Origin of the sequence: Dactylosporangium sp. NPDC006015, from assembly GCF_040614215.1 — a bacterium.
Classification (GTDB): domain Bacteria; phylum Actinomycetota; class Actinomycetes; order Mycobacteriales; family Micromonosporaceae; genus Dactylosporangium; species Dactylosporangium maewongense.
The window spans coordinates 165,842-221,780 of sequence record NZ_JBEXUD010000009.1; the positions used below are offsets into that span (position 1 = coordinate 165,842).

Genomic DNA, 55,939 nt, shown 5'->3' on the forward strand with positions numbered 1-55,939 from the left:
TACCGGTCGTCGTCGCGGGCGGCGGTGCGGTCGCTGCGCGCGTCGAGCATCGTCGGGATGGACACGGACAGCAGCAGCACCGCGACGCCGAGGCCGACGCCGACGGCGGTGAGCGCGGTGCGCAGCAGCCCCTCCCGGCCGCCGCTGAGCGCGAGCCGGACCCCGAGGCCGACCTCCGTCGCCCAGCGCCGCAGCCGGCCGGCCCGCACGGGACCGCCCTCCGGCGCGTGCCGGCCGCCCCCACCGAGCGCCACGGACGGCGAGTCGATGGCACTCATGCCGCCACCTCGCCGTACATCGCGATCATGACTGCCTCGCCAGGTCGAGGGCCTTGCCGTCGCGGACGACGATCTCGCGGTCGGCGTAGGCGGCGACCCGGGCCTCGTGCGTCACGAGCACGACGGCGGCGCCGGTGTCCCGCGCCGCCTCGGTGAACAGGCGCATGACCCGCTCGCCGTTGAGGGAGTCCAGGGCGCCGGTCGGCTCGTCGGCGAAGACGACCCGCGCGCCGGTGACGAGCGCCCGGGCGACGGCGACACGCTGCCCCTGGCCGCCGGACACCTCGCCGGGCCGCTTGCCGGCCACGTCGGTGATCTCCAGGCGCTCCAGCCACCCGGCGGCGCGCCGCTGGGCGTCCTTGCGCCGGTGGCCGGACAGGCGCAGCGGCAGCGCCACGTTCTCCAGGCAGGTCAGCTCGGGCACGAGCTGGCCGAACTGGAACACGAAGCCGAACTCGCCGCGCCGCAGCGCGCTGCGGCGGGCGTCGGACATCGCCGACAGCTCCTGGTCGCGGTAGAGGACCTGCCCGCCGTCGGGGCGGACGATCCCGGCGAGGCAGTGCAGCAGGGTCGACTTGCCGGAGCCGGACGGCCCCATCACGGCGACGACCTCGCCGGCCGCGACCGACATGGAGGCGCCCGACAAGGCCTGCGTGGATCCGAACGACTTCGTCAGGGACACGGCGGAGAGCATCAGGCACGCACCTTCCGGGCCAGGTCGTCGAGGCGGGCGGCGGTGAGCTCCAGCCAGCGCAGGTCGGCCTCCAGGTGGAACAGGGCGTGGTCGCAGATCAGCTGGTCGGCGAGGTCACCGCCGGTCTTGCGGCGGGTCAGCTCGCGCATGAGGCGCAGGTGCTCGGCCCGCTGCGTGTCCAGCAGCTCGGCGGCGGGGCGGCCGGTCAGCAGCGCGAGGATCACCTTCATGTAGAGGGTGTTCTGCAGGTACGGCTCGGGCTTCTCCGGCGAGGCCAGCCACTGCTCGACGTCCGTGACGCCGGCCTGGGTGATCGCGTAGCGCTTGCGGTCGGGGCCCTCGCCGGGCTCGACGCTGTCGACGGCGACCAGGCCGTGCTTCAGCAGCCGGGACAGGGTCGAGTACACCTGCCCGTAGGCGAGGGGGCGGTCGCTGCCGAACCGCTCGTCGTAGGCCCGCTTCAGGTCGTAACCGTGGCGGGGCTGGGACTCGAGCAGCCCCAGAAACGCTTGACCGATGGACATGAGGGCGACTGTACACCATGTGTATACCTACGTTGTATACACACGTTGTAGAGCCACTGAGCTTGGCGGATGCGCAGAACGTCTCATGCGTTTGGAGGAGACGATGTGCCAACCGCCGCCGTGCTGAGTGGCCTAGGTCACAGCGCGGCCGTTTTGTCCAATTCAACCGGCATGTCGCTCGGTAGGTTCGCCCGGACACGCCGCTGATCACCCAATTTCTCCCCCTGGAGGAACGGTGGCGCGGGTGCTGCAAACCCGACCGAGAAGGAGAGCCGGTGCGCCTGCCGACCCTGTCCAACAAGGCCAAACTCGCTGCCATCGCGGCGATCGTGGCGGTCCCCGCCGTCGCCCTGCCGATCGCGTTCGCCTCCAAGGACGGCGGCCTGCCCGGCGTCGGATCCGGTGGAGCCGACGCCGCGTACGCGTTCCCCGCCACCCCTGACCAGATCCCCGACACCCCGGTGCGGGTCAACCAGGTGGGTTACCTGCCCAACGGCCCGAAGCTGGCCACCGTCATCAGCGACTCGAGCACCCCATTGCCGTGGCAGCTCAAGGACAAGGCCGGCGCCGTCGTCGCCTCCGGCGAGACCGCCCCGCACGGCATGGACCCCAGCTCCGGCCAGAACACCCACACCGTCGACTTCAGCTCCTACAAGGGCAGCGGCAGCACGTACACCCTGGAGGTCGACGGCAAGGCCAGCCTGCCGTTCGACCTGGACCCGAAGGCCTACCGCCAGCTCGCGATCGACGCCATGTCGTTCTACTACCCGCAGCGCAGCGGCGTCGCCATCGACAACAAGATCGCGCCCGGCTACGGCCGCGCCGCGGGACACACCGCGGAGACCCCGAACGGCGGCGACACCAAGGTGCCGTGCGCGCCCGGCTCCTGCGACTACACCCTCGACGTGACCGGCGGCTGGTACGACGCCGGCGACCACGGCAAGTACGTCGTCAACGGCGGCATCTCCGTCGCGCAGCTCATGAGCTCCTACGAGCGCTCCCCGAAGGCCGCGAAGGCGCGCGCCCTGCGCCAGCCCGAGACCGGCGGCAAGGCCCCCGACGTGCTCAACGAGGCCCGCTGGGAGCTCGACTTCCTCATGAAGATGCAGGTCCCGGCCGGGCAGAGGCTCGCCGGCATGGCACACCACAAGGTCCAGGACGTCGCCTGGACCGGGCTGCCGACCGACCCGGCCGCCGACACGCAGCAGCGGGTGCTCAAGCCGCCGTCGACCGCCGCGACCCTCAACCTGGCCGCCGCGGCGGCGCAGGGCGCCCGGGTGTTCAAGGACTACGACCCGGCCTACGCCGAGAAGCTGCTGACCTCGGCCCGCGCCGCGTTCGCGGCGGCGCAGGCGAACCCGAAGGTCTACGCGCCGGACTCCGACTCCACGGGTGGCGGCGCGTACGGTGACACCGACGTCGACGACGAGTTCTACTGGGCGGCGGCGGAGCTGTACATCACCACCGGTGAGAAGAAGTTCTCCGACGTCGTGACCGCGTCGCCGGTGCACAAGTCCGACGTCTTCGCCAACGCGTTCGACTGGCGCGCCGTCGGCGCCCTCGGCCGGCTCGACCTGGCGACGATCGACAACAAGCTGGGCGACCGGGAGCGGGTGAAGGCCAGCGTCGTCGCCGGCGCCGACAAGCACCTCGCCACGCTCACCTCGCAGGCGTACGGCCAGGCGTACGCGCCCAACGGCGGCTACGACTGGGCGTCCAACAGCCAGATGCTCAACAACCTCGCGGTCGTCGGCACCGCGTTCGACCTCACCGGCGAGGCGAAGTACCGCGACGGCGTCCTGACCGGCATGGACTACATCTTCGGCCGCAACGCGCTCAACCAGTCCTACGTGACCGGCTACGGCGAGAAGGCGTCGAAGAACCAGCACAGCCGCTGGTACGCCAACCAGCTCGACCCGAAGCTGCCCAACCCGCCGCGCGGCACGCTCGCCGGTGGACCGAACTCGTCGCTGCAGGACGAGGTCGCCTCGGCGGCGCTGAAGGGCTGCAAGCCGCAGCTGTGCTACATCGACGACATCAAGTCGTGGTCGACGAACGAGCTGACCATCAACTGGAACTCGTCGCTGTCGTGGGTCGCCTCCTTCGCGGCCGACCAGACCTGACCCTGACCGCCTGAACGACGGGCCCGGCCGATCACCACGATCGGCCGGGCCCGCTCGTCGTCGGCCGCCGCGGCGGTCACTCCGATGGCTGGGGCCATTCGTCGCCCCATTGAGCGTCCCGGGCCTGCTTGTACCGCGGACCCTCCCGCTTGGAGACGAGCGTCGGGCCGACCGTGGTGTCCGGGTTGCAGACCTGCAGCGTGACCAGCCCTTTGCGGAACGCGGGGTGCCGCACCACCCGCCCCTGCTCGTTCGTGACCGCCACATCTTTCGTGACCGCCACGTCTTTCGTGACCGCCACGTCTTTCGTGACCGCCACGTAGGAGAACTTCTCGTCCTCGTAGCCGAGCTCGGCGGACTTGAGCCGGCGGTGCAGCGCGGAGCGGTTGATGCGGGCGGTGAAGTGGCACCAGTCCTTGCCCGTCATCCCGCACGCCTGCTGGTGCGGGCAGGGCGCGGCCACGGTCCAGCCACCCGCGATGAGGCGGTCTCTCGCCTCGAGGATTCGCCGGTACCCCAGCGGGGTGCCCGGTTCGACGATGACCACCGCCTGCTCCGCCGCCGCGCCGGCGGCTTCGACGAGGTCACGCTGGGCGTCCTCGGTCAGCTCGCCCAGCACGTACGACACCAGCACCATGTCCACAGTGGACAATGGCTCGCCGAGGTGCCACTCCTGCCACGTGGCCCGCGGGAGCATGCGCTGGCCGAGCTTCAGCGCCTCCGGCACCTGGTCGAGGACGGTCATCTCCTGGATGCCCGGGAACCGCTCGAGGGCCGCCCAGGTCGCGGCGCCCGAGCCGCCGCCGACGTCGAGGATGCTGCGCGGGTCGACGCGCTCCCCGAGCTGCGCCAGCACGGCCTCTACGGCGGCGTGCGTGGCCGGCATCCGGTAGGCGGCGTACGCGGTGGCGTCGACCATGTTGCGGATCAGCGGCTCGTCGGCGGGGCGGCCGCTGCGGTAGTCGGCGATGAGGCGCTGCACCGACTCGGCGAGCCGCTTCGGCGGGACTGGCTCCAACAGCCGGTCCAGGGCTTCTCTGAGGTCCGTCACTGCCGTGCCGCCTTCCTTGCCGTCATGGTCCAGAACCAGCGTTGGGCGAGCAGCGTCAGCAGGCCCGCCGTGATGATGGCCGCCAGGTTGAGCAGCAGCTGCACCGCCGAGCCGAGCGCCTCGTCGGGCACCCAATACGCGATGGCGACGGCGATGTTGGCGGCCGCCGGCACGGTCGTCACCGAGATGAGGACGCCGATCAGCGGGCCGGCCTTCGACGACGTCAGCGACAGCATGCCGGCGATGCCGGCGAGGAAGCCGACCACCCAGGACAGGGCGTCGGGGCGCCAGATGAAGTCCGTCATCGGCCGCTCCTGCAGCAGCATGCTCCGGTCGACCAGGCCGGCGAGGTCGAGCAGGAACGTCGCGCCGACCGTCGCGAGCATCGCCGTCACGAACCCAACAGACAGCGCGAGCGCGGACTTCTTCACAAATATCGGCCTTTTTCGAACGATTCCCACGCACAGTGCGGCAAGAGGGCCGAACTCGGGGCCGACCACCATCGCACCGACGATGAGGATCGGCTGGTCGAACAGCACACCGATGCCCGCGATGATCGCCGCGATGGCGAACATCAGCAGGTACGTGCCGGACAGCTCCGTCTCGTCGCCCGTCTTCTGCTCGATCTCGTCCCAGACGACCGCGTCGCCGGCCAGCCCGGGCGCGGCGTCGGCCGCGGCGGCCGCCACGTGCGACAACGCCACCTCGACCTGGTCGATCGCGATCGAACCGGTCTCGTGGATCTTCAGCTTGCGCAGCGCCGACAACACCGGGCTGCCGGCCTCCCGGACGACGTCGCAGAGCACCAGGTCGCCGTCGGGCTGGCGGGCCGCGCCGGGCAGCACGACCAGGTTGGTCGCGCCGGGGGCGGCCTCGATGACCCGGACGACGTCGTCGGTCCGGTCCGGTGGGGAGATGACCCGCAGATGCAGCACGCCTGCGATTTTTGTCGGTGGTCGTCGCTACGCTGTCGGCGCCCCCTCGTTGGTTCGTACTTTGAAAGGCCGTGACCGATGCCCCAGACGACCTATCTCGAGCTGTCCGAGGACAGCGGCAGCGCCCACAAGTTCTATGAGGTGACCGTCGACGGCGCCGAGATGTCGATCCGCTATGGCCGCATCGGCGACCCCGGCACCTTGAAGACCACCACCTACCCCGACCACGCGAAGGCAACCGCCGAGGCCGCGAAGAAGATCGGCGAGAAGTCCCGCAAGGGCTATGCCCCGGCCGTCGCCGGCCAGCGCGCCAAGCGTTCCGTCTCCCGCCGCGTCATCGTCAGCGCCCGCTCCACCGCGAAGACCGCGCCGCTCCTGTGGCGTTACAAGTCGGGTTCCTCCGCCTTCGGCATCTTCGTCGACGACCGCGTCTGCATGGTCGGCAACGAGGCCGGCGTCGTCACCACCCTCACCCACGACGCCCAGGTCGAGCGCCAGTTCCAGCTCCCCGACGGGGTGAAGTGCATCGTCGCCGACGACGACTGGCTCTATGCCGGCTGCGACGACGGCAACGTCTATGACCTCTCCGGCAAGGTCCCGCGCCTGGCCTATTCCATCGCCCCCGACATCGACATCTACTGGCTCGACATCCACGACGGCGTCCTCGGCGTCGCCGACGCCAAGGGCGGCATCTGCAGCATCGACCACGAGGACGACTTCCTCTGGCGCCGCCAGGGCAACGGCTCCAGCGGCTGGATGGTCCGCTGCGACGACAACGCCGTGCACCACGGCCACAGCAAGGGCGTCACCAGCTATGACTGGCGCACCGGCAAGGAGCTGTGGAACCAGCCCACCCGCGGCGCCGTCCTCTTCGGCTGGCAGGAGCGCGACACCCTCTACGCCGGCATGTCGTCCAACTCGGTCCTGTCCTTCACCAAGAGCGGTCAGACCGCCGTCACGTACCGCTGCGACAACACCATCTACTCCTGCGCCGCCGCCCCCGACGGCCGCTACGTCTTCGCCGGCGACTCCAGCTCCTCGGTGTATTGCTTCGCGGCCGACGGCACCCGCCTGTGGAAGCTCGGCACCGGCTGCGGCAGCGCCTACTCGATGCAGTATCACGCCGACCGGCTCTACATCGTCACCACCGACGGCTCCCTGGCCTGCATCGACGCCAGCGAGGAGGCCGTCCGCGCCGCCGAGCAGGGCGTCGTCCCCGAGTATGTCGACGTCAAGGCCCCCCGCATGGAGGCCGTCGCCCCCTCCACCACCGTCGAGGTCGCCACCGACCCCAGCGACGGCATCATCGTCGAGTGCTTCGAGGAGGGCGGCCGCCTGCGCATCCGCGTCGTCTCCCCCGGCTACCACCAGGACTGGCAGGTCCAGTTCCCCAAGGGCATCCGCGAGGCCCACGCCCGCTACGTCGTCCCCGAGATCCGCGAGGCCTCCCGCGGCGGCTTCTACCGCGCCCACGGCGACATCCGCCGCCTCGTCTGACCCGAGCCCGCCGCGCGCCGGTCCGAGGGCCTCTCCCCCTCGGCCCGGCGCTGCGCCGGCTCTGACCACACGCCCGCTCCGACCACACACCCGCCCAGCGCTCACCCACGCCCCCGCCTCAGTCGCACCCAGCCGACACCGCACACAGCCCGCCACCGCACACAACCCGGCACCGCGCCCCGGCCTGGCACGACACCCGGTCCTGGCACGGTGCCCGGCCTGGCACGGCACCCGGCCTGGCACGGCACCCGGCCGACACCGCACACAACCCGACATCGCGCCCGGCCTGACGCGGCACCCGGCCTGGCACGGCGTCCGATTCACCAGCTCTGACCACGCATCCGCTCCGACCACGCATCCGCCCGGCGCTCACACACAGCCCCGACCCAGTCGCACCCGGCCGACACCGCACACAGCCCGCCACGTGCACAACCCGGCATCGCGCCCGGGCCTGGCGCGGCATCCGGCCCGGCACGGCGCCCGGTCCGGTGCGGCACCCGGTCCGGTGCGGCACCCGGTCCGGTGCGGCACCCGGTCCGGTGCGGCACCCGGTCCGGTGCGGCACCCGGTCCGGTGCGGCACCCGGTTCACCGGCTCTGACCACGCACTCGGTCGGCGCTCACACACGGCCCCGGGTCAGTCGCACCCGGCCGGCACCGCACCCGGCCGGCACCGCACCCGGCCGGCACCGCGCCCGGCCCCTGGCGCGGCACCCAGTCTGGCGCGGCGGCCGGCTCACCGGCTCTGACCACACACCCGCTCCGACCACACACCCGCCCGGCGCTCACACACGGCCCCGACCCAGTCGCACCCGGCCGGCACCGTACAGCCAGGCACCGTGCACAACCCGGCATCGCGCCCGGTCTGGCGCGGCGACCGGTTCAGTCGCGCCGATCTGGATCACGCTCGACCAGGCGTGCCCAGAGCAGCGGCGTAGTGGGCTGTGGCCGGCTGGCCCTGACACGCCGAAACGGACCGGCCGCGATACCCCCAAGATGGACTGGCCACGCCCCGCGTGCGGGCGCCGCGGGTCCCCACGGTGCAGCGAGCCCTCCACCGCTGATGCCAGTTCGGGCAGTGCAGGCAACCCCTCCCCGCCAGCAGGACCGAATCACCCCATATGCGCACGTAATTCCCCGTGGCCCGTCTGATCCGAGGACCTCCACGCCGGTGGCGTCAACCCAGCGCCGTGATCCATGGACGGGGTTGGTCGTTTGCGCGGCCGGATTCGTCCGTGGATCACGGCGGCGGGGAGGCGGCTCGTCCGGTGCTCACGCCGGGCGCCGCTCGGGGTGGGGCAGAGAATGGGGGTATGGAGGCTGCGGTGCGGTGGGTGCGGTCGTTGGCGGCGGCGGAGAGTGTGGCGCTGGTGGTCGGAGGGCGCTGTGGGTTGCGGGTGACGGGGTGCGAGCTGGTCAGGTCGCTGGTCAACGACGTGTACCGGGTGGACGTCGAGGGTGGCCTGGTCTATGCGTGCAAGGTGTACGCCGCCGGGAAGGCGCATGTCGCGTGGGAGCAGGATCTCGCGGTGCACCTTGCGGAGGCGGGGGTCACCGAGGCGGTGCCCGTTCCGATGGAGGACGGGGCGCTCGTCGGGGAGATCGAGGCGCCTGAGGGGGTGCGGCAGTTCACCGTCACGGTGTGGATGCGGGGTGGCAAGCCGCGGCCGCCGTGGTCCGGGGAGTTGTTCTTCCGGTACGGCGCGGCGCTCGCCCGGTTCCACGAGGCGGCGGACGGGTTCGACAGCACGCATCCGGCCAGGACGTACGATCCGGTCCGCACGCTGGACGACGCGTTGTCGTACATCGGCGACCCCATGGTGCACGAGATCGCGGAGCGGGTCAGGCCGCTGCTGGACGGCATCGGCGACGTCGGGGTGCGGCACGGGGACGCCAGCCTGGACAACGTGCACCTGACCGATGACGGCAGGATGCTGTGGCACGACTTCGACCTCGCCGCCGTGGGGCCGCGAGGGGCGGACCTGACCGGGGCGTATGCGAGCGGGCACTGGCCGGCGTTCGAGGCCGGGTACGCCTCGCGACGGCGGACGACCGGCGACGTGCGGGCGCTGCGGGTGGTGGAGCTGGTGCGCAACATCGCGTGGCACCTGCGGGACAAGGTGGAGTTGCGGGGCACGGAGTCGACGGCCGAGGGCTGGGTCGAACGCGAGCTGCAGAGCCTGAGAGATCTGCTGTAGGCGGCGACAGCCCCGCCGCCGCCTACAGCGTCACTCCGCTACCCGACGGCGCAGGTCGTGCCGTTGAGGGTGAACGCGGTCGGTTGGGCGTTGGTGGTGTTGTTCCAGGAGGCGATGAAGCCGAAGTCGACGCTGCCGCCGTTGGCGGCGATCGTCTTCGTGTAGTCGGCGGGGGTGATGGTGACGTTCGCGCCGCTCTGGGCGTAGACGCCGCCCCAGATCTGGTTGATGACCTGGCCGTTGGCGTAGGTCCACTTGAGGGTCCAGCCGTTCACCGGGGTGGCGGAGCGGTTGGTGATCTTCACGGCGCCCTGGAAGTTGCCGCCCCACTGGCCGGCGACGGAGTACGCGACGGTGCAGGCGGCCGACGAGGACGGTGACTGCGACGCCGACGCCGACGGGGACACGGACCGCGACGGCGACACCGAGACCGACGGCGACGCGGAGCGGGACTGCGAGGCGGACGGCGACGCGGAGAACGACGTCGGCGGGGCGCCCGTGCGGTCGCCGTAGATGATGCCGCGGCCGTTCGTGCCGAGGTACACCCGGCCGTAGATGCGCGGGTCGCCGGTGATGGTGTCGCCGATGTTGCCGTACTGGTGCTGGTCGTCGTTGATCCGCAGCCAGGAGGCGGCGGAGTCGTCGGAGCGGTAGACGCCCTTCTTGCCGTCGACCTGCGCCACGGCGAACACGGCCACGTTCGGGCGGCCCGGTGCGCCCTTGCCGAACCCGACGGCGTTCGCCGCCTGTACCGACGCGACCTTGGCGAACGAGACGCCACCGTCGGTCGACCGGAAGAGCCCGGAGGTGCCACCGGCCAGCCAGATCTCGCCGGCCACGCCCGGGACCGCCTTGAACGACGCCGTGGCGGGCAGGCCACTGGCGGCCGCCGTGAACGTGGCGCCGCCGTTGGTGCTGCGGTAGAACGTACCGCCGCTGAAACCGTAGAAGGTGCCCGGAAGCACCCGGTCGGACTCGACAACGGCATTCTGCGGAAGTCCATTGATAGAAGTCCACGTGTTGCCGAAGCCGACCGAGTAGACGGGGGCGGAGTTCTTCGGCGCCCAGACGAACCTGGACCCGTCGGCCGCGGCGGCGATGGTGCCGCCCTCGTTGATGCCGCCCGGCTCGCTGCCCTGGAACCAGTTCGCGCCGCCGTCGGTGGAGAACGCGGCGTGGCTGTCGTTGGGGCGGTCACTGTCGGCGAAGTTGCCGGCACGGACCATGACGCTCGGGTTGAGCTCGGCGTAGTCGAGGCTGGTGGTGCTGGTGAAGTACGGCGACTGGAACATCATCGCGGGCACGGCGTCGAGGTTCGTGTGCCGGAAGCCGCCGATGTCGCCGAGGCCGGAGATAAGCGGCGCGCCGGTCGGCGGGCTGATGAGGTCCAGCACCGCGGTCTCCTCCAGGCCCGCGGCCATGGGCTTGATCGTGATCTGGCCGCCGGTGTCCCAGGTGGTGAGGTCGGTGCTGCCGTACACGGTGGCGCCGGTGCCGTACATGAACCGGTTGGAGTTGAAGGGGTCGATCTCCATCGACTCGGTCATCCAGCCGAGCTTCGGCGTCACCTCGGGGGGCTGCGGGTTGGCCCCGAGGGAGAGCCACGGCGAGCGGCTGACGTCCATCTTGTACCGGAAGCTCCGGTTGGGGTAGCTGGTGAAGTCCCAGATCCGGGTCCAGGTCGCGCCGCCATCGGTGCTGCGGAAGAAGATGACGTCCGGCCACCACGAGATCTGCGTGGCGACCATGATGGTGCCGGGGTGCTGGCGGTCGATGGTGAGGCCGCTGTACCCGAAGTAGTCGTCGCTGCTGCTGCTCGGCACGGGGCTGATCTGCGTCCAGGCGCCGGTCGCGGTGTTGTACTTCCAGACGTCACCCTTGCCGCCGTCGTACGGGCCGCCGGTGTCACTGGTCGCGATGTACAGGTAGCCGCCGGCGGTGTCCAGGACGCCCTTGTGCGACAGGTACCCGGTTGGCTGCCCCGCGACGCGCTCCCAAGTGGTGCCGCCGTTCGTGGTGCGGTACACGGTGTTCTGCTTGTCGGCGACCCCCACATAGATGGTCTGCGTCGCATTACCAAGAGTCCCGGAGCGCTTGTCGAACGTCACCCAGGTGATGCCCTGGTTGTCGGTCAGGTACCCGTTGGGGTCGCTCGGGTCCTGTGCGTAGTTGCCCGGGTTGGGGAACGCGGTCACCTTCGCCCAGGTGACGCCGGAGTCGGTGCTGCGCCACAGCCCGTTGCCGCTGGGGGCGCCGAGGTACAGGATCGAGTTCTTGTTCGGGTCGATCGCCAGCCGCTCCCCCATGCCGCGGCCGGGCATGTTGCCGCCGAGCTTGAACGGCAGGGCCGAGGTCTGCCAGGTGGCGCCCTTGTCGGAGGAGCGCAGGACCGCGCCGTTGTTGGGGTCCCAGCTGTTGGTGTACATGCCGGCGGCCACGTACACCTTGTTCGGGTCGACCTCGTCGGTGGCGAGGCTGACGACGCCGTTGTAGCCCCAGTTGTCCTGGCCGACCCAGTCCAGCAGGGGGATCCAGCGGTTCGTGGCGGGGTCGAGGCGGTACGCCCCGCCGATGTCCGTCCGGGCGTACACCAGATTCTGCTGCTTCTGGTTGAAGATGATGCCCGGCACGAAGCCGCCGCCCTCGATCTGGACGTTCTTGAGCGCGTACGGGTCCGCGGCCGCGGCCTGCGCGGGGCTGGTGGCGGTCTGCACGGCGACGCCGACGGCGACGACCGTCACCGCCCCCGCCAGCCCGGCAATGAGCCCTCTCAGCTTGGTTCGCATGGGCCGCATGGTGTGAGCGCTCACTGTCCCGGGTCAACGAAGCGGGTGTCCCACCCCAGGTCAAACCCCTTCGGAGTGTGAAACTCTCACCACGCGGGTCGCTTGCGTATGGTTGAGCCCCGTGAGACGGGCCCGACCGCTGATCGCCCTCGCCGCCGCGCTCGTCGTCGGCGGGTGGCTGCTGTTCTCCCCCACGTCGCGGGACACGCCGCCCTCGGTCGCGCCGTCGGGTGCGGGGACGGTCACGGCGACGCTGGAGCCGGGGGTGATGCCCGCGAAGCTCGCCGACGGGGTGATCTACACGCCGCTGCTCTATCTGGAGACCGGCGCCTCCGTCGGGACCGCCCCGTCCGCCGACGGCAAGGCCGAGCGGCTCGTGTTTCGGGAGGCTGCCACGGTACGGGAGCTGCGCAGCGTGCCGAAGGACCTGTTCCCGCAGTGGCTGGGCCTCACCGCCGCCGACGGGATCCTCTACTGGGCGGAGTCGGCCGCGACCGCCGCGGGGCCCTACGAGACGCGGCTGTGGCGCGCGCCTCTGGCCGGAGGGGCACCGGTCGCGCTGACCGCCGACACGGGCGGGATTGTGTTCTTCGACTCACAGTACGACCTGGTCGTCGCCGAGGAGCGGGTGCACTGGGTGGCCGCCACGCCCGACGACGCTCCGAAGACGGAGGTGCGGTCGGTCGCCGTCACCGGTGGCGCCGTCAGCACGGAGGTCATCGACGGCCGGTACAGGTGGAGCTCCTGGCCCTGGCTCGTCAGCGTCGACCCGGGCGCGGCGACGCTGCTGAACCGGGCCGACGGGCAGCGGCGATCCGTGCCGGCGACCGCGGCGGAGACCATGCTGTGCACGCCGGAGTGGTGCCGCGCCATCCAGGAGACGGCGAGCGGGCGCAACCTCGTCGACGTCATGCGCGCCGACGGCGAGGGACGGCGCCGGGTCGCGGGTGACCTGAACGCCGTCGGCGTCGACGTCGGCCTGCTGGACCGCTTCGAGCTGCTGACCGGGGTCGAGGGCGAGTCACTGCGGCTGCTCGCGTACGACCTGACGACGGGCCGGACGACCGTGCTCGCGCGGGACGTCGGCGTGGTGACGACCAAGGCCGGCCTCGTCTGGTGGTCCACCGGGAGCCCCGAACCGACCGCCTGGCACGTGCTGGACCTGCGGCGGCTGGCGTAGCCACAACCCCTGTAATAGGCCGGAATCGAACGTGTGCTCGACTAGTAATCAAGCCGCGTAGGCTGGTCACCGGCCTTTTCACGGACGGTGACCTCGATCAGGAGGGGTTTTGTGACGAATCCAACGGCCACGGCATCGACCAAGATCGACGCCGCGGTGCTGAAGATCGCGGGGGTCGTGGTCCTCGGTGCGATCATGTCGATTCTCGACATCACTGTCGTCAGCGTGGCGCTGCCGACCTTCCAGACCGAATTCAACGCGTCGTACGCGACCGTCGCCTGGACGATGACCGGTTACACCCTCGCGCTGGCAACCGTCATCCCCCTCACCGGCTGGGCGGCGGACCGGTTCGGCACGAAGCGGCTGTACATGGTCGCCCTCGCCCTCTTCACGATCGGCTCCGGCCTGTGCGCCACCGCCGACTCCATCGGCCAGCTCATCGGCTGGCGGGTCGTGCAGGGTCTCGGTGGCGGCATGCTCATGCCGCTGGGCATGACGATGCTGACCCGGGCCGCCGGCCCGGAGCGGATCGGCCGGCTCATGGCCATCCTCGGCATCCCGATGCTGCTCGGCCCGATCACCGGCCCGATCCTCGGCGGCTGGCTCATCGACGACTACAGCTGGCACTGGATCTTCCTGATCAACCTGCCGATCGGCGTCGTCGCGCTGGTCTACGCGGCGCTCGCCCTGCCGAAGGACGAAGCGCACCCGTCGGAGTCCTTCGACTTCCTCGGCATGTTGATGCTGTCCCCGGGCCTCGCGCTGTTCCTGTTCGGCGTGTCGTCGTGGCCGGAGGCCGGCACGTTCTCCGCGACGAAGGTGTGGCTGCCGATGCTCATCGGTGGGCTGCTCGTCATCAGCTTCGTCTTCTACTCCTTCAAACCGGCGCACCCGCTGCTGGACCTGCGGCTGTTCCGCAACCGCAAGCTGACGATCGCGACGATCACCCTGTTCGTGTTCATCATCGCGTTCATGGGCGCCGGCCTGCTGTTCCCGAGCTACTTCCTGCAGGTCGGCGGCGAGTCCACGCTGCACGCCGGTCTGCTGATGGCGCCGCAGGGCATCGGCGCGATGCTCACCATGCCGATCGCCGGCATGCTCGCCGACAAGGTCCCGGTCGGCCGGACGGTGCCGTTCGCGATGGCGCTCATCGCCGCCGGCTTCTTCACGTTCACGCAGGTCACCGCCGACACGTCGTACTGGCTGCTGTGCGGCTCGCTGTTCGTCATGGGCCTCGGCATGGGCGGCACGATGATGCCGATCATGACGTCGGCGCTCAAGACGCTCGGCCACGCCGAGGTCGCCCGCGGCTCCACGCTGGTCAACATCCTCCAGCAGATCGGCGGCTCCATCGGCGGCGCCGTCATGTCGGTGATCCTGACCAGGCAGCTCAACGAGTCGGACCTGGTGCCGGGCTCCAACCCGCCGGTCACCGAGGCCCAGCTGGCCATCGCGGCGCAGCACTCCGACCAGATCAAGGCGCAGGTGCCGCCGCCGCTGTTCGAGAAGGGCCTGGACTTCGTCGCGGACTCGTTCGCCACGACGTTCTGGGTCGGCTTCGCGCTGGTCCTGTTGACGTTCATCCCGATCGCCTTCCTGCCGCGCAAGAAGGAGCCGAAGGCGGCCGGCGACGACGCGGCGGCCGGCGCCGCGACGCCGGTGATCGTGCACTGACGTCCTGATTTGGGAAGGCCGCCCCGGTTGCCCGGGGCGGCCTTTTCATGCCCGTTTGAAAGATCCGGCCGCGAAGAACTCGGCGAACGGCCGCACGAACGCCGGCCGGGCGACGTTGGCCGAGTTGTGCGACGCGCCGGGGATGAGCAGCGCCCTCCCCCTCGGGGCGGCGTCGGCGACGGCCTGGCAGTTCTCCATGAAGTACCGGGGGCTGCGGGCACCCGCGGCGAGCAGGAGCTCCGCGCTGACGCCCGCGTAGTCCTCCGCCTTGCCGCTGTGGTCATGGATGCGGCGGATCTCCGGCGGCATCGTCGGCATGAGCTCGACGAACCGCTTGCCGATGCTCGTGCGCAGGAACAGGCTGGTCATGGCCTTGGCGACCGGGAACGGCACCTTGGCGCCGAGGTCGTCCGGGTAGGTGGCCCTGGCCATCACCGTCATCGCCCGTGCGTGGTCACCCTGCCGCACGAGCCGCTCGAACTCGTCGAGGAACTCCGCCGAGGGGCGGCCGCCGAAGTGCAGGCCGGGGTCGTACACCGCGATCCGCTCCAATGGGAGGGTGAGACCCGCCCGGAGCGCGGTGAACCCGCCGCCGCTGTGCCCGAAGACGCTGCGCGCACCGGTGTGCTCGAGGACCGCACCGAGGTCGGCGAGGTCCGTCTCCACCGTCTCCGTGCCGGTCAGCGGCGCCGAGTCGACCCGGCCGCGCCGGTTGTACAGGTGCACGGTGAACCTGTCCGCGAGCGCGGCGGCCAGCCGTTGGTAGTCCCGGACGGCGACGCCCCCGCCGTGCAGGATCACGATCCCCGGCCCGGTGCCGGTCGAATACACGGTGACCTTCGCACCGTCCCCTGAGGTGACCTTCGCTTCTCTCATGTTCAATTATGCGAACGGTGTTTGCAGTTTTTCAACCCTATGCAGAACTGGCAGTAGCTATATAGAGTACGGACATGGCCGGTTTGCGCATGACGACGCCGCGGCTGCTCGTGCTGCGGGCACTGCTCGACGACCCGGCGCGCGAGCGTTACGGGCTCGACCTGGCCACGGAGGCGGGGCTCGAGCCGGGCACCATCTATCCGATCCTGGTCGCCTTCGAGGGCGCGGGCTGGCTGTCCAGCCGCGAGGAGGAGATCGACGTGCACGCCGCCGGCCGCCCCCGCCGGCGCTATTACCTGCTGACCGCGGCAGGCGTGACCGCCGCCCGAGCGGCCCTCGCCAAGCGGTCCGCCCCGCGCGTCGGGCGCCTGGCGTGGTGACCGGCGCGGCCCCGGCCGCTCTCACCACCGGCGTGCGGCTCGCCGTCGCGACGCTCGCGCTGCTGCTGCCCGCCGCGTTCCGCGACCGCCAACGCGCCGAGTGGACCGCGGACCTCATGACCCTGCCGGCCGGCCACTGGCGCTACCTGTTCGGCGCGGCCCGCACGCTCCCGGCGCTGCGCGCCGCCGCACACCGCGCCGGCCTCTCCCGCGGCCCGGTCGCCGCCGCCGCGACCTTCCCCTCGGACGCGCTGGCCCGCACGCTGCTTGCCGGCCTCGGCTGGCCCGTGCTGTCCTGGCTGCTCATGGTGCCGCTGCGCTACTTCCTGTTCGACATCCCCGGCCGCATCGCCGCCGGCGGCGGCCCCGTCGACCCGAAGAGCCTCTGGCCCTCCGGCGCGCTGTTCGTCGTCCTGCTCCCGCTGATCCTGGCGCTGACCTTCGGCGCCTATGTCGCCCTTGCCGGCGGCTGGCTCCTCGCCGCCTCGATCGGCCTGGCCGGCGCCGCCGTGGGCGTCGGCCTGCGGCGCCTCTGGCTCGCCGTCGCCGGCCTGTCCCTCGCCGCGGCCGCCCTGCTCGCCGTGACGGTCGCCGGCCTGCCCGTCTTCGACGCCGACCCGGGCTATGGCGCCGCCCTCCTCGGCACGACGGCCGTCGCCCTCGGCCTGTGGTCCCGCACCCTGAGCCGGTGGCAGCGAGGCTGGCTGCTCACGATCGGCCTGGCCGCAGCCACGGTGCTGGCCGCCCACCACATCCCCCTCGGCGCGGCCATGCACACCTGGTACCTGGACTGACCCGCTCTGACGACCGACGCGCCGGCCCTCCGGTCCCTCTGAGGAGCGCGGGCCCGCACCCTCCAGACTTGCGCTCCCAAGCCGCTCTGTGCCGGGCGGCAACTCACACCTCCGCGTCTGGGCCGATCCCCGCCTTGGGCGGCCGCCGCGTCTGGGGCTGACCGTCGTATTGGGTGGCCGCCGCGTCTGGGTGCCCTCTGTTTGATCTGCACACCAGCACCCCGGCCCACACCTGCGACTGGCTCCAGGTGGCTCCCGAGTGATCCCGTGCGGTTCTGGTAGCTCCGGCTACCACACGGGATCATGGAGCAGCGACTGGCGCCGATGACCGGAGACCTTCCCGCCCGGCTCCCACTCCCGGCCCGCCTGGTCAGCATCCTCAAGGCCGGCGCTCCACCGGTCGGCGGCCACCACGGCCAGGTGCCCACACACCGCCGTCTTCCAGGGGCAGCGCGTGGAGATCAGCTTCCACCGGGGCCGCTGCCTGACCCAGCAGCCAGACGATGCCGCCGTCACCGACAGCACGCCGCCAGGCAGCCCCGACACCGACGGTCCGCCAACGAAGTCCGAAGCCGCCTCAGACTGCGGGCACCCTGTGCGCAGCCGGATCCCGCGCCACGCACCATGCAGACGTCGATCAATGCCCCGATACACCCCGTTCCAAGGCGGATGTCGCCCAGCCGCCAACCCCACCACCGCCGGCCACCCGACCTCACCACCGCCCAAGCCATTGCAAGCCACAGGACGACCAGCCCACAGGCGAACCCAGGGCTCCACCCAGCCACGCGGACAGGGCTGCCGGCTGATAAGGCGCGGAGCTGGAAGACGTCGATCAATGCCCCGAAACGCCCCATTCCAAGACCGATGCCGCGCAGCCGCCGGCCCCGCCACCACCGAGAGCGGGCCACCACCGGCCCGCCGCCACCGACCGCGGGCCACCACCAACAGCGGGCCGCCACCAAGCAGCCACCGACCCAGCTGCTGCCCAGGGCCATCGCCAACCGCGGGGCGCTCGACCCGCAGGCGAGGCCCACAACCACTCACCACCACAGACATTGGTCAATGCCCCGAATCGCCCCATTACGAGGTGGATGTCGCGCAGTCACCGGCCCTGTCGCCGCTGGCAGCGGACCGTCGTCACCGGGATGCTGCCGGACCTGCAGCGGTGGGCGACGGCAGTTCTGTCGCGGCGGGAGAAGGCGGGGTCGGGTCCGGAGGCGAGGAGGGCCTGGTCCGGCGGTACAGGAGCAGCGCCGTCAAACCGCCCGCCACGAGGCCCCAGAAGGCGGGGCCGATGTTCAGGATCGTGGTGCCTGACGCTGTCACGACAAAGGTGACCACCGCGGCCTCGCGGCCCGACGGGTCGGTGACCGCGCTGGCCAGCGAGGCGCCGAGGGCGGACAGCAGGGCCAGGCCGGCGACGGCGATGACCAGGACCGGCGGCGAGAGCAGTACGAGCGCCATCGCCAGACCCGCGCCGAGGCCGAGGGTGAGCTGCCCGGCGCCGAGGGCGGCCGTGGCGACCCAGCGCCGGCGGGGGTCGGGGTGGGTGTCGGGGCCGGCGGTGAGGGCCGCGGTGATCGCCGCCAGGTTGAGGGCGTGGCCGCCGAACGGGGCGGCGAAGGCGCTCGCCAAGCCGGTGGTGACGAGGACGCCGCGGAGGGGTGGGGTGTAGCCGTACGTGGCCATGACGGCCATGCCGGGGACGTTCTGGGCGGCCATGGTCACCAGGAACAGCGGGACGGCGATGCTGATCAGGGCCGGCAGGTTGAACGTCGGCACCGTGAGCACCGCGGCGGGGGCGATCGAGACGCCGGTGAGGTGGACGCCGCGGACGGCGATCGCGACGACGGCGGCCAGCAGCGCGCCCGGGACGGCCCACTGGCGGGCGAAGCGGGTCAGCACCGCCCAGGCGAGCACCACCGGGATGGCGAGCGCGGGCACGTCGACGACGGCGCGGACGGGAGCGGTACAGAGGCTGAGGATGACGCCCGCGAGCATGGCGCCGGCGATCGGGCGCGGGATCGCGGCGATCGCCCGGCCGAGCCACGGCGACAGGCCCGCGACGACGATGAGCGCGGCGCAGACGAGGAACGCGCCGACGGCCGCGGGCCAGCCGCCCTGCACATGGCCGGTGGCGACGAGCAGCGCGGCGCCGGGGGTGGACCAGGCGATGCTGATCGGCATGCGGAACCGCAGCGCGAGGAAGACGGCGGTCGCGGCGATGCCGGCGCACAGGGCGAGCAGCCCGGACGCGGCCTGCGCGGGGGTGGCGCCGACGGCGCGCAGGCCGGCGAGCACGACGGTGAACGAGCTCGCGTACCCGACCACGGCGCTCACCAGCCCCGCCAGGATCGGCTGTGCCGAATCGAACCGCCGCATGACCACCCTCCGTTTCGCGTTCCGTATACGGAACGACTTGAAGAGAATGGCACCATAGCTGCGTGGAGACAAGTCTCGGTGACCGGCTGCGGGAGCTGCGGGCCGCGCGAGGGATGTCGCTGTCGGAGCTGGCGCGGGCCGCCGGCATCGGCAAGGCCACGCTGTCCGGGCTGGAGCACGGGACCAGGAACCCCACGCTGGAGACGCTCTACGCGGTGGCGGGTGCGCTGGGCGTACCGCTGACGGCGCTGGTGCGGGAGCAGCACGGCGAACCCGTCCGGGGGTCCGCGGTCACGGCGACGCTGCTGGAGGTGTTCGACGAGCCGGGGGTGACGTTCGAGCTGCTGCGCATGCGGGTGCGCCCAGGCGTCGTGCAGCAGTCACCACCCCACGCGCCGGGCGTGACCGAGCACGTCACGGTGTCGGAGGGTGTACTGCGGGCGGGCCCCACCAGCGCACCATTGATCGCGGGGCCGGGCGAGCACATCGCGTGGGCCGCCGATGTGCCGCACGTGTACGGCACCGTCGGCCCGGACGAGGTGGTCGCCACGCTCCTGATCAGGTCTCCCCGCGGGCAGACCTAGTCGACCGTGGTGTCCTCGGAGTCCTGGTCCTTGTCGTGGCCGTGCCCGGTGAGCCCATCCACGATCGCGTCGATGGGCTGCCCGATGTAGTCGAAGTCGGGCACCGCGATCCGCTCCGCTTCGTCACGGATGATGTCGATGTCCACGGTCTCGTCGACGCGCGGGACGTCATGCCTGCTGGTCATACTGAACCAGTTTCCGGCCGGGGCAGCCGCCAAACCCGGACTGTGGCATCGTCGCCACGATGGAGGTCCGCACAGCGCGCACCGAGGACGTCGACGCCCTCGTCACGATCCATCAGGTGGCCCGCCGCACGTACTACGGCGACCTGGAGATCCCTGACGACACGAGGGAGTTGCGGGACGCGTACACCATCAGCATCCAGGCAACGGATCGCCTCGTGCTGTGCGTCGACGGCGCCCACGGGCCTTTCGGTTTCGTGTCGTTGGGACCGCCGGCGCGGCTCGTCGGCCTGTACGTCGACCCCGCGCACTGGCTCCGCGGCGCCGGCGGCGCCCTGCACGACGCCGGCGTCGCGGCCTGGCGCGAGGCCGGGATCACCGAGGGTCAGCTGGAGGTCTGGGACGGCAACGACCGCGCCAAGGCCTTCTACCTGCGGCGCGGCTGGCAGCCGTCCGGCGATCGCCGCGACGGCCCGCTGGGGCGCGACTTCGTGGTCCTAGGACTGAAGGTGGTGTAGGGCTCCGTCTTTGGACCGTTCTGCGGGAGCGCCGGCTCTCATACGATTCCAAGGGTGAGACGGATGGTCGACGCCATGCGCGTGGTCTGGGACGAGCCGCGCGCCCCAGACGCGCCCCGGCGGGTGTGGCGCGACTGGGCGCTCGTCGGCGTGTTCGGCCCAATCGCCGTGCTGGAGGGGCTGCTCCGCCCCGACCTGCCGATGCGCGCGCTCTCCGTCCTGGTCGTCCTGGCCGGCGTCGTGGCGGTGGTGCCCTGGCGCCGGCGTCAGCCGTTGGCGGCGGTCGCGGTGGCGTTCGGCGCGACCGGCCTGCTGCCGCTGCTGGCGGGCCATGCCATGGACAATGGCGCCGCCGTTGCGGTGCTGCTTCTGGTGTACGCGCTGACGCGCTGGGGCTCCGGCCGCGAAATCGTGCTCGGCACGGCGGTCATCGCCGTGAAGGCCGGCGTGTTGGACCAGCTCGTGCAGGTCAAGCCGAGCGACACCGTCGCGGGGCTGGCCGTGCTGTCCAGCTGTCTCGCGCTGGGCCTGGCGCTGCGGTATCGTGCCGGCGCCCGCCGCCGCGAGATCGACCGCATCCGCCTCCTCGAACGCGAGCGCCTGGCCCGCGACCTGCACGACACCGTCGCCCACCACGTCTCGGCAATGGCCATCCGCGCCCAGGCCGGCATCGCCACCGCTGCGACGGACCCTGACGCCGCGCTCTCCGCCCTGCACCTCATCGAGGCCGAGGCGTCGCAGGCCCTGACGGAGATGCGCGCCATGGTCCGCCTCCTGCGCCACGCCGGCCCGGCCGACCCGCCCGAGCTGTCCCCGACCCCGTCCTTCGCCGACCTGGCGTACCTCGCCGACCCGGCCGCCGTGCCCACCAATGCGCAGCCCGCCACCACACGGACCGACAACACCCAGCCCACCAAAACCCCTGCCGCCGAATCCCCTACCAACGAAACCCCTACCAACGAAACCCCGGCCAACGAAACCCCGGCCAACGAAACCCGAGACGACAAAGCCCGGGCCGACGGCATGTGGGCAGAAGGCACACGGACCAGCGAGACACAGACCGACGGCGCACGGAGCGACCACTCGCCGCCCGACGACGCACGAGCCAACGACCTTCGAGTCAGCGACCTTCGAGTCAGCACCCCTCGAACCAGCAACCCACACACCAGCGACCCCCGAACCGACAGCACACAGACCCACGAGGCCCACGCCGGCGAAACCCCGGTCGACGGCACGCGGGCGGAAGGCACACAGACCGGCCAGGCACAGACCGACGGCGCACGGAGCGACCACTCGCCGCCCGACGACGCACGAGCCGACAACCTTCGGATCAGCGACCCCCGAACCAGCAACCCACAGACCAGCGACCCACAGACCGGCGACCCACGGACCGACAGCACGCGGGTCGACGGCGCGCGGGTCGACGGCGCGCGGAGCGGTGACCCGCAGACGTACGACCCCCGGACCCACGACACGCGGACAGTCAGCACCCGAAGCGGCGACACTCGGACCGATGGCACTCCGGCCTCTTGGGCTCGGATCGGCGACCCGCAGGCGGACGGAGCGCGGACCGGCAAGGCGCGGACCGGGCCTCGCGTGGACGTCGAGCTCTCCGGCGACCTCGACGGCATCCCGGCGCCGGTGGGTGCGGCCATCTACCGCCTGGCCCAGGAGTCGGTCACCAACGCCAGGCGGCACGCCCGGCATGCGACCAGGATCGAGGTGCGGGTCCACGCCGACGACACGTCGGTGCGGCTGCGGGTCACCGACGACGGCGACTCAGGCTCGGCCCGGCCGGCGACCGCCCACGGGTACGGCCTCATCGGCATGACCGAACGCGCCACCCTCCTCGGCGGCACATGCGAGGCCGGCCCGACGCACCTCGACGGCACCGGCCGCGGCTGGACCGTGACCGCCGTCCTGCCACGCTCAGGGGCGACTGCCCCGTCCCGACCTGGACGGCCCGAGCCCGGGACCACACGCTCACCCGAAGCGCCACAGCCACTCGGACCGGCACCGTCGCCAGGACCGACCCCGTCGACCAAGACACCGCCGGCCGAGCACTTGCCCACGGCTCCCCCGTCCTCCGAGGGACCTCGCTCCGATCCCCCGCGCCCCGAGACGCCGCGCGTCGAGCCCCTGCACCTCGAGCGGCCGAGCGCCGATCCCCCGCGTTTCGAGAAGTCGGGCGCCGAGGCGTCCGGCTTCCGGCGGCCGGTCTCCGAGATTCCGGACACGTTGCCGTCGCAGGTCGGGTCGCCGTGCACCGAGGGAACCGGGCCGCATCAGCCCGCCTGCACCGCTACGAAGGCCCTGGCATCGGACCGGGAGCCGGCATCCGACGCGGCGCACACGGAGGCGTCCTCGGGGCGGTCCCGTTCCGAGACATTGCGGTCCGAGGGGTCGCGTTCTGGCGTTGAGGTGCGACGGTCTGGGGTGGTGGGGTGAGCGTCCGGGTGGTGGTGGCCGACGATCAGGAGATCGTGCGGACCGGGTTGAGCATGATTCTCAATGCACAGCCGGGGATTGAGGTCGTCGGGGTCGCTGCGAACGGGCATCGGGCGGTTGAGCTGGCGCGGCAGGTGCGGCCTGACGTCTGCCTGTTCGACATTCGCATGCCGGGGGTCGACGGGATCGAGGCGACGCGGGCGTTGGCCGGGCCGGGGGTCGAGGATCCGCTCGCGGTGGTCGTCATCACCACGTTCGACCTGGACGAGTACGTGTACGCGGCGCTGCGGGCGGGGGCGCGGGGGTTCCTGCTCAAGGATGCCGGGCCGGCGCTGCTGGCGCAGGCAGTGCACGCCGCGGCGAACGGGGAGGCGCTCATCGCGCCGGTGGTCACCGCCAGGTTGTTGCGGGCGTTCGCCGGGGCGGGGCCGGTGCCCAGCCCGCCGCAGCCGGTCGAGGCGCTCACCGAGCGGGAGGAGCAGGTGCTCGCGAAGGTTGCCGGGGGGCGGAGCAACGCCGAGATCGCCGCGGAGCTGGGGATCACGCTCAGCACGGTGAAGACGCACGTGGCCAGTCTGATGGCGAAGCTCGGGGTCAGGAACCGGGTCGAGATCGCCATCTGGGCCTACGAGACGAGGCGGGTAGTACTTAAGCACGGTCCGCCGTAGGTCCAAGTGGCGATGAGTGGCGGCGGGGGTGGCGTTCACCATCGACGCATGACCAAAGCCACCTGGCTCGTCCCGACCGGGCTGATCGCGCTCAGCTTCGTGCCGATGGCCGCCGGCACCATCCGTCTCGTCGAACTGGGCGGCGGCGGGACGCGTACACCTGACAACGCCCGCTTCTTCGACCAGCCGCTGCCGGTCGTGCTGCACATCATCAGTGCCAGCGTGTTCCTGCTGCTCGGCGCGTTCCAGTTCTCCCCCGGGCTGCGCCGCAGGCGGGCCGGCTGGCATCGGGTGGCGGGGCGGCTGCTAATCCCGCTGGGCATCGTCGCGGCGCTCACCGGTCTGTGGATGTCGGTGATGTACGACCTGCCGCCCGCCGACGGCACGCTGGTGATGCTGGAGCGCCTGCTGTTCGGCACGGTGATGGCGGTGGCGCTCGGGCTCGGGTTCGCCGCCGCCCGGCGCCGCGACATCCCCACGCACAGCGCCTGGGTGACGCGTGGCTACGCGATCGGTCTCGGCGCCGGCACGCAGGCGATCACCCACGCGCCCTGGTTCCTGTTCGTCGGCGAGCCCGGGCCGTCCGCGCGGGCGTTCCTGATGGGCGCCGGCTGGGTCATCAACCTCGCCGTGGCGGAGTGGGCGATCCGCCGCCGCCGCGCGAAGTCCCAGCAGCGCCCGAGCCGCAGCGCACCGGTCCCCGCAACGCCATGACGCCGCATCGCCGCATCGCCACAACGGCACGACGGCACGACGGCACGACGGCACGACGGCACGGCAACGGCAACGGCAACGGCAACGGCAACGGCAGGGCACAGCCTCAGGCGGCGGGCTTCCACACCGCCGTGACCGAGCCGGTGAGGACCGTCCACTTGGGACGGTCGCCGTGGACGGGGACGGGGTGTTGCGGGCCTGCGGTGACGCCGTTGACCATGCCGTAGTCGACGCGTGGGCGCACCAGGCCGGGCAGGCCGCGCTCCATCATCAGCGACAGCGTCGTGCGGACCTGCAGGTCGGCGAACTCGGCGCCCAGGCAGCGGCGCGGGCCGAGGCCGAACGGGATGAACTCGTACTGCCGGGGGCGCCGGCTCCCCCGCGCGCCAGCGCTGCGGCCGGAAGGCCTGCGGTGACGGGTACGCGAGCGGATCGCGGTGCTCGAGCAGCGGTGCCATGAAGAGCAGCGCCCCCTTCGGCACCGGCGGCGAAGGGGCCGAGGGACGCGGCGTCGTCGAAGCCCAGCAGGCAGCGCATGAGGTTCGTCTTGGAGATGCGCAGGCACTCCTGCTTGAGGTCGAACGGGTCCCCGCCCGGCGCGGCGAACCGGGACCGCGCGAACGTGTCGGCGAACACCTCCCGGTGGTGCGCCATCGCGGTGCGGTGCATGGCCGGCATCAGCAGCTTCCGTCGGCGGGTGTGCTCGGCGCCGCTGGCGGTGATGACCGCGTCGAACATGCCTGACCACGGCCGGCCGGGCGGCAGGTCGAAGAGCCCGGCGGCCCGGTGGAACGCGGTGTTGTCGGTGAACACCTGGCGCACGCCGTCGCGGCCGCGGACCACGACGACGGATCCGTTGCCGGCGGTGACCGGGTCCACGCGCAGGAGCTGCGGCTGGGGCAGACGTGGTGCTGGAGCCCGGGTTCTGGGTCAGGGCCGAGCGCGACGAGAAGCGGCTCGCCGCCAGCGCGCTCGGCGCCGGGACCTCACCGCGCCGGTCGACGAGCTGGCCCGCCGGATCGCGACGCGGGCCGCGGCGGGCGAACCGGGTGCGGTGCCGATCAGCCGCGAGCTCCTCGACACCTGCGTGCCGCTGTTCGAGGCACCGACGTGCCGCCGTTCGAGGCACCCGACGTGCCGCTGTTCGAGGCATCGACGGCCGAGGAGCTCGCGCTGTTCGATCAGCCGGCCGAGGTGAACCGGGCGGCCGGCTCGCCCGACAGATGACCCGGCGGCAACCGCCGCCCGCAGACGACGAGGAGCAGGTCCTGCGCGAGGCCTCGCAGCGGCGTACCGCCGCCGCCGAACCGCCAATCGAGATCCGTGGCCTCCAGCGTGACGCCGCTCAGGTCCACGCCGAAGTATTCGACGTTGCGCGGCCGCATCGCGTCCAGGACCAGCCGGAGCCGGTCGAGCGGCACCCGCCGGTCGAGCCCGAGCGCGACCGTGCTGTCGAGGCCGTGGATGATCTCGTGCGACAGCGCCCCGGTCGCGCCCCCGCCCGGCGGCGCCCACGGGTGCTCGATGTTGTCCCGCAGCGACCGCAGCAGCGCCTCGGCCGGCATCCGGGCGGCGTCCCGCCGGGCGACCCGGTCCGACATCGCGTTGAACCGGCCGCCGGAGCGCACCATCTCCCACACGAACCCGCCCAGCCCCATCCGGAACGGCATCGTGGTGTGCGCCACCACCTCCCGGACCCGCCATCCGGCGCACAGCGACGGCGCGTCCCATTGCGCCGGGGTCAGCGCCCCGAACACCTCCGCCAGCTCCGACCGCTCCGCCACGACCGCGGCCCTCTCCTGCGACATGCGACATCCTCCTCGTTCGGCGTTTCCGGAGGGTGTACGAACGGAGCGGGCGAGACTCATCGGTCACGAGCATGGGTTGGCTACACTGCCGAGTCATGATGACCTTGACCCGCCGCCTCGCCACGGTCGCCGCCGCGCTGGCCATCGGGCTGGGCGCGCTGACGGCGTGCAGCTCCGACAACGTGACGTGCTCGACCAGCGCGTGCACCGTCACCTTCGACCGCGGCGTGGACGCCGAGTCCAAGGTCCTCGGCATCAAGGTCAAGCTGATCAGCGTGGACAACGGCAACGTGAAGGTCGACGTCGGCGGCACCACGGTCAGCGTCCCCGTCGACGGCAGCGCCGAGGCCCAGGGCTTCACCATCGCCGTGCAGAGCGTCACCGACTCCAACGTCGTCGTGCGGGTCACGAAGAACTGACGGGTGGCCGGGGGCCGGTCCGCGGATCGGCCCCCGGCGCACGGCGAACGGGCGGATACCGACCGGTAGGGTGTCCGGCGTGAACATCGCCGCTCTGGTCCTCGTCGGCCTCGTCGCCGCGCTCCACGCCTACTTCCTGGTGCTGGAGATGTTCCTGTGGACGGCCCCGCGCACGCGGGCGGCGTTCGGCACCACGGCCGAGTTCGCCGAGTCCAGCAAGGCCCTGGCCGCGAACCAGGGCCTGTACAACGGCTTCCTCGCCGCCGGCCTGGTCTACGGCATCGTCGCCGACGACCCGGTCGGCTTCGCGATGCGCGTCTTCTTCCTCGCGTGCGTGATCGTCGCCGGCCTGTACGGCGCCGCGACCGCCAGCCGCCGCATCCTGCTCGTCCAGGCCCTCCCCGGCGCCCTGGCCCTGATCGCCGTCGTGCTCGCCCACTAGGCAGCGCCACCCTGGGCCCCGCGCCGGCGGGCTGAGCCGAACCACCGCGCGCACGTCACATGCGGGTCTACGCTGAGTTAAGTGAAGATCACTCGCTGTGCACTGGTGCTGTGTCTGAGTTTCGCCGTCGGGGCATGTGCCGACAAGGACAAGCCGGGTGGCGAAGGGACGGCCACGGCGGCGTTCAACGCGGGGCTGACCGAGGTCGTGAACCCGTCCACGGCGACCGGCGGCACGTTGAAGCTGGCCAGCGCGCACGACGTGGACTCGTGGGACCCGACGCGGTCGTACGTGACGGCGGTGTACAACCTGCAGCGGCTCTACGTCCGGACGCTGCTGACGCCGGACGCGAAGCCCGGGGCGGACGGGCTGAAGCTGGTCCCGGACCTCGCCACGGCGGCGCCGGAGATCTCGGCGGACAAGCTGACGTACACGTTCAAGCTGCGCGACGGGATCAGGTTCGAGGACGGGTCGGCGATCACGGCGAAGGACGTGCGGCACGGCATCGAGCGGCTGTTCGCGCAGGAGGAGCTCAGCGGCGGGCCGACGTACCTCATCGACCAGCTCGACCAGGGCCAGCACTACCCCGGTCCGTTCGCCGACAAGAACGGCCTGAAGAGCATCTCGACGCCGGACGACAAGACGATCACGTTCAAGCTGGCGGAGCCGTTCGCCGACTTCCCGTACCTGCTCGCGATGGGCGTCGCCGCGCCGGTGCCGGCGGCGAAGGACACGGGCGCGAAGTACGGCGACAAGCCGGTGTCGAGCGGGCCGTACCGGTTCGAGACGATCGACCCGGGCAAGGAGGCCGTGCTGGTCCGCAACGAGCAGTGGGACCGGGCCACGGACACGGTGCGCAAGGCGCTGCCGGACCGCATCGAGCTGGCCTTCGGCACCGCGCCCGACGAGATCGACCGGCAGCTGCTGGACGGGGACCTCGACGCGGACGCCGGGCAGGGCGGGGTGCAGTCGGCGTCGCAACCGAAGGTCCTGCTCGACCCGGTGCTGAAGGCCCGCGCCGACGAGCCGACGACCGGGTTCGTGCAGTACGCGGCGATGAGCACGGCGGTGAAGCCGTTCGACGACGTGCACTGCCGGCGGGCCGTGCAGTACGCCGTCGACAAGACCACCGTGCAGACCGCCCGCGGCGGGCCGGATGCGGGCGGCGACATCGCCGGCGCGATGCTGCCGCCGGGCATCCCGGGGCACGACCCGTCGCTGGACCCGTTCCAGACGAGGAGCGGCAAGCCGCAGCCGGACAAGGCCAAGGCGGAGCTGACCGCGTGCGGCAAGCCGGACGGCTTCGAGACCGTCATCGCCACCACCAACAGCCCGAAGGCGTCGAAGACCGCCGAGGCGATCCAGGCGGCCCTGGCGGCGGTCGGCATCAAGGCCCGCATCGACGCGTCGGACCCGTCGATCTACGCCCGGTCGGTCGTGGGCTCCCCCTCGAACGTGCACACCAAGGGGTACGGGCTGATCATGGGCGCCTGGTCGGCGGACTTCCCGACGGGCTACGGCTTCTTCCCGACGCTGATCGACGGGCGGCTCATCCTGCCCAGCGGCAACAACAACTACGCGGAGCTGTCCGACTCGGCGATCAACGCGCTCATCGACCGGGCCCGTGACACCACGGACCCGGCCGAAGCGGCGAAGCTGTGGTCGCAGGTCGACGCCGCGGTCATGGACTCCGCGACGATGTTGCCGCTGACGTACGACAAGGTGCTCAACTACCGCAACCCGCGAATGACGAACGTGTTCGTGAACCAGTACTACGGCATGTGGGACGTCACGGCACTCGGGGTGGCCTGAGCATGGCGTAGAGGGGCGGCCCGTCGCCGATGTGGAACGGCTGGGTGTCCGCGTACCCGTGCCGGCCGTACAGCGCCGCGTTGCGCCGCCCGGTCGCCTCCAGGTAGGCGGGCAGCCCGGCCTCGTCGGTGATCCGGTGATGCTCGCGCAGCAGCCTGCTCCCCAGGCCCTGCCCCTGCCGCTCCGGCCGGACGCCGAGGAACGCCAGGTAGTCGTGCGCCAGGCCGTCCGGGTGCGCGGCGAGCATGTCCTCGTCGAGCTGGACGAACCGGCCGGTCGCCTCGCCGCACGCGGCCGCGAGGCGCCGGTCGTAGTCCGCGATCTCCGGCTCGAACTTGCCGTCGAGGCGCACCCACGCCGCGACCGCCGCGCCGTCGGCGGTGACGTACACCGTCCCGTGCTCGACGAACCACGGCGTCACGAGGTCGAAGTACCGCCGGTACACCTCGATCCGCTCCGACCGGTCGGGCACCAGCCAGTGCGCGATGTCGGTGTCGTCGAGCGCGGTGGCGAGCACCGCCGCGACCGTGCCGGTGTCGCCGGCCCCGGCGACGCGGATCGCCGGGGCCGTCGAGGTCGACGTCATCGGGACGGACCGGCCCGGTGCGCGGCGGTGTCCTCGGGCTGGACCGTGAGCAGCGCCGCGCTCACGCCCTGGCCGATGCCGCGGTACGTGTCGGGGTTGCCGGCCCGCAGGAACGCCGCCCACGCGGCGCCGACCAGGGCGGCGGCCAGGAACAGGCCCGGGAACAGGTACCGCGCCAGGTCGGTCGGCTTGACGCCCAGCAGCGTGTCGAACTCCAGGATCGTCACGATCAGTACCCCACCCAGCAGCACCGCGCCGATCGCCGGGGCGATGAACCGCCGCCACGGCGACACCTGGGCGACCTCGCCGTCGCGGGTGCGCAGGAAGAACGCCAGCACCGCCACCGACGTCACGGTCATCAGGATGAGCACGCCGAAGCCGCCGGTCACGGTCCACCAGAAGAACAGGTGGACGAACGGGTCCAGGCCGTCGCTCGCGGCGAACACGGCGAGGACGACGGCGGCCAGGATCGTCTGCGTGAGCGAGCCCCACAGCGGCGCCCGGAAGCGGCGCCCGGTGGTGCCGAAGAAGCTGAACAGCACCCGCTCCCGGCCGAGCGCGAACGTGTAACGGGCGGCGGTGTTGTGGAACGCGAGCAGCGCCGCGAACAGGCTGGTGATGAACAGCGCGTGGCCCAGGGTCAGCCAGATCTCCGCGAGATGCGGGCTCACCAGCACGAACATCGTCTCGCTGGAGTTCTCCGTCGACAGGCCGATGATCTTGTCCGGTCCGGCGGCGACCGACATGGCCCACGAGCAGAACGCGTACAGCAGGCCGATGATGATCAGCGACAGGTAGGTGGCGCGGGGGATGTTCCGCTTCGCGTTGCGGGTCTCCTCGCTGTAGACGGCGGTCGACTCGAAGCCGACGAAGCCGGCCACGGCGGTGGCGAGCGCCGCACCCGTGCCCGCGCTGAACAGCTGCGACGGGTTGACCGTGTCGAAGGTGACCGTGCCGCCGGCGGGGTGCGCGAGCTCCACGACCGAGAAGATCAGCGCGATGATGACCTCGGCGCCGAGCAGGACGCCGAGCACGATGCCGCTGAACTCGATGCTCAGCACGCCGAGGACGGCGATGACGGCCCAGGCGATGAACGCGCACGCCCACCACTTCAGGTCGATGCCCCACTGGTCGGCGAGGAAGCCGCTGAGCACCGGGCCGAACCCGCCGTACAGGCCGATCTGCATGAAGTTGTACGCGAGCACGGCGACACCGGCGGCGCCGAGGCCGGTCACGCGGCCCAGGCCCTGCGCCACGTAGGCGTAGAACGCGCCGGAGTTGACGATGTGCCGGGACATCTCGGTGTACCCGACGCTGAAGATGCCCAGCATGGCGGCCATGGCGATGTACGCGACGGGGATGCCGAGCACGCCGGTGACGGCCCAGCCCGCGGTCGCGCCGCCGGCGATGACGGTGAACGGCGCCGCCGCCGCGATCACCATCAGGATGACGGTCAGGACCGTCAGCTTGTTCTGGTCGAGTGCCGAGTCGACCTTGCTGGTGTAACCGCCTGTTGGCGGCGCGGTGCTGACAGGCATGACATCCTCCGGGGGAAGCGGGGGTGGGGGGTGTTTCAGCGTCCGTTCATCACCTTGTTGCCGATGACGACCCTCGTTTCCTGGATGAGGGTCTGCACATCCGCGTGGGACTGCTGGATGAGGTGGTCGAAGTATGCGTACGCGGCCTGACCACCGCCGTCGAGAATGCTCGGGAGCAGCCCCGTCGCATCGGCGATACCCAGCAGGTGGACATCGATCTGGTCGACCGGTCTGCGCTGCGCCAATGCCGTCCCCAGCCGCACCCTCGGCCACACGAACTCGTTCGTGTCGGTCGGCTGATAGAACGTGAAGCGGCGCAGCAGCCGCCGGCCTTCCTGGGGAATGACATGATTCCCGGCGACCATCCTGCGGGCGACCCGTTCATAGGCCTCCATCGACAGATATGCCAGCCAGGTGCGCACGTCGCGGGGCGTGCGCTCGCCGCGGATGTCGTCCAGGACCGCGTGCGCGACGGAGTCGCCGGGCGTCGACCCGCTGCGCACGAACAGCAGCCCGTCCTCGACGGTCAGGATGCCGGCCCAGCCCAGCTCGCCGATCAGCGCGGAGGCGAGACCGATCCGGGTGGCGTCGTCGGACAGCCGCAGTGTGCCGCTGCGGTCGTCATGACAGAGCCGGAAGAAGTCGTCGGCGAGCGGCTCCCGGCGCATGCGGTCAGCCAACAACCGCGTGCCATTCCCGCTGGTGCCGCACAGTCGTCCCCCGTGAATGAATGGTCCGTGACCGAGTCCGCACAGCACCGTAGCGGTTGGTCACGACACACTTCAATCCCGAACGACGTTTTAACGACTTGGAAACGGATCGGTCCAAGCGCGCGTGACCCGATTTGCGAGGTCAGCACCACTATGACGAACTTCGATCGCGAAGATTTCTTTCGTTCCATACGGGTAAAATGGATCTTCATGGACGTGTTCACGATCGCCGCACCAGGTGACGGCCCCTACGGCATCACGACCGGCCCCGACGGCGCGCTGTGGTGCACACTGGTCCACGCGGGTGCGGTAATGCGCATAGCCCTGGACGGGACCACGACGCGCTTCAATGTGCGGGACGGCGGCGGGCCCGCGCTGATCACGCCCGATCTCTGGTTCTCGTTGCTGCACACCGGCGCCGTGGGGCGGATCTCCCCCTCCGGCGAGGTGTCGCTGGTGCCGCTGCCGGGTGTCCAGGGGTCGTACGGCGTCGCCTCCGGCCCGGACGGGGGTTGCACGTACACCACGATGCAGCCGCCACACATCGGATTCATCGGAAATGACGGATCTGTCGCGACCGTGTCCCTGCCGGAGGGGTCGATGCCATCAATGGTGACGGTCGCCGGCGGCTCGACCTGGTGCACGCTGAACCAGGCCGGCGCGGTGGCTCAGGTCGGGCCATCCGGTGCTCTGACGATCCATCCGCTGCCCACGCCGGACGCCGGGCCGGTCGGCATCGCCACCGGCGGCGACGGTGCGGTCTGGTTCACCGAGATCGCCGCCGGTCAGATCGGGCGGATCACCGCCGACGGCACGATCACCGAGTTTCCGCTCCCGGACCGCGCCGGCCGGCCCCACGCGATCACCGCCGACCCGGCCGGGGGCTGCTGGTTCACCGAATGGGCGGGCAACCGCATCGGCCACATCACCGTGGCCGGCGCCGTCACCACCTACGATCTCCCGGTCGCGGGCGCCGAACCGCACGGCATCACGGTCGCCCCCGACGGCACCGTCTGGACCGCCCTGGAGACCGGCGCCGTCGCCCGCCTCACGCGGACGTGAGGCGGGCGTTCCCGGCTTACGACAGCACGCGCAGCTGGACCGTGGTGGCCATGTTGGACAGCTGGGCGAGGATCTCCGCCGGGTAGTCGATCGCGATGTCGGACAGCAGGTAGCCGAACTCGCCGCGGGTCGCCAGGATCTGGCCCTCCACGTTGACCTTGTGGCCGGCGAGGATGCTGTTGACGTCGGCGAGCACGCCCGGGACGTTGTGGTGCAGCAGGGCGATGCGGTGGGTGCCGGGGGCCTGCTGCAGGGCGAGCGACGGCAGGTTGACGCTGAGCGTGGTGGAGCCCTCCTGCACATACTTGTGCAGCTTCTCCGCCACGAACGAGCCGATGTCCGACTGCGCCTCCTCGGTGGAGCCGCCGATGTGCGGGGTGAGGATGACGTTGGGCAGGCCGCGCAGCGCGGACTGGAACTCGTCGCCCTTCGCCTTCGGCTCCTTCGGGAAGACGTCGACGGCGGCGCCGGCCAGGTGCCCGTTCTCCAGGTGCTTGCGCAGCGCCTCGTGGTCGATGACGAAGCCGCGGCTCAGGTTGAGGAAGATGCTGCGCGGGCGCATCCTGGCGAACTGCTCCTCGCCGAAGAACCCGCTGTTGCCCGGGCGGCCGTCGACGTGCAGGGTGACGATGTCGGACAGCTCCAACAGCTCGTCGAGCGTGGCGCACCGCTGCGCGTTGCCGAGGGCCAGCTTGTCGGCGGTGTCGTAGAAGTACACCTTGAGGCCGAGGTTCTCGGCGAGGACGGACAGCTGGGTGCCGATGTTGCCATAGCCCACGATGCCGATCGACCGGCCGCGGACCTCGTGCGACCCCTCGGCGTCCTTGTCCCAGACGCCGTTGTGCATCCCGGCGTTCTTCTCGGTGAGCCGCCGGGTCAGCGCGATGATCTCGGCGACGGCGAGCTCGACGACGCTACGGGTGTTGGAGAACGGCGCGTTGAAGACGGCGATCCCGGACTCGGCCGCGGACCGCAGGTCGATCTGGTCGGTGCCGATGCAGAACGCGCCGATCGCCCGCAGGTGCGGCGCGGCGGCCAGGGCCGCGGCCGACACCTGCGTCTTGGACCGGATGCCCAGCAGGTGAACCCCTTCGGAGAGCTTGGCGATCAGCTCGTCCTCGTCGAGCGCGCGCCCGAGGGTCTCGACCACATATCCCTCGGACCGCATCCGCTCGACGGCGACGGGGTGGATGTTTTCGAGGAACAGGACCCGCACCGGGTCGCTCTGGGAAGTCATTGACTGCACCCCACCTACCCTAAGTGACCTCAGGTGCCACTGGTACGTGACCCGCGACTCGTCCCGCCCTGTGCGACCGCGTGCCGCTCCTGCAGCTTGGCCCGGATCTGCTCAGGCGTGTAGGCCCGCCGCCGGCGCTCCGCCCGCGCCACCACCACTCCCGTGGCCGCGACACCCACCACACCGGCCAGGCCGAGGACCTTCCACCACTTCGCCTTCATGGGCATCTAGGGTACTGGTCGTGCAGGGAGCTATCGATCTCGACGACGCCGTCCGGATGACCCGGACGGGCGACCTCTGGGTGTTCCGCGGCCGTTCCAAGGCCGACCGGGCGATCCAGACGCTCACCAACAGCCCCGTCAACCACGTGGGCATGGCCGTCGTCCTGGACGACCTGCCACCTCTCATGTGGCACGCCGAGCTGGGCAAGTCCCTGCCCGACATGTGGACCGGCGGCCACCAGCGCGGCGTCCAGCTCCACGACCTGCGCGACGCGGTGCTGGTCTGGGGCCGCCGCTACGGCCAGCGCCCCTGGCTCCGCCAGCTGCACTACGACGTGTCGCCCCCGATGGAGGAAGCGGTGCTGCGCACCATCGCCCGCCTCGACGGCACCCCGTTCCCGTCCACCGCCCGCCTCGCCGGCCGCTGGTTCTCCGGCCGCGTCCCGAACATCCGCAAGCGCAACGAGTCCTCCCTCGAGACCGCCTACTGCGCCGAGGTGGTCGCCGTCACCTACGAGGAGATGGGCCTGCTCCCCAAAGGCCGCCGCGCCAACTGGTACGACCCCGGCAAGTTCTGGAGCGGCGACGACCTCGACCTCCAGCACGGCGCCACCCTCGGCGACGAGATCGCCGTCACGCTCCCACCAGCCTGACCCGGCCGTCCTTCCCCGGCTCGGCTCGGCTCAGCCGGCCAGGGCGGTCGCGGGCATCAGGGTGGCGGCCAGCTCCCGGGCGAACCGCATCCGCGGCGCGGCCGTCTCCGGACGCTCCCCGTACTCCCGGGCCAGGACGTCGACGCACCCCTGCGCACCGTGCCGGGTGACGGCGACGGTCACCGCGGCCCACGCCTCCGCGACGGTGACGGGCCGCGACGGCTGCAGGTCGGAGGCGAAGACAGCTTCCGCGATGAACTCCGTGACGGTGCCGATCATGTCTGCCTCCCAGTGCTGTTCCCCCGTGTGTGCTGCCAACCACAACTCAACGCTCCAACGGGAGCAGCACCACACCCCAAACGGGTTCCGGATGGTTGCGGACCAACCGTTCACCCGACACCGGTGGGCGCGACGCCGGCTCAGTCGTAGGTGACGTACCAGTCGTCGCCGTCGCCGGTGAGGACGCGGGTGAGGTAGTCGGCCAGGTCGTCGGCCACCTTGCGGCGCGTGTCGGTCTCGTGCTCCCAGACGAAGACGCCCTCGGCGGGGGCGTCGGCGAGGTACGCGAACTGGTCGCCGCCGCCGTTGTCGCCGAAGAACAGCAGGCCGTCGAACGGGGCGTAGAGCTCGGCGAACTCCCCGAACGTCCGGAACTCCTGGTTGCCGGCCAGGATCCGGGCGGCCGGCCAGATCACGTCGAGCCCCCACTCGCCGCGCAGGCCGTCGGTCTCCGCCAGCAGGTCCCGCAGGTCCGCCGGCACCGGCTGGCCCAGACCCCGCTCGACGGCGTCGATCGCGGCCGCGTCGGTGGGCGGGGAGAACTCCGCCGCCGGGAAGAGCTCGGCGGCCAGCTCGATCCACATGGGCTCGACCGGGTCCTCAGCGGCCCGAGCGGCGCTTGGCCACCATGGTGACCACCACGACCACGACCACGGTGACGACGACGGCGGTGCACAGGCCGCAGAGGACCAGCACGTGCCATGGCTTCAGCGCGCCCATCGGTGGTTCCTTCCGCCGGTGCCGGACATCGACGAGCGATCCTAGCCAGGGAGCTTGACGGTCGGGTCGTCCGGGTGGCCGCCGAGGCGCTGGGTGTTCGGTTCCTCGCTGGTGAGGCGGATGGTGACCTGCTCGCCGATCGGGTCGGCCGCGGCGGGCGGGAGGTCGTCGTCGTCGAGGGGCGGGACGAGCTGCGGGACGACGCGATGGACGGTGGACAGGACCGCGGCGACGATGAGGCCCGCGGTGCCGGCGATGCCCAGGGCGCCGCCCGCGTAGGCGGCGAAGAGGCGGCGACGGCTCAGGTCGTCGACGGCGACGTCCAGGGCCTGATTGGTCAGGTAGAGGGCGGCCGCGGCGCCGAGCAGCAGGCCCAGGGAGATGAGGGTGAGGAAGACGGTGGCGTAGGTGCTGGGGGCGCCGTACGTGACGCCGCCGTGGCGGCGCTGGACGAGGACGATGAAGACGCTGGCGAACGCGGCCCAGGCGCCGACGACGAGGAGGGCGGCGACGGCGTCGCTGGGGCGGTGCCAGCCGGCGGAGAGGGTCGCGACGCCGGCGAGGGCGGCGAAGCCTGCGGCGATCAGGGCGCCGGTGGCGCGCGCCTTCGCCGGCAGGACCAGGACGAAGGCGACGGCCACGGAGGCGGCGATCGTGGTGTGGCCGCTCGGCAGGCTGTTGCCGACGCCGGAGCGCTCCAGGTCGACGCCGAGGTCGGGGCGGGTGAGGAGGGCCTTGATGACCTGGGTGGTGACGTTGGCGCCGCCGATGAGCAGGATGGCGCCGACGGCGAGGGCGACCCGGCGGCGGATGAGGGCGATGAAGCCGACCGTCACGGTGGCGACGGTGAGGGAGAGCACGGAGATGCCGTTGAGGACGCGGTCGACGATCGTCTCGACGCGGGCGCGGCCGATGCTGTTGCCGGTGATGGCGAAGTAGTCCAGCAGCTGCCCGTGCTCGGTCTGGACGAAGAACTGCCAGACCCGGGTGGCGCCGTAGGCTTCCGCGGCGCCGAGGAGAAGCAGCCACACCACGAGCCCGAGCGGCCATCCACGCATGGCGTGCAACATAGCCGATCCGGCGGCGATACAAACCTGGCAGGTGACCGGAATGCGTGGCCACGCACCAATCAGGGTAGAGAGTCGTTGCTGTCCACGAGAAGGAGGCGGAAATGATCACCAGAGTGCGGCCGGCCGGTGTCCTGGTCGGCTATGCGGTCGAGGCCGTCGACGGTCCCGTGGGCACGATCGACCGGGGCACGTACGACACCGGCCGCCTCGTCGTGAAGACCCGCGGCGGCGCGCCGGTCACGCTGCCGGTCGACGCCGTGCACCGCATCGACCACCGCCGCCGGACGGTCTACCTCGGGGTGAGCCGGGCGTCGGTGTCGGGCTGAGCGGACGCGACCTCGACACGGTTCCGGCCGGCGCGCTTGGCGTCGTACAGGGCGGCGTCCGCACGGGCCACCAGCTCGTCGGAGGTCTCCACGCCGTTCCACTGGGCGAGGCCGGCGGAGAACGTCTGGCCCAGCGGCGTCGCCGCCATGAGCCGCCGCAGCACCGCCACGGACTCGGCGGTGTCCGCGCCCGGCAGCAGCGCGATGAACTCCTCGCCGCCGTAGCGGGCCAGGTGGTCGGTGCCGCGCAGCTGCCCCGACCAGGCCGCGGCGGCGGACTTCAGCAGCCGGTCGCCGGCCGGGTGACCGTACTCGTCGTTGAAGCGCTTGAAGTGGTCGAGGTCGATCATGACGACGGCCAGCCCGGCACCGTCGCGGCGGGCGCGTTCGAGGGCCGCGGGCAGCTCGGCGCCCCAGGCGCGCCGGTTGGGCAGGCCGGTGAGCTCGTCGGTGCGCGACAGCTCACGGACCCGGGCGGTCTGCGCCTCCAGCTGCCGCAGCAGCTGCGCCATGCGGATGACGACCAGCAGGAACAGCACGATGGAGCAGATCGCGATCGGCAGCGCGTCGGTGACCTCACCGGCCGCGATCTGGCCGAGCAGCAGCAGCGGCGCCATCAGCGACGCGAGGGTGAGCAGGACGAGCAGGCCGGGGCCGAGCTTCGGCGGCGGGCCGGCGGTCTCGCCGATCTGGGCGGCGGAGCGGTGCAGCGCGGCGTGGCCGACGAGGACGTACGCGAGGAGGAACACCGCCCCGAGGACGCGGTGCGCGGCGGGGCCGGGCTCCACGCCGATCGTGTTCAGCACGGCCCAGGTGACGTCGCCGGCCAGGAAGAGAAACGCCGAGGCGATCATCAGGCGGAACGCGGCGCTCCGGGCGCCGCCGCCGAGCAGCAGGCGGGTCAGCATCGCCAGGACGAGCACGTCGCCGACCGGGTACGCGACGCCGGTGAGGTGGGCCAGCGGTGACAGGTCGGTCTGGTCGATCGCCGGACGGATCATGAACACCCACGCGAGCAGGCCGAGGCCGGTGGTGACGGTGGTGGCGTCGACGAGCGCGCCCCAGTCGTGCCCCTCGGACCGGCGGCGGATCAGCAGGACCAGGCCGATCGCGAGCCCCGGGTAGAGCGCCAGGTAGCCGACGTCGGGCCAGCCCGGCGACTCGTACTCGGCGTTGACGTGGAAGCTGTAGGCCTCGACGAGGATGCCGGTCGCGTTGCCGCCGACCCCGGCCGCGAACGCCAGCCAGGCCGCCCGGGCGGTCCCGCGGTGCCGCAGCGCGCCCGCGATGATCGCCGAGACCGCCAGGTAACCGGTGAGCACCTGCACCGCGACCTGCCACCAGCTGCCGTCGGGCACCAGGAACGACAGGGCGACGCAGGTCCCAGCGGCCACCAGGTACCACCGCAGCATCATGTCACTTAGCGTAACCACACAATCACACCAGTAGGGCCGCGGTGGCGAGGCCCGTGCCCGCGACCGCGACGGCGGCCCCGGTCAGCAGGAACCGCAGCGGCGGCACCCGCAGGCCGGCCGCGCGGCAGCGCTCCCACCACAGCAGCGTGGCGAGGGACGCCCACGGCACGGCGAGCGGCCCGACGTTGACGCCGACGAGCAGCGCCAGCAGCTGCGTGCGGTGTCCCGCCTCGATGCCGCGTTCTCCGGCGATGTACGCGGGAAGGTTGTTCACGACGTTGGCGAGGCCCATCCCGGTGGCGGCAGACCGGAACGCCCCGGCGGCGCCGCCCTGGTCGCCGATGAGGGTGGCCGCGAACCGGTCCAGCCCGTGCGCGCCGAGCGTCTCGACGACCAGGAACATCCCCGTCACGAAGACCAGCAGCCGCCACGGGAGCAGGCCCGGCCGCAGCGCCGCGCGGTCCCGCAGCGCGAACGCGCCGGCGACCACGACCGCGGCGGCCCCGGACGCCAGCCACAGGGGCACCTCGATCAGCACGCCCGCGACGAACACCAGGCACGCGCCCAGCGCGACCCGGAACAGCACGGGGTCCCTGGGCCGGTGCGCCGGAGGCGGCGCGAACCGTCGGGGCGTGCGCCGCCAGTACGCGAGCCACAACGCCAACGCGGTGACACCGATGGCCGCCAGTTGCGGCAGCCACATCCGTCCCGCGAACGCGACCGGCCCCAGCCCGACCCGTCCGGCGGCGAGAAGGTTCGTCAGGTTGGACACGGGCAGCAGGAGGCTCGCGGTGTTGGCCAGCCACACGGTGGTCACGGCGAGCGGCAGCGGCGGCAGGCCGAGGCGCCGGGCGAGGGCCAGCATGACCGGCGTGAGCAGCACGGCGGTCGTGTCCAGGTTGAGGGTGATGGTGGTCAGGGCCGCGAACCCGACGCAGACGCCGAAGAGCGCGACGGTCCGCCCGCGGGCGAGCGTGGCGAGGCGGTCGGCGAGCACGTCGAACACCTCGGCCTGCGCCGTCAGCTCCGCCAGGATGATCACCGCCCCGAGGAACGCGAGCAGCGGCGCGATCCGCCGCACCGTCGCCTCCGCCTCGGTCACCGGCAGCAGGCCGGTCGCGACCGCGACGCCACCGGCGGCGAACAGCCCGATCCCGACCCAGTCCAACGCATGCAGCCGCCTCATCGCGGATGATCGTCGCACCGCGCCGAACCTGCGCGCGCCTCGGGTCAGCCTCGGGTCAGCCTCAGCGCGCGGCGGCGTCCTCGCTCTCCGGCTCGGCCAGCGACGCGTTCGTCCAGCGCAGCGCCGACAGCATGTCCTCGGCCAGGTCGGGGACCACGGCGGTCGCGGCGTCCCGCTGATACGTGCGGACCTCCGTGAGCACCGCGCCCAGCTGCCCCCGGCCGTGCACGACGGCCTCCGCGACGTCCTCGGTGAGCGGCAGCTGGTCGGTCAGCTCGCTGGCGGGGCGGCCGAGCAGGTCGCCGAGCGCCGACAGGAGGCCGACCGTGAACGCCGCCGGGCCGGGTGCGCCGCGCCGCTCGGCGACCGTCTGGCACATGCGGGCCCGCAGGACGGCGTCGGTGAGCTGCGCCTCGTCGCCGTCGGCGAAGTCGGCGACCATCATCAGCGTCGCCCACTGCCGCACCTGCGGGATGCCCAGCATGACCACGGCCTGGAAGATCGAGGAGACCGGCTGCGGCAGGCCGTTGGAGGCGGCGTTGACGCCGCGCAGGACGCGGACGGCGAGCGCCGGGTCGCGTTCGATGGTCTCCACGGCCCGGTCCAGGTCGACCTCGTCGGCGGCGAGCTCCGCGAGCAGCCGCATGCGGGCCAGCCGCGACGGGCTCAGCGTGTGCGTGGTGATGAGGTGCGGCCGGCTGAGCACGTGGCCCTGGAAGAGCTGGAACTGCAGCTTGCGCGCCAGGTCGAGCAGCTCCTGCGTCTCGACCCGCTGGGCGACGAGCCGGATCCGCGGGAACCGGCGGCACTGCCCGGCGATCGCACTGATCTCGGCCCGGTCGCCGGCGAGCATGTTGACCTTCACGTAGTGCGCGAACGGCAGCAGCCTGGCCCGGGACGCGTCACCGGCGAAGTCGTCGACCGCGATGCGGTGGCCCTGCTCGACGAGCCGCCCGACGCCGTCGAGCACCTCGTCGTCGACGGCGACGTCCGCCATCAGCTCCAGCCCGACCGACCCCGGCGGGAACGGCAGCGGCAGCTCCCCCACGATGAACTCGCGGGTCAGGTTGATGAAGCAGCGCCGGTCGCCGACGAGCTCGGTGATGCCGAACGCGGTGAACGCCTCCACGATGACCCGGCTCGTCGCGGCGCTGTCGCGGACCGAGGCGTGCATCGCCTCCGGGCCGTCGCGGAACAGCAGCTCGTAGGCGGCGACGTGACCGTGCCTGTCGTAGAGCGCCTGCCGGCCGATGTGTACGGGTCGCGTGCTGTCCACGTCCGCCTATCGGCAGGTCGCGCCGCCGGTTGCGCGTTTTACGGCGTCGCCGGGCGGGTCCTGGGCGCGATGATGTGGCCGGTGTACGCGACGGCGTCCAGGTAGGCCAGGGCGGTCTCCTCCACCGGCACCGGCGCGGCCAGCAGCATCGGCAGGTCGGACGCCTCGTATGCGGCGACGAGCGACAGCAGCTCCCCGAGCGGCCCGACCCCGTCGACGAGGGCCTCGGTCACCTCGTGGCTGAGCGACAGGCGCAGCGCCAGCTCGGCGGCGCGCTGGCCGAGCAGCTCGGCGACGGCGGAGACGAGGCCGACGGTGAACGCGGGCTCCGGCGGCACCCCCATCCGCTCGGCGATGTTCTGGCACATGCGGGCCCGGGTGATCGCGCCGCTCAGCTGCGACGCGCCGGGGTCGTCGAGGTCGCTGACCAGCATCAGCGTGGCCCAGTCGCGGAGCCGGTCGACGCCGAGCAGCAGCACCGCCTCGTGGACGGAGGACACCTTCACCGGCAGGCCGAGCGCGTCGGCGTTCGCGGCCGCCATGAGCCGCAGGCTGAGCGCCGGGTCGCTGGTGACGAGGCCGACCACCCGGTTCAGCGGGATGCCGGGGCCGACGAGGAGGCTGAGCAGCTCGACCCGGGCCAGCCGCGACGGCGACAGCGCGGTGGTGGAGACGACCTGCGGGCGGCCCAGCACGTACCCCTGGAAGAGGTCGAACCCGAGCGCCCTGGTGTGCTCCAGCTGCTCCTGTGTCTCCAGGCGCTCCGCGACGAGGGTGAGGCCGGGGTACTTGCGGCAGCGCTCCACGGTCGCGACGAGCTCGTCCGGGGGTGTCTCCAGCACGTCGATCTTCACGTACGCGGCCAGTTCGAGCAGCGGCTCGTGGCCCAGCCCGAACACGTAGTCGTCCAGGGCGATGCGGTACCCCTGCGCGACGAGCTTCCCGACAGCCTCCACCACGACGTCGTCGATCGTGACGGTCTCGAGGATCTCCAGCACGACCTGCTCATGGTCGAACGGCAGCGGCAGGTCGCCGACGAGGAACTCGCGGGTGAGGTTGACGAAGCACAGCCCGCGCCCGCACAGGGGCTCGATCCCGATCTCGGTGAAGGCGGTGATGAGGACGCGGCTGGTGGCGTACGCGCCGCGCTCGTCGGCCGCCACCGCCCCGGCGTCGCCGCGGAAGAGCAACTCGTAGCCGTGGACGTCACCGTGCCGGTCGAAGATCGGCTGACGTCCGACGTGCACTGCGCCGGAAGGGGGGAACATACCGCACTCATCGACTCCGGCGGCGCGACACTGACCCCTTTGCCGCGGAAATGTTCCGCTTCAGGCCGCCCCGGCCATGGCGTGGATCTTCCAGCCGTGGTCCGGGAAGCCGGCGGCGTCGGCGACGTGGGCGCTGGCCGTGTTCGCCGGGTCGTGCAGGTAGGTTGCGACCGCGCCGCCCGCGACGATCCGCCGGGTGGCCTTGGCGACGAGCCGCCGGGCCAGGCCCTGCCCGCGGGCCCGCTCGTCGGTGCCGACGGAGATCTCGACGCCGGAGACGTCGTGCGGCTTCAACCCGACCCCGGCCAGGTAGGCGCCGCCGGCGTCGCGGGCGATGAGCACCTCGCCCGGGAACGGCCGCAGCCAGTCGGGGATGCCCGGGCCGTCCGCCGGCTCCCAGTCCCCCGCGTCGGGCAGCTCGGCCGGCGCCTGCGACCAGCGGAACACCCCGGTGAAGCACACCTGCTCCGGGCGCCCCAGCAGCCCCGGCAGCCGCTCCAGGAGGTCTTCGAGGGGCATCCGCGCCAGCAGCGCGGCGACCTCGTCGCGGTGCGCGGGCGGCACGGACAGCACCCCGCGGCCTCCGGCGTCGGTCACCCCGAGCATGAGCTGCTCGGCGCCGTCCCAGCGGGGCTTGTCCCGCGCCGGGTGCCCGACGACCGTGATCCCCTGGTCCGGTGCAGGCCACGCGCCGAGCCAGACCTGCAGGAACCTCGCCAGCACGCACGCCTCCGCGGTAAAAGATCGAGAGCCCAGGCACATCCTAGGCTCTCGATCTTCAATCGTTCAGCCCACGAAGAGGACTTCCTGGACTTCGGCGGTCACTCCCGAGGCGAAGTTGCGCTGGACCTGCGCCGCCTCGGCCGCGCTCGGGTTGGCGTTGGTGCAGGACACCGGCGCGCTGCTGCCCGACATGAGGTCCGAGCACAGCCCGGTCCTGCGGTCCGGCAGGCCCAGGATGTGCCCGAACTCGTGCGTGGCGATCCGCAGCTGGTAGTAGCCGTCGTCGACCGCCTCACGCCCCATGTACCAGCGACCGTTTCCAAGGCTCGTCGAATACGTCCTGGGCCAACCGTTGTCGGCGTAGACCCGGATGTTGGGCGTCCGGCCGGCGGTGACCGGGACCAGCCGGACGTTGCTGACCTTGCCGTTCCAGAGGGTGGCCGCCTGGTTGACCACGGCCACGAACTCCTGCGCCTGGCTCGCGTCGTAGTAGAGGGTACGGGTGGCCGCGTGCGCGGGGACCGCGCCGACCAACTGGACGCCGACCAGCGCCGCAATGGCGAGCAGGACGGTGGCGAATCTGCGTCTGACCATGCCGCTCAGGCTAGATGGCATCGCCAGTCATCGATATATACCAGATGACCCATACTGGATGCCGTGGCGTATGTCTGGCTCCTGGACGTCGACGGGGTCGTCAACGCCCGCAAGCCGGCGTGGCACGCCGCCCCGCATCATGGCCGCGCGTACGCCGAGGGGGTCGGCTGGCCGATGCGCTGGGCGCCGGCCCTGACCACCCGCATCCGCCGCCTGCACACCTCCGGCGCCGTCGAGGTCCGCTGGTGCTCCACCTGGTGCCCGTGGGCGGACCAGCTGGAGCGCCTCTTCCGCCTGCCGCCGCTGGCGTGCGCGTTCACCACCGTGGCCGACGCGCCCGCCGCGAAGCTGGCCGCCGCCCGCGCGGTCCTGGCCGGCGGTGACCACCTGGTCTGGACCGACGACGATGAGGTCCCGGCCGCCGGGCCGCTGTTGGACGAGCTCACCGCCGCCGGCCGCGCCCTGCTGATCCGGCCGGACGCCCGCCGCGGCCTCACCCCGGCCCACCTGGACGAGATCGAGGCCTTCGCCGTGCCGTGATCAGGCGCGGACGCGGGCGCTCGCCGGGTCGTACAGTGGCCGCAGCGACGCCTTGAGGGGGTGTTCGCGGTCCGCGACCACCACGGTCAGCGGGGCGGCGTCCAGCCAGGCCTGGTCGAGCGGCGAGGTGCCCGCGTCGAGGAACGCGAGGCCGACGGCGCCGCCGAGGGTGTGGCCGTAGGAGGCGGCGCGCACGTAGCCGACGTCCCGGCCGTCGCGGCGGACCACCTCGCCGTGGAAGAGCAGCGCGGACGGGTCGGTCACGAGGATCTGCACCAGGCGGCGCGACAGCGGCCCCGCTTCGCGCACGGCGAGCAGCGCGTCGCGGCCGATGAACGACGGCTTGTCGAAGGCGACCGCGAAGCCGAGGCCCGCCGACAGCGGGTCGTCGGTGTTGTCGATGTCGTGGCCGTAGTCGCGGTAGCCCTTCTCCAGCCGGAGGCTCGCGAGGGCCTTGAGGCCCGCGTGCCGGAGGCCGAACTCGGCGCCGGCCTCGACGAGCCGGTCGTGGACGTGCACGGCCTGCTCGGTGGGGATGTAGAGCTCGTAGCCGAGCTCGCCGACGTACGTGATGCGCAGGCACAGCACGCGGGCGTAGCCGATCTCCAGCTCGCGGGCGCCGCGGAAGGGCATCGTCACGTCCGTGTCGCTGACGGCCGCCAGCAGGTCGCGCGACCGCGGGCCCTGCACGTTGAGCTGGGCCCACCCGGAGGTGACGTCGGTGACGACCGCGCCGTGGCGCCGCAGGCGGGTCAGGACGTGCCGGTGGGCGGTGTCGGAGGCGACCACCCAGAAGCGGTCCTCGGCCAGCTCGGTGACGGTGAGGTCGGCCTCGATCGTGCCGCGCTCGTTGAGCCACTGGGTGTAGGTGACGAGGCCGCTGCCGGTGACCCGGTTCGCCGACAGCCGCTCCAGGACGGCGCCGGCGTCGGGGCCCTGGACGAGGAACTTCGCCATGAACGACATGTCCATGAGCGCCACCCCCTCGCGCACCGCCCGGTGCTCGGCCTCCCACTGCGGGAACCATGACGGGCGGGACCAGGACGGCACGGGTTCCGAGGTGACGCCGTACACGTCGGGCATCTCCCAGCCGGAGACGTCGCGCAGGTGCGGCGACAGCCCGGCGAGCCGGTCGTGCAGCGGGGAGCGGCGGGCGCCCCGGGCCGACCGCATCGCCTTGTCGGGGTAGTGCGTCTTGTACACCGTGCCCAGCGCCTCGACGGTGCGCTCCGAGCGGTACCGCAGGTTGCGCTGGTACGGCTGCAGCCGGTCGATGTGCATGCCGGTCACGTCGACGTCCGGCTCGCCGGCGGCGATCCAGTGCGCCAGGGCGCGGCCGATCCCGCCGCCGGTGAGGATGCCGATCGAGTTGAGGCCGGCCGCGACGAAGTACCCGCGCAGCTCCGGGGACTCGCCGAAGATCGGCGCCAGGTCGGGGGTGAAGCTCTCCGGCCCGCAGAAGAACGTGCGGACGCCGGCGGTCGCGGTCACCGGGATGCGGTTCATCGCCGCCTCCAGGTAGGGCGCCATCCGGTCCCAGTCCGGCGGCAGCGTGCCGAAGGAGAAGTCGTCCGGCACCCGCTCGACGCTCCACGGCGCCGCCTCGCCCTCGAACAGGCCGATCATGAGCCCGCTGCCTTCTTCGCGGAAGTACCCGTAGGCGCCGGGGTCCTCCAGCACGGGCAGCCCGGCGTGGACGCCGTCGATCGGCTCGGTGATGAGGTAGTAGTGCTCGGCGGCCTGCAGCGGGATGCTGACGCCGGCCTCCTCGCCGAGCTGCCGCGCCCACATCCCGGCGCAGTTGACGACGACCTCGGCCTCGACGTCGCCGTACGCCGTCCGCACGCCGGTCACGGTGTCCCGCTTGCGCAGCACGCCGGTCACCGGGACGCCTTCGAGAATCTTCACGCCGCGCTGCCGGGCGCCCTTCGCCAGGGACATGGTGACGTCGACGGGGTTGGCGCGGCCGTCCTCGGCGACGTAGAAGCCCGCGAGGACGTCGTCGACCCGCGCCAGCGGGAACAGGTCGAGGACCTCCTTCGGCGAGATCTCGTGCACGTCGACGCCGAGGTGCCGGTTGAACGCGGCCACCCGCCGGTACTCCTCCAGGCGGCCGGGGTCGGCGGCGAGCTCGATGAACCCGCACTGCCGCAGCCCGGTGGACAGGCCGGTCTCCGCCTCGAGCGACGCGTACAGGTCGCGGGTGTACTGCCGCATTCGCGTCGAGGTCTCCGACAGCGACCCGAAGGTCACCATCAGCCCGGCGGCATGCCAGGTGGTCCCGGCGGTCAGCCGGTCCCGCTCCAGCAGCAGCACGTCGGTGACGCCCTCCTTCGCCAGGTGGTAGGCGACCGACGTGCCGATCACCCCACCGCCGATCACGACGACGCGGGCCCGCTGTGGAAGCTGCATCCTGAGAGACTAAGCGGATGGCGGTCGTCGTGATCGGGGCGGGCGTGGCCGGGCTGGCGTGCGCCCGGGCACTGCACGACGCGGGCGTCGCGGTCCGCGTCCTGGAGCGCGCCGCGGCCCCGGGCGGGCGGCTCGGCGGCGACGTCCTCGACGGGCGGCCGGTCGACCTCGGCGCCGCCTACTTCACGGTGTCCGACCCCGGGTTCGCGGCGGTCGTCTCGCGGTGGCATCGCGCCGGTCTGGTGCACCCTTGGTCCGGGGATTTCACGGTGTACGGGACGCCGCCCTCCTCCCCGCGGCCGGCGCCGGTGCGGTGGGCAGCTCCCGGCGGGCTGGCCTCGCTCGCCGCGGATCTGGCGGTGGGGCTTAACGTCACCTGTGGGTCCGCTGTCAAAGACCTGACAGTTCTCGGCGGCACGGTCGTCCTGGCGATGCCGGCGCCGCAGGCGGCCCTGCTCCTGCCGGCCGCCGCGCCGCTCGCCGAGGCCCAGGACTGGCAGCCGTCCCTGGCCGTCGCGCTGCGCTACCGCCGCCGCTGCTGGAAGCCGCTGACCGGCGCGTTCGTCAACGATCACCCCGTCCTCACCACGGTGTGCGACGACGGGTCCCGTCGCGGCGACGGCGCTCCGGTGCTGGTGGCGCACACCACACCCGCGTTCGCCATCGAATCGGCCGTCGCGGACGTTGAGGCGGCCGTGAGGGAGTTGCTGGAGCTGCCCGACGCCGCGGTCTCCGTGGCCGCTCGGCGCTGGCCGGCGGCCCGCCCCACCCGGCCCTCGGAGTCCACGTTTGCGCAGGTGGATGACGTGTTCCTGGCCGGCGACGGGTTCGGCCGGCCGCGGGTCGAGGCGGCCTGGCTGTCCGGCCGCGCGGTTGCCGCCGCGACAGTCGGAAACCAGAATCCGAAAACTCCACGAACGGCCAGCCGGGCGAGGTAGCCTCGTGGGCGCCAACGCTGTTGATATGTCCACAGTGGACCGATTTGGTCCCGGCATTATTCATTCATGTCGGTCGGGGAACACATCCGAGGCCGGCGGCGTTCGTTACACAACCACAGTCACCAAGAGAGGGTGAACGCCATGGCCATCAGCACCGACTACGACGCGCCACGCCACCCCGTCGGCACTGACCTCGCCGAGGACAGCCTCGAGGAGCTCACCGCCCGGCGGGCCAACGCCCAGTCGCCGTCCGTCGACGTCGACGACAGCGACACCGGCTTCGAGCTGCCCGGGGCGGAGCTTCCCGACGAGGAGCTCACCGTGCCGGTCGTGCCGATGCGGCTGGACGAGTTCCGCTGCTCCAGCTGCTTCCTCGTGCACCACCGCAGCCAGCTGTCCCGCGAGAAGAACGGCGCTCCGGTCTGCCGCGAGTGCGACTGAGTTCGGTGAGGTCCCTGGTCGTTCAGGGGCGGCGGGCCGGCACCCGGATCCGGGTCAGGTCCTCCGCCACCACGACCTCACCGCCGAACACGCTCGCCGCCTCCTCGGCGAAGCGTGTCGGGTCGTCGTACCGCTGTGAGAAATGGGTGAGCACGAGCGTGCGCACCCCGCACTCGGCCGCGACCCGGGCCGCCTGACCAGCCGTCAGGTGCCCGTGCGCCGCGGCCAGACCGGCGTCGGCGTCCAGGTACGTCGACTCGATCACCAGCAGGTCGGCGCCGTCGGCCAGCGCGTACACGCCCTCGCACAGGCGGGTGTCCATGACGAACGCGAAGCGCTGACCTGGTCGCGGCACGCTGACGTCCTCGACGGCCACCGCCCGGCCGTCGACCGTCACGCTGCCGTCGCGCTGGAGCGCCCCGACCGCGGGCCCCTGCACGCCGTGCCGCTCGAGCAGCTCGGGCAGCATGCGCCGGCCGTCCGCCTCGACGAGCCGGTAGCCGTAGGTCTCGATCCCGTGGTCCAGCTGCCGCGCTTCCAGCACCCAGTTCTTCGCTGTGGCGATTTGCCCGCCTTTATCAACTTTGACCGGATTTATCGTAGCGGCGTCGTAGAAAACGGACGCGTGCCGCAGGCGGTCGAAGTACACCTGGCCGCTCGCCGGGAAGTACGCCTCCACCGGCCGGGCCGCGTTGTCCAGGGAGATCCGCTGGATCACCCCCGGCAGGCCGAGGCAGTGATCGCCGTGGAAGTGCGTGACGCAGATGCGGGTGATGTCGCTCGCCGCCACCCCCACGCTCGTCATCTGCCGCTGGGTCCCGTCACCGGGATCGAACAGGATGCCTTCCTCGTCCCAGCGCAGGAAGTACCCGTTGTGGTTCCTGGCCTTGGTCGGCACCTGACTGCTGGTCCCCAGCACGACGAGCTCACGCATCTGGGGGACCTTACAGTTGGCGGATGGTCGATGACTCCAAATTTGCGCTCGTGCTGGGCGGGGGCGGCGTCACGGGCGTCGCCTGGGAGATCGGGATGATCGCCGGGCTGGCCGCCGCCGGTGTCGACCTCACCGAGGCGGACCTGGTCGTGGGCACCTCCGCCGGCTCCGTCGCCGGCGCCCAGATCACCAGCGGCAGGCCGCTGGAGGAGCTCTACGAGCGCCAGCTCGCCCCCGCCACGGGTGAGATCGCCGCCCACTTCGGCGTCGGCACCATGCTCCGCTACGCGTCGGCCGGCCTGCGCCCCGGCGACGACCGGCAGGCCCTGCGACGGCTGGGGCACGCCGCCCGTACCGCCGAAACCGTGCCCGAGCAGAGCCGCAGGGACGTGATCGCCGGGCGGCTCCCCAGCCACGACTGGCCGGACAGCCCCCGGCTCCTCATCACGGCCGTCGACACCGAGACCGGCGAGGAGGTCGTCTTCGACCGCGACAGCGGCGTCGACCTCGTCTCCGCCGTGACGGCCAGCTGCGCCGTGCCGGTCGTCTGGCCACCCGTCACCATCGCCGGCCGCCGGTACATGGACGGCGGCTCGCGCTCCGCGGCCAACGCCCACCTCGCGCGCGGGTACGACCGCGTGGTCGTCCTCGCCCCGACGACCACGTCGCTGCGCCGCTCCGGCCGGGTCGCCACCGAGCTCGCCGCGCTCGGCCCCGCCGTCCGCTCCGCCGTGGTCACCCTCGACGCCGAGGCGAGGGCCGCCATCGGCCGCAACGTCCTGGACCCCGCGAAGCGCGCCACCGCCGCCCAGGCCGGCCGCCGCCAGTCCGCCGCCGCCCTGGCCGCCGTCACGGCCGTCCTGGCTGATTGACCGACGGCGACCGGCCGTCCTGACCGACCGCTCGATGGCGGCCCGGCCGGTCAGCCCGCGGGTGCGACCGGGGCGGTGCCGCAGATGAAGTGCGGCTCCGGGTCGTAGCGCCAGGAGAAGCGTTCCCGGCGCAGCTCCTTGCCGCCCTGCTTGAACACGCGCCACGCCTCCTGGGTGAAGCCCGGCAGGCCGTCGGTGGGATTGCAGTCGGTTTCGCGGAGGTACGTCGTGGGCGGCTGGACCAGCTTCGTCCGCGGGCCGTACTCGAGGGCGATGTCGTAGCGCTTCGTGCCGTACAGGGTGACCGTGACCGACGTGTCGGTGGTGGCGGTGTCGATGAGCACCCCGGTCGGGGAGTCGTTGCGGAAGCGCAGGTCCAGCGACGGGTACACCACGGTCGCCTCGATCACCGACGGGTAGCGGTCGAACCAGTACGTGTGCGGGCGGTGCTCCACGTCCTGCAGGCCGGCGTGGAAGACCGCGTTGAACAGGGTGGTCGCGACCTGCGACACGCCGCCGCCCGGCGAGTTCTTGATCTTGCCGTCCTCGATGCCGGGGGCGTCGACGTAGCCCTTGGCGTGGGTGCGCTGGCCGACGTGGCCGTTGAGGGAGAACGTCTGGTCCGGCAGGACGACCGCGCCGCGCAGGGCCTCGGCCATGGTGCGGATGTTGACGACGCGGGGCTGCCCGGCGACGAACTTCGTGGTGAAGGTCGACAGCTGCTCCTTGACGCCGAGCGCGCCCAGCTGCGCCGCGGTCACGGCGGCCGGCTTGGCCGTGAGCCCCACCTCGACCCGTCGCGGTGTCGCCGACGTCCGCAGGACCGCCAGGATCGCCGGGCTCGCCGCCACCAGGTCGGCCTGCTGGCCGTCGACCTGCGGCCGCACGACCGGCCGGCCCCGCTCGACGGTGAACGTGGCGTCGGTCGCGGCGACCTCGACCTTGCCGAAGGCCGGCACCGCCTTGCGCAGGGCGGCCACGTCCAGCGACGGCTGGATGAGCCCGTCGGCGTCGGACTCCAGCTTCAGCGCCGCCGCGATCGCCGTCGCCGGGACGGCGACCTCACCCCGGGGCGTGGCCACGACCAGCGGCGCGGCGACGGCGGGCGTCGCCAGCTCGCCGAGCAGCCGGTCGACGTCGGCCTTGGTGCTGCGCGGCACGAGGTCCACGACCGGGAAGTCGACGGTGCCGCGGCGCAGCCAGCCCGCCTCCATGATCGCGCCGACCTTGTGCCGGTCGATGCCGCGGCCGCTGACCGGGTACACGGCGACGGGCTGCTGCTTGTCGAAGCGGACCGCGGGCAGGACCGGGGCGTCGCCCTGGGTGCCGAGGTGCGCCATCAGCGCCTCGTAGAGCCGGGTCGCGTCGGCGCGGACGACCGGGGCGACGCTGACCCCGCCGTGCAGCCACGCGAACGGACCGGGCGTCGCGGCGACGGCGCGTTCGACGGTCGCCTCCACGTCCAGCACCAGCCCGACGGCGGCGGGGTCGACGGTGGCGCCGGCCGTGCCGACGCGGACCGCGACCGGGGCGGTGACCCGCTGCCGGAGGGTGTCTCGCAGCAGCCGCACCGCCTCGCCGCGGGAGTGGCCGCCGAGGTCGACGCCGAGGACGTGCACGCCGCGGTCGACATCCTTCGCGTACGTGCTGACCGCCGTCACCACCGGCACCACGACCACGAGGGTCAGGGTCGCCGCGAGACGCCGCCGCCGGCGGGCCCGCGCGCGCCGCACGATCGGCGGCACCACGACACCCTCACGGGGACGATCCTGCGGCGCGGTGGGAGCCAGCCGGCGCAGCCGGGACAGCAGGTCCGTTGCCATACGACGAACAATGCCCGATTTGTACTGTCTGTCTGGCTCGATCGGCCCCGATGTCCCCCAACGTGTCACTGTGATGGCGGCGCGTACTGCGGATATGCCGATCTCGGCCCGGGTCGCCGACCGGCAGCGACACTGATGGGCCTCGCTGGCAGGATGTACGGGTGCGGCAGTTCCGGACGTTGGCCATGCGTGTGCGCTCGCCTGAGGCGAGTGCCGCGATGACCCATGCCGCGCGCCGGATCGGCCTGCCCGTCGCCCAGCTCCCCGGCGACCCCGCCGAGGTGACCGGACTGCGCTCCGCCGACGGCGTGGCCTGGCGGGCGGCCGGCGGCTACCTGACCACCCTCATCGCCGGCGGCGTCGACATCCGCCTGCACGGCGCCAACCCGAGCTGGTTCGCCGGCCTCCCCCGCGACGTCACCGGCCGCGACGTCAGCCTGGTCACCGTCGGCGAGGCCCCCGACCTCGTCGGCCCCCGCCCCGCGGTGGCGAAGCTCGCCGACGAGAAGCACCCCGCCTTCTCCGCCGCCTGGGTCCGCGACGCCGACGACCTGCGCAACCGCCTGCGCAGCGCCCGCCTGCCCGCCGACAGCACGCTGATCATCATGGACCACTGGCTGGACCTCGCCTCCGAGTACCGCGTCTTCACCATCGGCCGCGAGCCGGTCGCCTGGTCGCCGTACGTCGTGGAGGGCGAGGAGTGGAGCCCGACGCTGCGCCACCACCGCGCCTCCTGGCACGACGAGGCCGCCACGTTCGTCGCCCTGATGCTGGCCGCCCTCCCCGACGGCGACGTGCCCCCGACCGCCGTCATCGACGTCGGCCGCACCGACGCCGGCGACTTCGCCGTCCTCGAGGTCAACAACGTCTGGAGCTCAGGCCTCTACAGCTGCGACCCAGACGGCGTCCTCCGCGCCGTCCTCGCCGCCAACGACCCCGACTGCGCCCCCCGCTGGCGCTGGCAACCCGCCCCCGCCCTCGGCGCCTGACCGGCCCGCCCTTCCCCGGACGCCGGGCGCGATGCCTTGCGGCGGGTCAGGCGCGGTGGAGGCGGCGGACCGGGTGGATCAGGAGCAGTGCGGCGCAGACGCAGACGGTCACCGCGGTCGACAGGTACAACAGGTCCAGCGGGGGGACGACGGTGGAGACGGGGCCGACCAGGGCCTGGCCGACCGCCACGCCGGAGACGGAGCCGGCGACCTCGTAGGCGGTGACGCGGTTGAGGACCTCGGGGGCGACGAGGGTCTGCACGCTGGTGGACCACATCACCGACCAGAAGGCCCATGAGACGCCGCCGAGGAGGTGTCCCGCGATCAGGAGCGGCAACGGTGGTTGCAGGGCGACCGACAGCGGGATGCAGGCGAAGCCGATCAGGCCGGCGGCGCCCGCGGCGAGCGGGCGGGCGGGGCGCAGGCGGATGGCGATGAGGCCGCCGAGGACGGTGCCGCAGCCGAGGCCCGCCATCGTCCAGCCGTACGCGGCGTCGCCGAGGCGGTCGCCGATCAGGCGGGAGCTGAGCGGGATGTACGGGCCGAACACGAACACGCCGAAGAACAGCCAGACCACGATGACCGACCACATCCAGCTGCGGGAGCGGAACTCGGTCCAGCCGCGACGCAGGTCGTGCAGGACCGTCGAGCCGATGGTCCGGCCGGCGGCACCGCTGGGCGTCCGGCCGATCAGGGCCAGGCACGCGCCGCTGAGCACGAAGGTCGCGGCGTCGACCGCGTAGACCGCGCCGGGGCCGGTCAGCGTCATCAGCAGGCCCGCGAGGACCGGGCCGCCGAGCTGCGTCGCCGCGTCGGCGATCTTGAGGGTACCGTTGGCGCGCTGCGGGTCCGTCGCGACGAGCGGGACCATGCCGTTGACGCCGGGCTGGAACATCGCGGCCGCCAGGCCGGCCAGGGCCGAGGTCGCCAGCAGGAGCCAGAGGGGCGGCGTACCGGCGAAGAACGCGATGGCGACCACACCCTGTGTGGCGACGCGCACCACGTCGGCGCCCACCATCATCGTCCGTGCGCCGATCCGGTCGGAGAAGACGCCGCCGAACACCACGAAGAGCACGAACGGCGCCGTCCAGACGGCAAGAACGTACCCAACACCCGACACGCCGTAGATCGCCCCGACGGCGAGCGCGGCGGCGACCGGCATCATCGCGTCGCCCAGCAGCGACACCACCCGCGCGCCGAAGTAGTACGTGAAGTCCCTGTTCCAAAGGGGTTTCGTGAGGACGGGCTCCGCCAGGACGGCGGTCATCGGTAGCACTCCATGATCACCCATTCTTGCCGCGGCGCCACGGGTGCACAGGCGTCCGGCGCGACATCATTGGGTACATTCGTGCCATGCGTCAGCGGGTGGTGGCCCTCCTCGGGCAAGGGCAGGAGCTGTACCCGGTGACCTGCGCGTCGGCCGTCTTCGGCGACCACGGGCCCGACATCCCGCGGCACTACGAGTTCGAGCTGTGCGCCGAGCACCCCGGCCCGGTCCGCACCACGATGGGCGTCGACATCGTCGTCGAGCGGGGGCTCGAGGCGCTGGACGACGCCGGGACGATCCTCATCGCCGGCTGCCCCTCCCCGTCGCTCACCCCCGCCACCTGCGACGCCGTCCTGGCCGCCCACACGCGGGGCGCCCGCATCGTGGCGGTGAGCTCCGGCATCAAGCTGCCGGCCCACCTCGGCCTGCTCGACGGCCGCACCGCCGCGGCGCACTGGGAGATCACCGGCTGGCTCGCCCGCAACTACCCGAAGGTCCGCGCCGACGACACCGTGCTCTACGTCGACCACGGCGACGTCGCGACCGCCGGCGCCACCGCCACCACGCTCGACCTGTGCCTCAACCAGGTCCGCCGCGAGCACGGCGCGGCCCTCGCGATGCGCATCGGCCGCCAGTTCGCCGCCGCCCCGCAGCGCGAGGGTCACCAGCGGCAGTTCCCGGCCCTGCCGACGACCGGCCCCGTCCCCGACTCCCTGGCGCCGCTGCTGGACTGGATCGCCGCCAACCTCGACCGCCCGCTCACCCTGGCCGACATGGCCACGAAGTCGGGGATGTCCGCCCGGACGCTCAACCGGCACTTCCACGAGCAGCTCGGCATCTCACCGGGCCGGTGGCTGCTCGACCGGCGCATCGCGAGCACCCGGGCGCTGCTCGAGGAGACCGACCTGCCCGTGGAGACGATCGCCGAGCGCGTCGGCCTCTCCTCGGCGGTCAACCTCCGCCGCCGCTTCCGCAGCGCCGTGAACACCACCCCGGCCGCGTACCGCCGCGCCTTCCGCTGACCTGCCTTACTCACACATGCGGGAGCTGTCAATGCCCCACCGCTGGTGGTTCGAGATATGAAAACCACTCCGAGACAGTTGGTGGCGGGCGGTGACGGTAGGAGGATGGCCTCGACACCAGCGAAAGTATCGGGGGATATCGCGTGTCTGCCTTTCGGATCATTGTGCCGGCGCTGACGTTGCGCGCCGAGAAGCCGCCGCAGTCGCCGTGGAGCTTCCGCGTCCCGTGATTTCTTGATCGACCTCCTGCCCTCTGTGTCGAGGTTCCGCTCACTGCTGCCCTGATGGCGGGCGGTGACGTGGTGTATTCACGTGCGCGAAAGGGCCTGACTGCATGCCAAGATTCGGCAATAACGCATTGATGTCTATCGATAGTGATGTATTAGATCTCTGCGGTATCGGACTCGGGCCTTCGAACCTGAGCCTGGCCGCGCTGCTCGCACCGCTGGACGACGTGGAAAAGGTTTTCCTCGAGGCCCGGCCGTCATTCTCCTGGCACCCCGGGATGCTGCTGCCCGGTGCGCAGCTACAGGTGTCGTTCCTGAAGGATCTGGTGACGACGGTGGACCCCACCAGTCGCTACTCGTTCCTGAACTTCCTCGCCCAGCACCAGCGCATGTACCGCTTCCTCATCGCCCGGCGCGACGCACCGGTCACCAGGGAGGAGTTCCAGCAGTACTACGCCTGGGTGGCGCGGAGCCTGCCGTTCGTCCGGTTCGGGCAGCGGGTCGGCGCCGTCGAGCACGACGGCGACAGCTTCGTCGTGCGCGTCGGCCAGCAGCGGCAGGTCCGCGCCCGCAACCTCGTCGTCGGCGTCGGCCACCAGCCGTTCGTGCCCGCGTGCGCCACCGGGCTCGGGCCGCAGGTGATC

55 protein-coding genes (2 of these 55 cut by a window edge) are annotated in these 55,939 nt (G+C 72.0%); 25 read left to right on the top strand and 30 right to left on the bottom strand.

Going from position 1 to position 55,939, the window contains the following annotated elements:
* The 3 genes in view from ABZ321_RS18310 to ABZ321_RS18320 are tightly spaced (at most 25 nt apart) and all read right to left on the bottom strand, a layout consistent with a single transcriptional unit that may run on beyond the window.
* Positions 1-278, bottom strand: partial view of an FtsX-like permease family protein gene (locus ABZ321_RS18310; RefSeq protein WP_354892516.1) — the 5' end (the start) only. The gene continues 2,089 nt to the left of window position 1, outside the view; 278 of the gene's 2,367 nt are visible here — the first part of the coding sequence; its start codon is at positions 276-278; the stop codon falls past the left edge of the window.
* 25 nt (positions 279-303) lie between these two features.
* Positions 304-972 carry an ABC transporter ATP-binding protein gene (locus tag ABZ321_RS18315; RefSeq protein WP_344498341.1) on the bottom strand — a complete coding sequence of 223 codons (669 nt, stop codon included), beginning with the start codon at positions 970-972 and terminating at the stop codon, positions 304-306.
* On the bottom strand, positions 972-1,496 hold the full coding sequence (locus tag ABZ321_RS18320) for a PadR family transcriptional regulator (RefSeq protein WP_354892519.1): 525 nt from the start codon (positions 1,494-1,496) through the stop codon (positions 972-974). The genes ABZ321_RS18315 and ABZ321_RS18320 overlap by 1 nt, the downstream gene beginning before the upstream one ends.
* 275 nt (positions 1,497-1,771) lie before the next feature.
* Here ABZ321_RS18320 and ABZ321_RS18325 point away from each other — a divergent pair, with 275 nt between their 5' ends.
* The gene (locus ABZ321_RS18325; protein WP_354892522.1) at positions 1,772-3,619 is read left to right on the top strand and encodes a glycoside hydrolase family 9 protein; all 1,848 of its coding nucleotides are present in this window, start codon (positions 1,772-1,774) and stop codon (positions 3,617-3,619) included.
* A 76-nt stretch (positions 3,620-3,695) separates the two neighbouring features.
* On the opposite strand, the gene ABZ321_RS18330 is transcribed toward ABZ321_RS18325, so the two are convergent.
* Positions 3,696-4,670, bottom strand: coding sequence for a small ribosomal subunit Rsm22 family protein (locus ABZ321_RS18330; protein WP_354892525.1), 975 nt, complete (start codon positions 4,668-4,670; stop codon positions 3,696-3,698).
* Positions 4,667-5,605 carry a DUF389 domain-containing protein gene (locus ABZ321_RS18335; RefSeq protein WP_344498333.1) on the bottom strand — a complete coding sequence of 313 codons (939 nt, stop codon included), beginning with the start codon at positions 5,603-5,605 and terminating at the stop codon, positions 4,667-4,669. Before ABZ321_RS18335 ends, ABZ321_RS18330 begins: the two co-directional genes overlap by 4 nt.
* 78 nt (positions 5,606-5,683) lie before the next feature.
* Between ABZ321_RS18335 and ABZ321_RS18340 the strand changes: the two genes are divergently transcribed.
* Positions 5,684-7,102: a WGR domain-containing protein gene (locus ABZ321_RS18340; protein ID WP_344498331.1), complete on the top strand. Its 1,419-nt coding sequence runs from the start codon at positions 5,684-5,686 to the stop codon at positions 7,100-7,102.
* Positions 7,103-8,414: 1,312 nt separating this feature from the next.
* Complete coding sequence (locus tag ABZ321_RS18345) at positions 8,415-9,299, top strand: phosphotransferase (protein ID WP_354892529.1); 885 nt, start codon at positions 8,415-8,417, stop codon at positions 9,297-9,299.
* 38 nt (positions 9,300-9,337) lie between these two features.
* Here the strand turns inward: ABZ321_RS18345 and ABZ321_RS18350 are convergent, their stop codons facing one another.
* Positions 9,338-12,085, bottom strand: a complete 2,748-nt coding sequence (locus ABZ321_RS18350) for a cellulose binding domain-containing protein (RefSeq protein ID WP_354892532.1) — start codon at positions 12,083-12,085, stop codon at positions 9,338-9,340.
* 121 nt (positions 12,086-12,206) lie between these two features.
* Here ABZ321_RS18350 and ABZ321_RS18355 point away from each other — a divergent pair, with 121 nt between their 5' ends.
* The gene (locus tag ABZ321_RS18355) at positions 12,207-13,265 is read left to right on the top strand and encodes a hypothetical protein (protein ID WP_354892535.1); all 1,059 of its coding nucleotides are present in this window, start codon (positions 12,207-12,209) and stop codon (positions 13,263-13,265) included.
* A 111-nt stretch (positions 13,266-13,376) separates the two neighbouring features.
* On the top strand, positions 13,377-14,939 hold the full coding sequence (locus tag ABZ321_RS18360; RefSeq protein ID WP_354892538.1) for a DHA2 family efflux MFS transporter permease subunit: 1,563 nt from the start codon (positions 13,377-13,379) through the stop codon (positions 14,937-14,939).
* A 45-nt stretch (positions 14,940-14,984) separates the two neighbouring features.
* On the opposite strand, the gene ABZ321_RS18365 is transcribed toward ABZ321_RS18360, so the two are convergent.
* A complete protein-coding gene (locus ABZ321_RS18365) occupies positions 14,985-15,815 on the bottom strand; it encodes an alpha/beta hydrolase (protein WP_354892541.1) in 831 nt (276 codons plus the stop codon).
* 74 nt (positions 15,816-15,889) lie between these two features.
* Between ABZ321_RS18365 and ABZ321_RS18370 the strand changes: the two genes are divergently transcribed.
* Both ABZ321_RS18370 and ABZ321_RS18375 read left to right on the top strand, forming a co-directional pair.
* On the top strand, positions 15,890-16,195 hold the full coding sequence (locus tag ABZ321_RS18370; RefSeq protein ID WP_344498319.1) for a helix-turn-helix transcriptional regulator: 306 nt from the start codon (positions 15,890-15,892) through the stop codon (positions 16,193-16,195).
* Complete coding sequence (locus ABZ321_RS18375; RefSeq protein WP_354892544.1) at positions 16,189-16,989, top strand: hypothetical protein; 801 nt, start codon at positions 16,189-16,191, stop codon at positions 16,987-16,989. The genes ABZ321_RS18370 and ABZ321_RS18375 overlap by 7 nt, the downstream gene beginning before the upstream one ends.
* A gap of 1,137 nt (positions 16,990-18,126) precedes the next feature.
* On the opposite strand, the gene ABZ321_RS18380 is transcribed toward ABZ321_RS18375, so the two are convergent.
* A complete protein-coding gene (locus ABZ321_RS18380; protein WP_344498315.1) occupies positions 18,127-19,371 on the bottom strand; it encodes a benzoate/H(+) symporter BenE family transporter in 1,245 nt (414 codons plus the stop codon).
* Between the two features lie 62 nt (positions 19,372-19,433).
* On the opposite strand from ABZ321_RS18380, the gene ABZ321_RS18385 reads away from it, so the two are divergent.
* A complete protein-coding gene (locus tag ABZ321_RS18385) occupies positions 19,434-19,955 on the top strand; it encodes an XRE family transcriptional regulator (RefSeq protein WP_344498313.1) in 522 nt (173 codons plus the stop codon).
* Here the strand turns inward: ABZ321_RS18385 and ABZ321_RS18390 are convergent.
* A complete protein-coding gene (locus ABZ321_RS18390) occupies positions 19,952-20,140 on the bottom strand; it encodes a hypothetical protein (protein WP_344498311.1) in 189 nt (62 codons plus the stop codon). The genes ABZ321_RS18385 and ABZ321_RS18390 overlap by 4 nt on opposite strands.
* A gap of 59 nt (positions 20,141-20,199) precedes the next feature.
* Here ABZ321_RS18390 and ABZ321_RS18395 point away from each other — a divergent pair, with 59 nt between their 5' ends.
* The 4 genes from ABZ321_RS18395 (at position 20,200) to ABZ321_RS18410 (ending at position 24,485) form a co-directional block, all read left to right on the top strand.
* On the top strand, positions 20,200-20,655 hold the full coding sequence (locus ABZ321_RS18395; protein ID WP_344498309.1) for a GNAT family N-acetyltransferase: 456 nt from the start codon (positions 20,200-20,202) through the stop codon (positions 20,653-20,655).
* A 63-nt stretch (positions 20,656-20,718) separates the two neighbouring features.
* Entirely contained in the window at positions 20,719-23,103 is a 2,385-nt protein-coding gene (locus ABZ321_RS18400) for a histidine kinase (protein WP_354892853.1), read from the top strand.
* Positions 23,100-23,771 carry a response regulator transcription factor gene (locus ABZ321_RS18405; RefSeq protein ID WP_344498307.1) on the top strand — a complete coding sequence of 224 codons (672 nt, stop codon included), beginning with the start codon at positions 23,100-23,102 and terminating at the stop codon, positions 23,769-23,771. The genes ABZ321_RS18400 and ABZ321_RS18405 overlap by 4 nt, the downstream gene beginning before the upstream one ends.
* A gap of 48 nt (positions 23,772-23,819) precedes the next feature.
* A complete protein-coding gene (locus tag ABZ321_RS18410) occupies positions 23,820-24,485 on the top strand; it encodes a DUF2306 domain-containing protein (protein ID WP_354892550.1) in 666 nt (221 codons plus the stop codon).
* Between the two features lie 106 nt (positions 24,486-24,591).
* On the opposite strand, the gene ABZ321_RS18415 is transcribed toward ABZ321_RS18410, so the two are convergent.
* The 3 genes from ABZ321_RS18415 to ABZ321_RS18425 all read right to left on the bottom strand — a co-directional run bounded on the left by ABZ321_RS18415 (position 24,592) and on the right by ABZ321_RS18425 (position 26,293).
* On the bottom strand, positions 24,592-24,834 hold the full coding sequence (locus ABZ321_RS18415) for a cytochrome P450 (protein ID WP_354892856.1): 243 nt from the start codon (positions 24,832-24,834) through the stop codon (positions 24,592-24,594).
* A complete protein-coding gene (locus ABZ321_RS18420; protein WP_354892869.1) occupies positions 24,756-25,364 on the bottom strand; it encodes a hypothetical protein in 609 nt (202 codons plus the stop codon). Before ABZ321_RS18420 ends, ABZ321_RS18415 begins: the two co-directional genes overlap by 79 nt.
* A gap of 302 nt (positions 25,365-25,666) precedes the next feature.
* A complete protein-coding gene (locus tag ABZ321_RS18425) occupies positions 25,667-26,293 on the bottom strand; it encodes a maleylpyruvate isomerase family mycothiol-dependent enzyme (protein ID WP_344498297.1) in 627 nt (208 codons plus the stop codon).
* 95 nt (positions 26,294-26,388) lie between these two features.
* On the opposite strand from ABZ321_RS18425, the gene ABZ321_RS18430 reads away from it, so the two are divergent.
* From ABZ321_RS18430 to ABZ321_RS18440, 3 genes are all read left to right on the top strand, one after another.
* A complete protein-coding gene (locus tag ABZ321_RS18430; protein WP_344498294.1) occupies positions 26,389-26,712 on the top strand; it encodes a hypothetical protein in 324 nt (107 codons plus the stop codon).
* A 79-nt stretch (positions 26,713-26,791) separates the two neighbouring features.
* A complete protein-coding gene (locus tag ABZ321_RS18435; protein ID WP_344498292.1) occupies positions 26,792-27,154 on the top strand; it encodes a DUF1304 domain-containing protein in 363 nt (120 codons plus the stop codon).
* A gap of 81 nt (positions 27,155-27,235) precedes the next feature.
* Positions 27,236-28,966, top strand: a complete 1,731-nt coding sequence (locus tag ABZ321_RS18440; protein WP_354892555.1) for an ABC transporter substrate-binding protein — start codon at positions 27,236-27,238, stop codon at positions 28,964-28,966.
* Here the strand turns inward: ABZ321_RS18440 and ABZ321_RS18445 are convergent.
* The 3 genes from ABZ321_RS18445 to ABZ321_RS18455 are packed head-to-tail and all read right to left on the bottom strand — an operon-like array spanning position 28,944 to position 31,758.
* The gene (locus ABZ321_RS18445) at positions 28,944-29,552 is read right to left on the bottom strand and encodes a GNAT family N-acetyltransferase (protein WP_344498288.1); all 609 of its coding nucleotides are present in this window, start codon (positions 29,550-29,552) and stop codon (positions 28,944-28,946) included. The genes ABZ321_RS18440 and ABZ321_RS18445 overlap by 23 nt on opposite strands.
* Positions 29,549-31,090, bottom strand: a complete 1,542-nt coding sequence (locus tag ABZ321_RS18450; RefSeq protein ID WP_344498286.1) for an APC family permease — start codon at positions 31,088-31,090, stop codon at positions 29,549-29,551. Before ABZ321_RS18450 ends, ABZ321_RS18445 begins: the two co-directional genes overlap by 4 nt.
* A 35-nt stretch (positions 31,091-31,125) precedes the next feature.
* Positions 31,126-31,758: a GPP34 family phosphoprotein gene (locus ABZ321_RS18455; protein ID WP_344498284.1), complete on the bottom strand. Its 633-nt coding sequence runs from the start codon at positions 31,756-31,758 to the stop codon at positions 31,126-31,128.
* A 195-nt stretch (positions 31,759-31,953) separates the two neighbouring features.
* Here ABZ321_RS18455 and ABZ321_RS18460 point away from each other — a divergent pair, with 195 nt between their 5' ends.
* Positions 31,954-32,862, top strand: coding sequence for a virginiamycin B lyase (locus ABZ321_RS18460; protein WP_354892560.1), 909 nt, complete (start codon positions 31,954-31,956; stop codon positions 32,860-32,862).
* A gap of 16 nt (positions 32,863-32,878) precedes the next feature.
* Here ABZ321_RS18460 and serA read toward each other — a convergent pair whose 3' ends face one another.
* The gene (serA, locus tag ABZ321_RS18465) at positions 32,879-34,099 is read right to left on the bottom strand and encodes a phosphoglycerate dehydrogenase (RefSeq protein ID WP_344498280.1); all 1,221 of its coding nucleotides are present in this window, start codon (positions 34,097-34,099) and stop codon (positions 32,879-32,881) included.
* 29 nt (positions 34,100-34,128) lie between these two features.
* On the bottom strand, positions 34,129-34,320 hold the full coding sequence (locus tag ABZ321_RS18470) for a hypothetical protein (protein WP_344498278.1): 192 nt from the start codon (positions 34,318-34,320) through the stop codon (positions 34,129-34,131).
* 56 nt (positions 34,321-34,376) lie between these two features.
* Here ABZ321_RS18470 and ABZ321_RS18475 point away from each other — a divergent pair, with 56 nt between their 5' ends.
* Positions 34,377-34,973 (top strand): hypothetical protein, encoded by a 597-nt coding sequence (locus ABZ321_RS18475; protein ID WP_344500658.1) that lies wholly within the window; start codon positions 34,377-34,379, stop codon positions 34,971-34,973.
* Between the two features lie 30 nt (positions 34,974-35,003).
* Here ABZ321_RS18475 and ABZ321_RS18480 read toward each other — a convergent pair whose 3' ends face one another.
* From ABZ321_RS18480 to ABZ321_RS18490, 3 genes are all read right to left on the bottom strand, one after another.
* Positions 35,004-35,252 carry a hypothetical protein gene (locus tag ABZ321_RS18480; RefSeq protein WP_344498276.1) on the bottom strand — a complete coding sequence of 83 codons (249 nt, stop codon included), beginning with the start codon at positions 35,250-35,252 and terminating at the stop codon, positions 35,004-35,006.
* Between the two features lie 140 nt (positions 35,253-35,392).
* Positions 35,393-35,836 (bottom strand): SMI1/KNR4 family protein, encoded by a 444-nt coding sequence (locus ABZ321_RS18485; protein WP_354892564.1) that lies wholly within the window; start codon positions 35,834-35,836, stop codon positions 35,393-35,395.
* A 177-nt stretch (positions 35,837-36,013) separates the two neighbouring features.
* Positions 36,014-37,030, bottom strand: a complete 1,017-nt coding sequence (locus tag ABZ321_RS18490; protein WP_354892567.1) for a phosphatase PAP2 family protein — start codon at positions 37,028-37,030, stop codon at positions 36,014-36,016.
* Positions 37,031-37,143: 113 nt separating this feature from the next.
* On the opposite strand from ABZ321_RS18490, the gene ABZ321_RS18495 reads away from it, so the two are divergent.
* Entirely contained in the window at positions 37,144-37,368 is a 225-nt protein-coding gene (locus ABZ321_RS18495; RefSeq protein WP_344498272.1) for a hypothetical protein, read from the top strand.
* Here the strand turns inward: ABZ321_RS18495 and ABZ321_RS18500 are convergent.
* From ABZ321_RS18500 to ABZ321_RS18525, 6 genes are all read right to left on the bottom strand, one after another.
* Positions 37,332-38,783, bottom strand: a complete 1,452-nt coding sequence (locus ABZ321_RS18500) for a GGDEF domain-containing protein (protein WP_344498270.1) — start codon at positions 38,781-38,783, stop codon at positions 37,332-37,334. The genes ABZ321_RS18495 and ABZ321_RS18500 overlap by 37 nt on opposite strands.
* Positions 38,784-38,805: 22 nt before the next feature.
* Positions 38,806-39,969, bottom strand: coding sequence for an SLC13 family permease (locus ABZ321_RS18505; protein ID WP_344498268.1), 1,164 nt, complete (start codon positions 39,967-39,969; stop codon positions 38,806-38,808).
* Positions 39,970-40,030: 61 nt separating this feature from the next.
* Positions 40,031-41,245: an HDOD domain-containing protein gene (locus ABZ321_RS18510; RefSeq protein ID WP_354892572.1), complete on the bottom strand. Its 1,215-nt coding sequence runs from the start codon at positions 41,243-41,245 to the stop codon at positions 40,031-40,033.
* A 38-nt stretch (positions 41,246-41,283) separates the two neighbouring features.
* Positions 41,284-42,513, bottom strand: a complete 1,230-nt coding sequence (locus tag ABZ321_RS18515; RefSeq protein ID WP_344498264.1) for an HDOD domain-containing protein — start codon at positions 42,511-42,513, stop codon at positions 41,284-41,286.
* Positions 42,514-42,573: 60 nt separating this feature from the next.
* Positions 42,574-43,236, bottom strand: coding sequence for a GNAT family N-acetyltransferase (locus ABZ321_RS18520; RefSeq protein WP_344498262.1), 663 nt, complete (start codon positions 43,234-43,236; stop codon positions 42,574-42,576).
* A 63-nt stretch (positions 43,237-43,299) separates the two neighbouring features.
* Positions 43,300-43,830 carry a snapalysin family zinc-dependent metalloprotease gene (locus ABZ321_RS18525; RefSeq protein ID WP_344498260.1) on the bottom strand — a complete coding sequence of 177 codons (531 nt, stop codon included), beginning with the start codon at positions 43,828-43,830 and terminating at the stop codon, positions 43,300-43,302.
* Between the two features lie 63 nt (positions 43,831-43,893).
* Between ABZ321_RS18525 and ABZ321_RS18530 the strand changes: the two genes are divergently transcribed.
* On the top strand, positions 43,894-44,370 hold the full coding sequence (locus tag ABZ321_RS18530; RefSeq protein WP_354892576.1) for a hypothetical protein: 477 nt from the start codon (positions 43,894-43,896) through the stop codon (positions 44,368-44,370).
* Here ABZ321_RS18530 and ABZ321_RS18535 read toward each other — a convergent pair whose 3' ends face one another.
* Positions 44,371-46,782, bottom strand: a complete 2,412-nt coding sequence (locus ABZ321_RS18535; RefSeq protein WP_354892579.1) for an FAD-dependent oxidoreductase — start codon at positions 46,780-46,782, stop codon at positions 44,371-44,373.
* A gap of 17 nt (positions 46,783-46,799) precedes the next feature.
* Between ABZ321_RS18535 and ABZ321_RS18540 the strand changes: the two genes are divergently transcribed.
* Positions 46,800-47,720: an FAD-dependent oxidoreductase gene (locus ABZ321_RS18540; protein WP_354892582.1), complete on the top strand. Its 921-nt coding sequence runs from the start codon at positions 46,800-46,802 to the stop codon at positions 47,718-47,720.
* 147 nt (positions 47,721-47,867) lie between these two features.
* Positions 47,868-48,161 carry a DUF4193 domain-containing protein gene (locus tag ABZ321_RS18545; protein WP_344500656.1) on the top strand — a complete coding sequence of 98 codons (294 nt, stop codon included), beginning with the start codon at positions 47,868-47,870 and terminating at the stop codon, positions 48,159-48,161.
* 22 nt (positions 48,162-48,183) lie between these two features.
* On the opposite strand, the gene ABZ321_RS18550 is transcribed toward ABZ321_RS18545, so the two are convergent.
* Positions 48,184-49,095 (bottom strand): ribonuclease Z, encoded by a 912-nt coding sequence (locus ABZ321_RS18550; RefSeq protein WP_354892585.1) that lies wholly within the window; start codon positions 49,093-49,095, stop codon positions 48,184-48,186.
* A 23-nt stretch (positions 49,096-49,118) separates the two neighbouring features.
* On the opposite strand from ABZ321_RS18550, the gene ABZ321_RS18555 reads away from it, so the two are divergent.
* Complete coding sequence (locus tag ABZ321_RS18555) at positions 49,119-49,967, top strand: patatin-like phospholipase family protein (RefSeq protein WP_344498250.1); 849 nt, start codon at positions 49,119-49,121, stop codon at positions 49,965-49,967.
* Positions 49,968-50,017: 50 nt separating this feature from the next.
* Here the strand turns inward: ABZ321_RS18555 and ABZ321_RS18560 are convergent, their stop codons facing one another.
* The gene (locus ABZ321_RS18560) at positions 50,018-51,790 is read right to left on the bottom strand and encodes a VanW family protein (RefSeq protein WP_354892588.1); all 1,773 of its coding nucleotides are present in this window, start codon (positions 51,788-51,790) and stop codon (positions 50,018-50,020) included.
* A gap of 218 nt (positions 51,791-52,008) precedes the next feature.
* On the opposite strand from ABZ321_RS18560, the gene ABZ321_RS18565 reads away from it, so the two are divergent.
* On the top strand, positions 52,009-52,779 hold the full coding sequence (locus ABZ321_RS18565; RefSeq protein ID WP_344498246.1) for an ATP-grasp domain-containing protein: 771 nt from the start codon (positions 52,009-52,011) through the stop codon (positions 52,777-52,779).
* Positions 52,780-52,825: 46 nt separating this feature from the next.
* Here the strand turns inward: ABZ321_RS18565 and ABZ321_RS18570 are convergent, their stop codons facing one another.
* On the bottom strand, positions 52,826-54,046 hold the full coding sequence (locus tag ABZ321_RS18570) for an MFS transporter (protein ID WP_344498244.1): 1,221 nt from the start codon (positions 54,044-54,046) through the stop codon (positions 52,826-52,828).
* Between the two features lie 86 nt (positions 54,047-54,132).
* Between ABZ321_RS18570 and ABZ321_RS18575 the strand changes: the two genes are divergently transcribed.
* Together ABZ321_RS18575 and ABZ321_RS18580 are read left to right on the top strand one after the other, a co-directional pair.
* A complete protein-coding gene (locus ABZ321_RS18575; protein ID WP_344498242.1) occupies positions 54,133-55,068 on the top strand; it encodes a helix-turn-helix domain-containing protein in 936 nt (311 codons plus the stop codon).
* A 361-nt stretch (positions 55,069-55,429) separates the two neighbouring features.
* A protein-coding gene (locus ABZ321_RS18580; RefSeq protein WP_354892593.1) for a SidA/IucD/PvdA family monooxygenase crosses the window boundary here: on the top strand, positions 55,430-55,939 show its start. 1,128 nt of this gene lie beyond the right edge of the window; 510 of the gene's 1,638 nt are visible here — the first part of the coding sequence; its start codon is at positions 55,430-55,432; the stop codon falls past the right edge of the window.

Bases quoted from the DNA above. Each gene is read 5' to 3' on its own strand.
- ABZ321_RS18410 (WP_354892550.1), top strand. From the start codon at position 23,820: ATGACCAAAGCCACCTGGCTCGTCCCGACCGGGCTGATCGCGCTCAGC.
- ABZ321_RS18455 (WP_344498284.1), bottom strand. From the start codon at position 31,758: ATGCGCCGGGAGCCGCTCGCCGACGACTTCTTCCGGCTCTGTCATGAC.
- ABZ321_RS18490 (WP_354892567.1), bottom strand. From the start codon at position 37,030: ATGCGTGGATGGCCGCTCGGGCTCGTGGTGTGGCTGCTTCTCCTCGGC.
- ABZ321_RS18460 (WP_354892560.1), top strand. From the start codon at position 31,954: ATGACGAACTTCGATCGCGAAGATTTCTTTCGTTCCATACGGGTAAAA.
- ABZ321_RS18525 (WP_344498260.1), bottom strand. From the start codon at position 43,830: ATGGTCAGACGCAGATTCGCCACCGTCCTGCTCGCCATTGCGGCGCTG.
- ABZ321_RS18575 (WP_344498242.1), top strand. From the start codon at position 54,133: ATGCGTCAGCGGGTGGTGGCCCTCCTCGGGCAAGGGCAGGAGCTGTAC.
- ABZ321_RS18425 (WP_344498297.1), bottom strand. From the start codon at position 26,293: ATGTCGCAGGAGAGGGCCGCGGTCGTGGCGGAGCGGTCGGAGCTGGCG.
- ABZ321_RS18390 (WP_344498311.1), bottom strand. From the start codon at position 20,140: ATGACCAGCAGGCATGACGTCCCGCGCGTCGACGAGACCGTGGACATC.
- ABZ321_RS18340 (WP_344498331.1), top strand. From the start codon at position 5,684: ATGCCCCAGACGACCTATCTCGAGCTGTCCGAGGACAGCGGCAGCGCC.
- ABZ321_RS18400 (WP_354892853.1), top strand. From the start codon at position 20,719: ATGGTCGACGCCATGCGCGTGGTCTGGGACGAGCCGCGCGCCCCAGAC.
- ABZ321_RS18550 (WP_354892585.1), bottom strand. From the start codon at position 49,095: ATGCGTGAGCTCGTCGTGCTGGGGACCAGCAGTCAGGTGCCGACCAAG.
- ABZ321_RS18570 (WP_344498244.1), bottom strand. From the start codon at position 54,046: ATGACCGCCGTCCTGGCGGAGCCCGTCCTCACGAAACCCCTTTGGAAC.
- ABZ321_RS18555 (WP_344498250.1), top strand. From the start codon at position 49,119: ATGGTCGATGACTCCAAATTTGCGCTCGTGCTGGGCGGGGGCGGCGTC.
- ABZ321_RS18560 (WP_354892588.1), bottom strand. From the start codon at position 51,790: ATGGCAACGGACCTGCTGTCCCGGCTGCGCCGGCTGGCTCCCACCGCG.
- ABZ321_RS18515 (WP_344498264.1), bottom strand. From the start codon at position 42,513: ATGTTCCCCCCTTCCGGCGCAGTGCACGTCGGACGTCAGCCGATCTTC.
- ABZ321_RS18505 (WP_344498268.1), bottom strand. From the start codon at position 39,969: ATGAGGCGGCTGCATGCGTTGGACTGGGTCGGGATCGGGCTGTTCGCC.
- ABZ321_RS18380 (WP_344498315.1), bottom strand. From the start codon at position 19,371: ATGCGGCGGTTCGATTCGGCACAGCCGATCCTGGCGGGGCTGGTGAGC.
- ABZ321_RS18540 (WP_354892582.1), top strand. From the start codon at position 46,800: ATGGCGGTCGTCGTGATCGGGGCGGGCGTGGCCGGGCTGGCGTGCGCC.
- ABZ321_RS18370 (WP_344498319.1), top strand. From the start codon at position 15,890: ATGGCCGGTTTGCGCATGACGACGCCGCGGCTGCTCGTGCTGCGGGCA.
- ABZ321_RS18470 (WP_344498278.1), bottom strand. From the start codon at position 34,320: ATGAAGGCGAAGTGGTGGAAGGTCCTCGGCCTGGCCGGTGTGGTGGGT.
- ABZ321_RS18345 (WP_354892529.1), top strand. From the start codon at position 8,415: ATGGAGGCTGCGGTGCGGTGGGTGCGGTCGTTGGCGGCGGCGGAGAGT.
- ABZ321_RS18485 (WP_354892564.1), bottom strand. From the start codon at position 35,836: ATGTGGATCGAGCTGGCCGCCGAGCTCTTCCCGGCGGCGGAGTTCTCC.
- serA (WP_344498280.1), bottom strand. From the start codon at position 34,099: ATGACTTCCCAGAGCGACCCGGTGCGGGTCCTGTTCCTCGAAAACATC.
- ABZ321_RS18445 (WP_344498288.1), bottom strand. From the start codon at position 29,552: ATGACGTCGACCTCGACGGCCCCGGCGATCCGCGTCGCCGGGGCCGGC.
- ABZ321_RS18535 (WP_354892579.1), bottom strand. From the start codon at position 46,782: ATGCAGCTTCCACAGCGGGCCCGCGTCGTCGTGATCGGCGGTGGGGTG.
- ABZ321_RS18450 (WP_344498286.1), bottom strand. From the start codon at position 31,090: ATGCCTGTCAGCACCGCGCCGCCAACAGGCGGTTACACCAGCAAGGTC.
- ABZ321_RS18565 (WP_344498246.1), top strand. From the start codon at position 52,009: ATGACCCATGCCGCGCGCCGGATCGGCCTGCCCGTCGCCCAGCTCCCC.
- ABZ321_RS18500 (WP_344498270.1), bottom strand. From the start codon at position 38,783: ATGATGCTGCGGTGGTACCTGGTGGCCGCTGGGACCTGCGTCGCCCTG.
- ABZ321_RS18430 (WP_344498294.1), top strand. From the start codon at position 26,389: ATGATGACCTTGACCCGCCGCCTCGCCACGGTCGCCGCCGCGCTGGCC.
- ABZ321_RS18320 (WP_354892519.1), bottom strand. From the start codon at position 1,496: ATGTCCATCGGTCAAGCGTTTCTGGGGCTGCTCGAGTCCCAGCCCCGC.
- ABZ321_RS18395 (WP_344498309.1), top strand. From the start codon at position 20,200: ATGGAGGTCCGCACAGCGCGCACCGAGGACGTCGACGCCCTCGTCACG.
- ABZ321_RS18475 (WP_344500658.1), top strand. From the start codon at position 34,377: ATGACCCGGACGGGCGACCTCTGGGTGTTCCGCGGCCGTTCCAAGGCC.
- ABZ321_RS18365 (WP_354892541.1), bottom strand. From the start codon at position 15,815: ATGAGAGAAGCGAAGGTCACCTCAGGGGACGGTGCGAAGGTCACCGTG.
- ABZ321_RS18350 (WP_354892532.1), bottom strand. From the start codon at position 12,085: ATGCGAACCAAGCTGAGAGGGCTCATTGCCGGGCTGGCGGGGGCGGTG.
- ABZ321_RS18480 (WP_344498276.1), bottom strand. From the start codon at position 35,252: ATGATCGGCACCGTCACGGAGTTCATCGCGGAAGCTGTCTTCGCCTCC.
- ABZ321_RS18315 (WP_344498341.1), bottom strand. From the start codon at position 972: ATGCTCTCCGCCGTGTCCCTGACGAAGTCGTTCGGATCCACGCAGGCC.
- ABZ321_RS18495 (WP_344498272.1), top strand. From the start codon at position 37,144: ATGATCACCAGAGTGCGGCCGGCCGGTGTCCTGGTCGGCTATGCGGTC.